The organism is Frondihabitans sp. GW821-FHT04F02, from assembly GCF_059420045.1.
In genome coordinates, this window is sequence record NZ_JBWKSZ010000001.1 from 1,051,308 (window position 1) to 1,102,516 (window position 51,209).

General features: G+C 70.4%; 43 protein-coding genes, 1 tRNA gene, 1 rRNA gene and 1 pseudogene (1 of these 46 only partly in view). 16 read left to right on the top strand and 30 right to left on the bottom strand.

The features are described from left to right. Window positions 1–813, bottom strand: the 5' portion of a protein-coding gene (locus tag AC07TY_RS04935; RefSeq protein WP_494784508.1) for a hypothetical protein. The gene continues 165 nt to the left of window position 1, outside the view; the window shows 813 of its 978 coding nt (coding positions 1–813); it begins with the start codon at window positions 811–813; its stop codon lies beyond the left edge, outside the window. 145 nt (window positions 814–958) lie between these two features. Here AC07TY_RS04935 and AC07TY_RS04940 point away from each other — a divergent pair, with 145 nt between their 5' ends. Then, window positions 959–1,147: a hypothetical protein gene (locus AC07TY_RS04940; protein ID WP_494784509.1), complete on the top strand. Its 189-nt coding sequence runs from the start codon at window positions 959–961 to the stop codon at window positions 1,145–1,147. A gap of 105 nt (window positions 1,148–1,252) precedes the next feature. After that, window positions 1,253–1,564, top strand: coding sequence for a hypothetical protein (locus tag AC07TY_RS04945; RefSeq protein ID WP_494784510.1), 312 nt, complete (start codon window positions 1,253–1,255; stop codon window positions 1,562–1,564). Here the strand turns inward: AC07TY_RS04945 and AC07TY_RS04950 are convergent. From AC07TY_RS04950 to AC07TY_RS04960, 3 genes are all read right to left on the bottom strand, one after another. Beyond that, the gene (locus tag AC07TY_RS04950; protein ID WP_494784511.1) at window positions 1,561–3,663 is read right to left on the bottom strand and encodes a nuclease-related domain-containing DEAD/DEAH box helicase; all 2,103 of its coding nucleotides are present in this window, start codon (window positions 3,661–3,663) and stop codon (window positions 1,561–1,563) included. The genes AC07TY_RS04945 and AC07TY_RS04950 overlap by 4 nt on opposite strands. Before the next feature lie 880 nt (window positions 3,664–4,543). Next, entirely contained in the window at window positions 4,544–4,822 is a 279-nt protein-coding gene (locus tag AC07TY_RS04955; RefSeq protein WP_494784512.1) for a hypothetical protein, read from the bottom strand. Window positions 4,823–4,929: 107 nt separating this feature from the next. After that, window positions 4,930–5,331 (bottom strand): hypothetical protein, encoded by a 402-nt coding sequence (locus tag AC07TY_RS04960; protein ID WP_494784513.1) that lies wholly within the window; start codon window positions 5,329–5,331, stop codon window positions 4,930–4,932. Window positions 5,332–5,571: 240 nt separating this feature from the next. Between AC07TY_RS04960 and AC07TY_RS04965 the strand changes: the two genes are divergently transcribed. From AC07TY_RS04965 to AC07TY_RS04985, 5 genes are all read left to right on the top strand, one after another. Continuing rightward, window positions 5,572–6,960 carry a lipid II flippase MurJ gene (locus AC07TY_RS04965; RefSeq protein WP_494784514.1) on the top strand — a complete coding sequence of 463 codons (1,389 nt, stop codon included), beginning with the start codon at window positions 5,572–5,574 and terminating at the stop codon, window positions 6,958–6,960. 9 nt (window positions 6,961–6,969) lie between these two features. Beyond that, window positions 6,970–7,338, top strand: a complete 369-nt coding sequence (locus tag AC07TY_RS04970) for a hypothetical protein (protein ID WP_494784515.1) — start codon at window positions 6,970–6,972, stop codon at window positions 7,336–7,338. A 221-nt stretch (window positions 7,339–7,559) separates the two neighbouring features. Continuing rightward, entirely contained in the window at window positions 7,560–8,864 is a 1,305-nt protein-coding gene (locus AC07TY_RS04975; RefSeq protein WP_494784516.1) for an AAA family ATPase, read from the top strand. A 6-nt stretch (window positions 8,865–8,870) separates the two neighbouring features. Beyond that, entirely contained in the window at window positions 8,871–10,424 is a 1,554-nt protein-coding gene (locus AC07TY_RS04980) for a tetratricopeptide repeat protein (protein WP_494784517.1), read from the top strand. Next, window positions 10,424–11,950: a tetratricopeptide repeat protein gene (locus tag AC07TY_RS04985; protein ID WP_494784518.1), complete on the top strand. Its 1,527-nt coding sequence runs from the start codon at window positions 10,424–10,426 to the stop codon at window positions 11,948–11,950. The genes AC07TY_RS04980 and AC07TY_RS04985 overlap by 1 nt, the downstream gene beginning before the upstream one ends. A gap of 91 nt (window positions 11,951–12,041) precedes the next feature. On the opposite strand, the gene AC07TY_RS04990 is transcribed toward AC07TY_RS04985, so the two are convergent. Then, a complete protein-coding gene (locus AC07TY_RS04990; RefSeq protein WP_494784519.1) occupies window positions 12,042–12,347 on the bottom strand; it encodes a hypothetical protein in 306 nt (101 codons plus the stop codon). A 146-nt stretch (window positions 12,348–12,493) separates the two neighbouring features. On the opposite strand from AC07TY_RS04990, the gene AC07TY_RS04995 reads away from it, so the two are divergent. Further along, on the top strand, window positions 12,494–12,733 hold the full coding sequence (locus AC07TY_RS04995; RefSeq protein WP_494784520.1) for a hypothetical protein: 240 nt from the start codon (window positions 12,494–12,496) through the stop codon (window positions 12,731–12,733). A gap of 83 nt (window positions 12,734–12,816) precedes the next feature. Here the strand turns inward: AC07TY_RS04995 and AC07TY_RS05000 are convergent, their stop codons facing one another. Further along, window positions 12,817–14,451, bottom strand: a complete 1,635-nt coding sequence (locus tag AC07TY_RS05000) for a molybdopterin-dependent oxidoreductase (protein ID WP_494784521.1) — start codon at window positions 14,449–14,451, stop codon at window positions 12,817–12,819. A gap of 272 nt (window positions 14,452–14,723) precedes the next feature. On the opposite strand from AC07TY_RS05000, the gene AC07TY_RS05005 reads away from it, so the two are divergent. The 3 genes from AC07TY_RS05005 (at window position 14,724) to AC07TY_RS05015 (ending at window position 20,994) form a co-directional block, all read left to right on the top strand. Continuing rightward, on the top strand, window positions 14,724–15,317 hold the full coding sequence (locus AC07TY_RS05005; RefSeq protein WP_494784522.1) for an SAM-dependent methyltransferase: 594 nt from the start codon (window positions 14,724–14,726) through the stop codon (window positions 15,315–15,317). Between the two features lie 130 nt (window positions 15,318–15,447). Beyond that, on the top strand, window positions 15,448–18,747 hold the full coding sequence (locus AC07TY_RS05010) for an SNF2-related protein (protein WP_494784523.1): 3,300 nt from the start codon (window positions 15,448–15,450) through the stop codon (window positions 18,745–18,747). Window positions 18,748–18,831: 84 nt separating this feature from the next. After that, window positions 18,832–20,994, top strand: coding sequence for a RecQ family ATP-dependent DNA helicase (locus AC07TY_RS05015; RefSeq protein ID WP_494784524.1), 2,163 nt, complete (start codon window positions 18,832–18,834; stop codon window positions 20,992–20,994). Between the two features lie 331 nt (window positions 20,995–21,325). Here the strand turns inward: AC07TY_RS05015 and AC07TY_RS05020 are convergent, their stop codons facing one another. Further along, entirely contained in the window at window positions 21,326–23,197 is a 1,872-nt protein-coding gene (locus AC07TY_RS05020) for a BCCT family transporter (protein WP_494784525.1), read from the bottom strand. Between the two features lie 189 nt (window positions 23,198–23,386). Here AC07TY_RS05020 and AC07TY_RS05025 point away from each other — a divergent pair, with 189 nt between their 5' ends. The 3 genes from AC07TY_RS05025 (at window position 23,387) to AC07TY_RS05035 (ending at window position 27,432) form a co-directional block, all read left to right on the top strand. Next, window positions 23,387–24,820, top strand: coding sequence for an APC family permease (locus tag AC07TY_RS05025; protein ID WP_494784526.1), 1,434 nt, complete (start codon window positions 23,387–23,389; stop codon window positions 24,818–24,820). A gap of 91 nt (window positions 24,821–24,911) precedes the next feature. Next, complete coding sequence (locus AC07TY_RS05030; protein ID WP_494784560.1) at window positions 24,912–26,705, top strand: DEAD/DEAH box helicase; 1,794 nt, start codon at window positions 24,912–24,914, stop codon at window positions 26,703–26,705. A 289-nt stretch (window positions 26,706–26,994) separates the two neighbouring features. Beyond that, entirely contained in the window at window positions 26,995–27,432 is a 438-nt protein-coding gene (locus tag AC07TY_RS05035) for a Dabb family protein (protein ID WP_494784527.1), read from the top strand. 9 nt (window positions 27,433–27,441) lie between these two features. On the opposite strand, the gene AC07TY_RS05040 is transcribed toward AC07TY_RS05035, so the two are convergent. Together AC07TY_RS05040 and AC07TY_RS05045 are read right to left on the bottom strand one after the other, a co-directional pair. Continuing rightward, window positions 27,442–28,239 (bottom strand): aldo/keto reductase, encoded by a 798-nt coding sequence (locus AC07TY_RS05040; protein WP_494784528.1) that lies wholly within the window; start codon window positions 28,237–28,239, stop codon window positions 27,442–27,444. 253 nt (window positions 28,240–28,492) lie between these two features. Continuing rightward, window positions 28,493–28,569: transfer RNA gene (locus AC07TY_RS05045), tRNA-Pro, on the bottom strand. Window positions 28,570–28,717: 148 nt separating this feature from the next. Here AC07TY_RS05045 and AC07TY_RS05050 point away from each other — a divergent pair. After that, window positions 28,718–29,104, top strand: coding sequence for a hypothetical protein (locus AC07TY_RS05050; protein WP_494784529.1), 387 nt, complete (start codon window positions 28,718–28,720; stop codon window positions 29,102–29,104). 196 nt (window positions 29,105–29,300) lie between these two features. Here AC07TY_RS05050 and AC07TY_RS05055 read toward each other — a convergent pair whose 3' ends face one another. Next, window positions 29,301–31,424, bottom strand: a complete 2,124-nt coding sequence (locus AC07TY_RS05055) for a primary-amine oxidase (RefSeq protein ID WP_494784530.1) — start codon at window positions 31,422–31,424, stop codon at window positions 29,301–29,303. A 138-nt stretch (window positions 31,425–31,562) separates the two neighbouring features. Beyond that, window positions 31,563–32,765, bottom strand: coding sequence for an MFS transporter (locus AC07TY_RS05060; RefSeq protein ID WP_494784531.1), 1,203 nt, complete (start codon window positions 32,763–32,765; stop codon window positions 31,563–31,565). Window positions 32,766–32,819: 54 nt separating this feature from the next. On the opposite strand from AC07TY_RS05060, the gene AC07TY_RS05065 reads away from it, so the two are divergent. After that, window positions 32,820–33,281, top strand: a complete 462-nt coding sequence (locus AC07TY_RS05065; protein ID WP_488625984.1) for a winged helix-turn-helix transcriptional regulator — start codon at window positions 32,820–32,822, stop codon at window positions 33,279–33,281. Between the two features lie 168 nt (window positions 33,282–33,449). Here AC07TY_RS05065 and AC07TY_RS05070 read toward each other — a convergent pair whose 3' ends face one another. The 19 genes and pseudogenes from AC07TY_RS05070 to rrf all read right to left on the bottom strand — a co-directional run bounded on the left by AC07TY_RS05070 (window position 33,450) and on the right by rrf (window position 51,080). Then, window positions 33,450–33,983 carry a hypothetical protein gene (locus tag AC07TY_RS05070; protein ID WP_494784532.1) on the bottom strand — a complete coding sequence of 178 codons (534 nt, stop codon included), beginning with the start codon at window positions 33,981–33,983 and terminating at the stop codon, window positions 33,450–33,452. Between the two features lie 108 nt (window positions 33,984–34,091). Beyond that, window positions 34,092–35,603, bottom strand: coding sequence for a ribosome biogenesis GTPase Der (gene der, locus AC07TY_RS05075; protein ID WP_494784533.1), 1,512 nt, complete (start codon window positions 35,601–35,603; stop codon window positions 34,092–34,094). 31 nt (window positions 35,604–35,634) lie between these two features. After that, window positions 35,635–36,303: a (d)CMP kinase gene (gene cmk, locus AC07TY_RS05080; protein ID WP_123505120.1), complete on the bottom strand. Its 669-nt coding sequence runs from the start codon at window positions 36,301–36,303 to the stop codon at window positions 35,635–35,637. Between the two features lie 143 nt (window positions 36,304–36,446). Then, window positions 36,447–37,541, bottom strand: a complete 1,095-nt coding sequence (locus tag AC07TY_RS05085) for a prephenate dehydrogenase (RefSeq protein ID WP_494784534.1) — start codon at window positions 37,539–37,541, stop codon at window positions 36,447–36,449. Window positions 37,542–37,912: 371 nt separating this feature from the next. Then, a pseudogene (locus tag AC07TY_RS05090) lies at window positions 37,913–38,683 on the bottom strand (pseudouridine synthase); the annotation flags it as partial. Then, window positions 38,673–39,302, bottom strand: a complete 630-nt coding sequence (gene scpB, locus AC07TY_RS05095) for an SMC-Scp complex subunit ScpB (RefSeq protein WP_488625981.1) — start codon at window positions 39,300–39,302, stop codon at window positions 38,673–38,675. The pseudogene AC07TY_RS05090 and the gene scpB, both read right to left, overlap by 11 nt. Beyond that, on the bottom strand, window positions 39,292–40,143 hold the full coding sequence (locus AC07TY_RS05100; RefSeq protein ID WP_488625980.1) for a segregation and condensation protein A: 852 nt from the start codon (window positions 40,141–40,143) through the stop codon (window positions 39,292–39,294). The genes scpB and AC07TY_RS05100 overlap by 11 nt, the downstream gene beginning before the upstream one ends. Next, on the bottom strand, window positions 40,127–41,002 hold the full coding sequence (locus tag AC07TY_RS05105) for a ParA family protein (protein ID WP_123504256.1): 876 nt from the start codon (window positions 41,000–41,002) through the stop codon (window positions 40,127–40,129). Before AC07TY_RS05105 ends, AC07TY_RS05100 begins: the two co-directional genes overlap by 17 nt. A 179-nt stretch (window positions 41,003–41,181) precedes the next feature. Beyond that, entirely contained in the window at window positions 41,182–42,165 is a 984-nt protein-coding gene (locus tag AC07TY_RS05110; protein ID WP_494784535.1) for a site-specific tyrosine recombinase XerD, read from the bottom strand. A 34-nt stretch (window positions 42,166–42,199) separates the two neighbouring features. After that, the gene (locus AC07TY_RS05115; protein ID WP_494784536.1) at window positions 42,200–42,772 is read right to left on the bottom strand and encodes an NUDIX domain-containing protein; all 573 of its coding nucleotides are present in this window, start codon (window positions 42,770–42,772) and stop codon (window positions 42,200–42,202) included. Then, complete coding sequence (pyrG, locus tag AC07TY_RS05120) at window positions 42,765–44,465, bottom strand: CTP synthase (RefSeq protein WP_123504253.1); 1,701 nt, start codon at window positions 44,463–44,465, stop codon at window positions 42,765–42,767. Before pyrG ends, AC07TY_RS05115 begins: the two co-directional genes overlap by 8 nt. A gap of 47 nt (window positions 44,466–44,512) precedes the next feature. Then, window positions 44,513–46,243, bottom strand: coding sequence for a DNA repair protein RecN (gene recN, locus AC07TY_RS05125; protein ID WP_488625977.1), 1,731 nt, complete (start codon window positions 46,241–46,243; stop codon window positions 44,513–44,515). Window positions 46,244–46,255: 12 nt separating this feature from the next. Then, on the bottom strand, window positions 46,256–47,197 hold the full coding sequence (locus AC07TY_RS05130) for an NAD kinase (RefSeq protein ID WP_123504251.1): 942 nt from the start codon (window positions 47,195–47,197) through the stop codon (window positions 46,256–46,258). 2 nt (window positions 47,198–47,199) lie between these two features. Beyond that, window positions 47,200–48,033: a TlyA family RNA methyltransferase gene (locus AC07TY_RS05135; protein ID WP_488625976.1), complete on the bottom strand. Its 834-nt coding sequence runs from the start codon at window positions 48,031–48,033 to the stop codon at window positions 47,200–47,202. Next, the gene (locus tag AC07TY_RS05140) at window positions 48,030–48,188 is read right to left on the bottom strand and encodes a hypothetical protein (RefSeq protein ID WP_199738162.1); all 159 of its coding nucleotides are present in this window, start codon (window positions 48,186–48,188) and stop codon (window positions 48,030–48,032) included. Before AC07TY_RS05140 ends, AC07TY_RS05135 begins: the two co-directional genes overlap by 4 nt. 73 nt (window positions 48,189–48,261) lie before the next feature. Continuing rightward, window positions 48,262–49,233, bottom strand: coding sequence for an HAD-IIA family hydrolase (locus tag AC07TY_RS05145; RefSeq protein WP_233579716.1), 972 nt, complete (start codon window positions 49,231–49,233; stop codon window positions 48,262–48,264). Between the two features lie 22 nt (window positions 49,234–49,255). Next, the gene (locus AC07TY_RS05150) at window positions 49,256–49,891 is read right to left on the bottom strand and encodes a hypothetical protein (protein WP_494784537.1); all 636 of its coding nucleotides are present in this window, start codon (window positions 49,889–49,891) and stop codon (window positions 49,256–49,258) included. 47 nt (window positions 49,892–49,938) lie between these two features. Next, window positions 49,939–50,628, bottom strand: a complete 690-nt coding sequence (locus tag AC07TY_RS05155) for a hypothetical protein (protein WP_494784538.1) — start codon at window positions 50,626–50,628, stop codon at window positions 49,939–49,941. Between the two features lie 335 nt (window positions 50,629–50,963). Beyond that, window positions 50,964–51,080 (bottom strand): 5S ribosomal RNA (gene rrf, locus AC07TY_RS05160). Window positions 51,081–51,209: the final 129 nt, after the last annotated feature.

Sequence of the window (51,209 nt, forward strand, 5' to 3'; positions counted from 1 at the left end):
ACGACGGCCCGCTGCAATGACGCCATCCTCGTCCACGACGATGTAGCCACGCTCGTAAAGGTCGTCACAGCCCAGGGCGCAGGCGCGCATCGCAATGGCCGGATTGAGCTTCTCCTCGTCTGTCGCTTGCGATCGCTTCTTGATGTGTGCCAAGACGAGAAGCGACACAGGCAACGTCCTGCCGCACAGGTCGCATGTGTGCTCATCCTTTCCCTGAAACACATAGCGGTGAAGCTGTGCGTGCTCACCCCGCGTGACGACGACGACTTGACCGTCCGGCCGGTACATGATCGCGAGCTGGCCTCGACGCTCTCCCCCGGGACGAAGCTCGGCGACGTCATCATCGGGCTCCGCGACCAGGCCGGCCGCCCCGAAAATGACCTCGTAGACGGCCGGGTCAAGCTCGAAGAGGTACCCCTGCTTCACACGACCCCGCCGGTCGAAGGGCGAGTTGGGGAACTCCGCAGACCACTGCTGGCGATAGGCCAACGACACGACGTCGATGGCGACGGGCGGGTCCAGCTCGACGGATTCGAGGGAGATCTCTCGGCCAAGCTCGGACCACGCTTGCTCTCCACCGCGCTGAATCGACACAGTCGCTGACCGAGCTCGTGCCAAGGCCGTGCTGACGGCCCGAATTCTGTTGACGGAGTAGTGAACGATGACGTCTCCAGGCTGGACATCGTCCATCCTGCGCCAGTGCTCCTGATCGCGATCCGTTTTCAGCGACTTGTACGGTGCCCAGATCGCCCGCTGATCGAAGGCTCCACGATAGGTATCTCCCTGGTTGACCCACCAGAAACGAACTGCCATAACAACCCCCGGCTGACCTCGGGGTACGGGTTCGAGGTCAGGTTTTGGCGAGAGCTCCCTGCGCTCTGCCTCGACGAGAGTGACAGGAAATGACAGATAGTCGAAAGCCCCAAAGGGGGGCACCAAGCGCGCATAGGCTCGCCGCATGACCGAATGGTCAGCCCTCATTCCCAAGGCCGCGCCTGACCTCACCGGCTACGAAAAGTTCGCCGGCACCGGTGGCGCCCGTGTCATCGACTTCTGGAAGTTCGCCCTCGGCGACCTCAGGATGAACAACGCGCGCGGCTACCTCGCCGAATTTCTCGTGGGTAGGGCTCTCGGAATCAAGCCGTAGAAGCGCGTCGAGTGGGACACCTACGACCTCAAGCTCGGCGAGACCACGATTGGAGTCAAGGCCTCCGCGTACCTTCAGGCGTGGGATCAACGGCGGCTGAGCGACGTGAAGTTCATCGGCTTGTGGGCTACTCCGGTCGCGCCGGCGGTGCCCGGCGCCCCAGCCGCCGCGAGGCCGAAGACCCTGAATGCGATGGTCTACGTGCTCTGTGCCCAAGTCGCGACCGAGCACGAGAAGTACGACCCTCTCGATGTCAGCCAGTGGGAGTTCTACGTCGTTGCACGGTCGAAGATCGAGGCAACCGGGCTCGGGAGCATCAGTCTCACACGAGCTCGCGAATTGGCCGGCACGACGACTGCATGGACGGACCTTAGGGCAGCAGTCGAAGCCGCCGCTGTCAGTGGGAATCTGGACTAGGCGCCGATCACGCCAAGCCAGAGCCGATCGCGAGCTCGGGTCGCCCCGACGAACATCTCGCGGCGCAGCAGCGACAAACGCTCGCGTTCAGTGTCGCTTGCCGTGGCAGGTGCTTCAGCCAGAATGTGCGCGGGCACTCGCGCCACGAGAACCTCCTTGAACTCGAGGCCCTTGGCGCGCTTAATCGTGCCGACTTTGATGGCATCGACGGGATGCCCCTTGTAGTCGTCGAGGTCCATGGTCGGGATGCCGGCAGCGGTGAAGGCCCGCCGGAGCGAGGCGACGTCGGCCTTCGTCAAGGCAAGGACGGCCATGTCGCCGGCAGAAGTGCCCGGACGCGCCAAGCTCCGGCAGGCAACGGCAACAGCGGCCGCATCGTGTACATCGCGCGAGGTAAACCGGGCGACCTCGGGAACGGGGCCGGTTCTAGCGACTTGGGCAACCGCATCCTGCACGCTTGTCACGCCCTCAATGTCGGCGAACTCATCGCCGGCCACGAACGTGGCCGCGAACTCGAGGATCTCGCGCGTGTTGCGGTGGTTGACGCTCAGGACGACGCCTCGTCCGGCAAGGCTGATGCCGACCTCCGAGAGGGCGTAGCCGCCGGGGTAGATCGTCTGCTGGCCGTCGCCGATGAGAGTGAGGCCGTCGGGGCGGTTGCCGACGAGTGTGGACAGAAGAGCGATCATGGCGCACGAAAGGTCTTGGGCTTCGTCGATGATGACCGAGCTGTAGGCGTTGAGAGGCGTCGACCGAAGCGACCGGAGGGCAAGGAGGATGACGTCCGCGAAGTCGACGACACCGCGAGCGCGCAGCTCACTCTCGTACGTCTCGAAGAGGGCCCAGACGGCCTTCCGCTGCTCGTACGCGAGGCGGTGCTTGCGGCCGATGCGGGCGAGGTCGGCGTACTGCTCAAAGCTCGAGATGCCGCGGCCCTTGATGACGTGCGCGATCTCGTCGCGCCAGTAGGACGGCGTAACTCCGTCCCTCGATCGAATTGCTCCGTCACGGGGCTGCTTCGAGTAGGCGATGTTGAAGATGTTCTCGGCGGCTCCGGGGTCGAGGGGCGGACGGATGCCCCGCTGGCGAAGGAGTCGTAGCGCGAAAGCGTGGATACCGGTGAAGTCGACTCGGTCGACGAGATCAGGCGCCATCGACGCGAGCAGGGTCGCGAACACGTCGGGCAGGGTCTTGGTGTAGGTGGCGAACAGGACCCTTGAGCTCGGGCCTGCACTGCGCGCGAGATAGGCAGTTCGGTGCAGACCGACGACGGTCTTGCCCGTGCCAGCTCCGCCTCGAATACGAGCCGGACCGTTGAAGCTCCGTCGCGCCACCCGTGCTTGGGCTGGGTCGAGGAACGTCATCCACTCCTCGATGGGCTTGGGAAGGAATTGCGACAGGAGGTCGCCGTCTAGGCCATCATCTTCGTGCTGATCAGCCTCGACCGCTGGCTCTGGCTTCACGACGGCCACAGTGGCGGGAGCCGGGAGCGGCACGTTGATCGCGGCTATCGGGTGAAGCACCGGGAAGTAGTCGAGCAACTCGCGCACGACGGAGTCGACTTGGCCACGGGAGAGGCGGTTGCCCTTTCGACGGATGTAGTTGACGACGTCGTGCTCGCCCACAATGTCGACCGAGCGAACGTGACCACGGAAATCGCGTCGGCCGGCGAACACCGCAACGGCCTGAACTTCGTTGGGAGAAAGACCGATTTCGGCAAGAACTCCATCGGTGTTGCGAGTCAGGTCGGCGAGGTTGTCGAGATCGTCACTGACATCGGCCTGCCCTCGGTAGATGCGGCCATCAACGATCGAGACGTCGGCCCACGCTTTGGTGTCAACGATGAAGACTCCACCGGAGCCGACCACGATGAGGTCGACGTTGGCGTTGCGGCTCCCCGGCCAGGCTCGGTCGGGCAGGAGGTGGTAGCCGCGGCCACTCAGGACGCTGAGGACGTCGGCAACTCGCCTCTCGGTGATTTCGGCGATGCGGTAGCGGGCGGCTGCTCCGGCGGCCACCGCCGCCTCGCGCGTCAATTCCTCGAAGAGGGACTGCTGACGCCGGGCTTCTGTGCCTGCTGATGTGCCCGCAGCGGTCATGTCGTCGTTCCCCTCGACTTACTCGTCGACCGACGCGGAGCGCCACAGGCGGGGCCTGCGTTCTCGGTCGTTCCCCCGGCCGGCGAACGGTTCGTTTTGGTTCATGTTTGCTGGTGAAAGGCGGTGACGGTCAGTCCCAGAAGGAGGGGGATGGTGCGTCGCCCCATGGATCTCGAGATGGCGGCTTTGTCGCTCCGTCGAACGTCGGCTCATTCACCTCTTTGGGAGGTCGGTGTAGCCGAAGGGCTCGGTAACCCGCTTATTTCGCCCCACGTGGGCGCGATAAGCGCAGTGGCGGACCAGGCGAACGCGAGGACGGGCAGCAGTCCCGCGCCGCGCACGATTGGTTCAAAATCGTCAGATCTCACGAACGCGGCTCCTGCGGTCACCAACCAGATTGTTGCGGTCAGGGCCGAGATCCCGCAGGGCACCGCCACTGCCGATCGAGACGATGAGCGAGCGAGGATTGCTCCGAGAGCTACCAGGGCCATTATCAGAGACGGCCCGAGAGTCGAAGCAGCGAGAACGTTCGCCGACATGGTCATCGACACCTGCCCATCGGTGCCCCTCTGAGTCGGCAGGGACGCCGGGAGCATTGGTCGCCAGATAAACCACGTGACGGTTCCCACAAGCGCTGGCAGGAGTGCGAGCGCGCTACTGGCACCAAAGCGAAATGCGAACGACATTCTGTGCTTCAAAGACGGCTCCTGACCTGCGGCTTAGTCGTCACGGACATTGCAGGATCCTCCGCTCCAACCGCCACACGGCAATACTCGGCACCACCGACATCGTCGCCCGGCGGTAAGACATCCGCCTCGGCGAACGCTCTGCCGACGAACTCTTTCGCGCTGATCGCCGGCGGAAAGCTGGCTTCTGCTTGCTAGCGAGCGAACCCTTCCGAGCAGCCGATGTAGGCGTCGAACTCGCCGTCGACGGCCTGAGCGATCTGCTTCGCCGAGAGGGCTTCGGATTGCACGACACCAATCTGCAGATTCGACGCGTGGCGCACGTCCGAATCGTCCGAGCAGGCAGCAATGACGACATAGCGGCTGCTCCCCCAGTCCGTCGGCGCAAACTCGGGCTCGACGCCGAATGATTCTCCTAGATCCTGCACGGCGCGACCCACGCCTGCTGGCGCCGCGGTGGCCGTGAATGCCAATGGTTTGCCCACTAGGTCTCGTGCAGACACCGGAGGTTCGGCATCTTCACCGCAGCCAGACAGCGTCGCCGTCGCAACAACTACGACAACGGCGACACCCACGGCTCTTACCCACACGTGAACGTGTTCTTCTTCGGGCTAAACGCGGTCAAGGTACCGCTCGTCGATCGACTGGCGACGGCACCCGAGACGACTCTCTCGCGCTTGACCTTGTAGGTGAATCGGTCGCCGCGCGGCCACGCCCTCCAGCGGCCGTTCTTGGCGAGCTTCGGCGAGGTACATGAGACCGACGCGGACTCGGTCGTCGCAGTGGAGATCGTGAGCGATGACGACACGACGCTTCGCGTGGCACCGAGCGCGAGACCTACAGTGCGAGTCGCCGACGTGTTTTTGGTGATCACGCACGTGGCCCCGGCTCGTATGGCGAGGCAGTCGCCGAGCACCTGCGACTTGTTCGTGAAGTTCGACGTCTTGACCTTGTTGACCGTCGAGTAGCGGTCATAGACCACGACGGGAATGGTGCGACTACTCGAGCTGGAGTTCGCGTCATTCGCGGACTCTTGGGCTGCATGGGCTGGCGCAGCGACCAGCGATGCAGCCAACAGGGTCACCGTCGCGCAGGCAGCGAGAGCGGCACGGCGGGAACGGATGGGCATCGGGACTCTTCTTTGAATCGACATGCAAAACAACGTACCGTGTGTGAAATTCACATTTCAACCAACAGCTGCGCTTGAATGTCGAGGCGCGGAATGGCCAGTTCGATGCGCCGCAAACGTTCTACCCGCCACACCACCACCCTGGTCGCCACCGGCATCGTCGCCTCGCGCCTAACCGGCTTCGCCCGGAGTGTCCTTCTCGTGGCGGCGATCGGCGGCACGAGCGCGTCGCCCGGCGGGCAGATCTTCGACGTCGCGAACGCGCTGCCGACGAACTTCTTCGCGCTGATCGCCGGCGGAGTGCTGGCCTCTGTGCTGCTCCCCCACCTCCTCGAGCACGTGGCGAAGGGGCAGCGGCGGCAGCTCGACAGCATCGTGACGGCCGCACTCCTGGTCGGGCTGGTGGGCACGGCGGCGCTCCTGGCGGGAGCGCCCGGCCTGGTGCGGATCCACGCCGGATCCTGGCCGGCCGACTGGCTGCGACTCGGAACGTGGCTGGCGCTGTGGTGCCTCCCGCAGGTGTTCTTCTCGGTCGCATTCGCGGTGGCGGCCCAGCTACTCAACGCCTACGGCAGCGTGGTGGCGGCTGCATGGGCGCCAGTGGCCGCGAACGGGGTTGCGTGCGGAGGGGTGGCCGCGTTCCTGCGCCTCGTGCCCTCGGGGTTGGTGGCGCCTGACGAGTGGACCCTGACGATGGTGCTGCTGACGGCGGGCGGGGCCACGGCTGGCGCCGTCGTGCAGGCGGCGGTGCTGGTGGTGCCGCTGTGGCGGTGCGGGTTCCGGTTTCGGCCGCGCTTCGCCTTCAGATCTCTCGGCAGGATCGGCGACGCTGCGCTCTGGTCGTTCGCCGCGACGCTGGCGGGGCAGCTCGCGTTCGTCGTCACCTCGTCGGTGTCGTCGTCGGCCGGCGCTCGGCTCACCGCCGCCGGGGTCGTCGGGCCCAGCCTGAATTCGCTGTCGAACGCGTACGTTCTGGTTCTGGTGCCGTTCAGCGTGTTCGTGGTCGCGGTGACGACGACCAAGGCCAAGGCGCTGGTCGAGGCGTCGCCGCAGGAGCTCGAGCGACTCGTCGGGCGGCTGCTCGGTTTCGTGCTGGCGGTGATGACTCCGTCGGTGGTGGCGCTCGTGGTGCTCGCGCCGGTCGTGAGCCGGATCATCTGGAACACCGACGTGATCGGCACGGTGATGATCTGCCTGGCGCCGGGGATGATTCCGTTCGCGCTGCTCTACGTCTGCACCCGGGTGCTGTACGCGGTGAGGCGGGCACGGCTGGCGTTCGTGCCGCAGGGGGTGGTGGCGGTGGTGACTGCGGCGAGCGCCGTCGTGGCGTCGGCCCTGCTGCAGGACGAGCAAGTCGTGCTGGGTGTCGCAGTGGGGGTCGGGGTCGCGAATGCGGTGGGTGTGGGTGTGGCCCTGGTGCTGATGCGACGGCGTGCCGGGGTGCGGGTGGGGCTGTGGCGCCTCGCGCACCCAGCGTCGTAGCGTGTGGTCATGGACACCCCGCGGACCATCGACGACTACCGATCGGGCGCCGTGCACGAGAGCTGGATGCGGATCTGCCGCTTTCTGCTGAGCGACGAGGAGTTCCGCACCCTCCGCATCGAGATCGTCGACGACCATGGCAAGGCTGTCGCCGGGAGCACGGTCGTCGGCGAGAACGACTTCGGCGCGCGCGTCACGATCGCCGACGAGCAGCTGAACGTCTCGCTGTTCGAGCCGCGCTCCGTCGACGAGATCGCCTGGCAGTTCTACAACGACCTGCAGGACTTCATCTCGGAGTCCGCCTTCGGCTGGGGCGAGCTGCGCGGGCCGATGTGGGCGTGGGACGAGCAGTCCGGGCCGGCGCCGTACGAGGCGTGAGCCGAGCGCCGTCACGGGGGTAAGCCTGTTTCGGTCGGAGTGACTTTCCCTGGGCGTGAATTCACGCACAGCGAAAGTGTCCCGAAAGGGAAGGCGGGGGGGCGGCAGGCGGGGCGCGGGCGGGCGGGCCCGACGGCGGCGCGCCAGTTCCTGCGCCTGTAGGCACTTCTGGCCCTGTGGACAACTCTGCCGGGGTCGACGGGGTCGTCTACGGTGGACGTGTGAACGACGCCCTCTTCGACAGCCTCTTCCGCGCCCTGGAGGCCGAGCCCGACAACGCCGAGCTGCGGGGCCAGGTCGCCGAGCTGCTGCTCGAACGCGGGCGCCACGCCGAGGCGCTCGAGCACGCGTCGCGCATCCTCCGCACCGAGCCGACCAGCGCCACGGCGCTCACGGTGATCGCGGGGGCGAGTGCAGCCCTCGCAGGAACTCCGGCTCCCCAGCCAGCAGCCCTCTCCGCCGAGCCTCCCGCCGCCCCAGCCGCCGCACCCGCCGCCGCCGCGCCGACCGCGTTCGACTGGCACCGCGCCGAGGCCGACCTCGGCCCGCAAGACGTCCCCGCGCCGTTCGTGAGCGACGACGCCGACGGCACGGACGACGGGCGCATCGCCATTCAGCCCGGTGACGACGCCGTCGTCCCCTCCCTCGACGTCGAGATCCCCAAGGTGACGCTGGCCGACGTCGGCGGCCTGGAGGTGGTCAAGCAGCGGATCCGCGAGTCGTTCCTCGAGCCGATGAAGCACCCGGAGGTTGCGGCCGCCTTCGGCAAGACGCTCCGCGGCGGGCTCCTGCTCTACGGCCCTCCCGGCTGCGGCAAGACGTTCATGGCCAAGGCGATCGCGGGCGAGCTCGGCGCTCGGTTCATCACCGTCGGAATCAGCGACATCGTGGGCAGCTACCAGGGCGAGACCGAGCGCAACCTCCACAACCTGTTCGAGAAGGCCCGCAGCCTGGCGCCCGCCGTGCTCTTCCTCGACGAGCTCGACGCCATCGGCGCCCGCCGCTCCGGCCTCGGCGCCGGCTGGTCGGGGCTCCGCCTCATGGTCGACCAGCTGCTGCTCGAGCTCGACTCGATGGTCGCCGACAACGACGGCCTGTTCGTGCTCGGCGCCACGAACTCGCCGTGGGACGTCGACGCGTCGCTCCTTCGCCCCGGCCGCTTCGACCGCATGATGCTCGTGCTCCCGCCCGACGCCCCGGCGCGCGAGGCCATCCTCACGCACCACCTCGAACGCCGCCCCATCGCCGGCATCCAGCTGCAGAAGCTCGTCGACCGCACCGACGGCTTCTCAGGCGCCGATCTCGAGCACCTCGTCGCCTCTGCGGCGGAGCAGGCGATGACCCGGTCGATCAAGTCGGGCGTCATCGAGCCGATCAGCATGAAAGACCTCGAGACCGTGCTCAAGCAGGTCAAGCCGAGCACCGGCTCGTGGCTCGTCAGCGCCAAGAACGTCGCCAGCTTCGCCAACGCCGACGGCCGCTACGACGACCTCGTCGAGTACCTCAAGCAGAAGCGGATTCTCTAGCGACCGATGGAGGGGGACGCAGAGGGGATCATCACCCGGGCCGATCAGCTACGCGGGCTCGGCCAGCACGACCGTGCCCGCACACTCATCGACGACGCCCTCGGCGCCGACCCCGAGAACCCCGACTTGCTGTTCGAGCACGCTCTCCTGCTCACCGACGCCGGCACCCGCTGGGGCCTCATCCTGGCCGAGAGCACCCTTCGCGAGGTCATCGCCGCCGAGCCCGACAGGCTGACGTTCCGCGTTGCCTGGGCCACCGTCATGTCGCTCCTCGGCCACCTCGACGAAGCTCGGTCCGCCCTCCTCGACCTGCTCGCGGTCTCGCCCGACCTCGCCGAAGCCCATCTGCAGCTGGCGATCACTTACCTCGGCGAGGGCGACGGCAACGCGCACCTCGCCGACGAGACCCTGGCCCGCTCCGCCTCCCGCCGCAGCCTCGAGCTCACCCGCGGCTCGACCCGTGCATACCTCACGGCGATCACCATCGAGCGCCACTTCGGCCACGACGCCGAAGCCCTGCGCCTCACGAACGCCGCGCTCGAGACCGACCCGACGAACCAGCCGCTGCAGGTCGTCCGGGCCGAGCTGGCACCCCTGGCCGAGCAGGCGTCGCGCGCCCTCGACCTGCTCACGCTCGACCCGACCGACGGCCCCTCGCGGTCACTCCTCGACGCCGTCGTCACCTGGCGTCGGCGCGCGGCCGCGACCCCGCTCCTGCTCGCCGCGCTCCTGCCGGGGCTGCTGCTCGTGCTCGACCTCTCCCCCGCGCTCCCGGCGGTCGGAGCCGTCGCCTCCCTCGTGGTGTGCGCGCTGGCCGGAGCCGCCTACCGCGACTTCCGCCGCGGGCTGCCCCCGGCGTACCTGGCGCTGAGGCGCACCGAGTTCAGGCAAGGTCCACTCGTGGTCGGCGGGGCGGCGGCCGGGCTGGTGGTGATGGCGGTCGGTGCGGCGGCGGCGGTGGCCTCAAGGGATGCCGCCGCGTTCCTGCTGCTGATCGCCTCCCTGATCGACTTCGCCGTCTTCGTGCTGATCGCGCGCGACGACCACCGGATTCTCTACCGTGCCCAGCCCGGCGCGGCGTCCGCGTACGGAACCGCCTACCGCTTCGCCCGACGACGCCTCGAACTCGGCGCCTGGACCGCAGTCGCGACCGCCGTCATCGGCCTCGTCATCGCGGTCACCCCCTACGTCCGCAACGACGTCGACCCCACCGCCGACGTGATCCCGTTCGCCGCCGTCGGCGCCGCGTTCGCCGTCATCACGATCTACACGCTCGTCGAGACCGTCGCGTCGCACCAGAGCGTGCCGCTCACGCGCAGTCGGATGCGCCTGTTTCGTGCCCGCCGGGCCCTCTCCGTGATGGCTGTCGCGCTGACGATGGGCAGCTTCGCGGTGGGCGCCGCCACGGGCTTCACGCTCGATGACGGCGCAGGAACTCCCCGCCCCGTCTCGACCCTCCACCCCGCTCCCTACACCCCCGACCCTGCCGAACCCGCCTCCGGGGCCTGCGCCTACACGCACCCGCACGCCTTCACGCCCTCGACCCCCTGCGGCCCGTGATGGCGACCGACCCCGAAGCCGTCTTGCACCAGGCCCTCACCTTCGAGGGGCTGGGGCAGACGCAGCGCGCCTTCGAGCTCGTCGGAGCAGCCGTCGTCGAGCACCCCGGCCACCCCAGGCTGCTGACCGAGCTCGCCTCGCTGCAGGCCGACCTCGGCGACCTGCCGCGCGCCGAGGTGCGCGCCCGCGAGGCCGTGGCCGCCGCGCCGAACGCACCCGGGCCGCGCATCATGCTGGCCAACATCATCCTGCGGGGCGGCCGCAAGGAGGCCGCCCGGAAGCACCTCGACGTCGTGCTGCAGCTCGCGCCCGACCACCCGGCGGCGCACATCAACTACGCGCTCACCTACCTCGGAGCCCGCTCGGCCCGCGAGCGCGCCATCGGCCGCCAGGCGTACGAGCGCGCCCTCGAGCTGAGCCGCGGCTCCTCGTCGATGGTCGACCTGGCCGCGATGATCGAGCACGACTACGGCAACGACCCCGAGGCCATCCGGCTGCTCGACCAGGCGCTCGAGCTGGAGCCGCAGAACCGCGCGCTCCTCAAGTCGCGTGTGGAGTACTCGGCCGTCGGCGAGCAGACCGACGCCCTGACGACGCTGCTTCAGGCCGACCCGGGCGACTCCGAGTCGCGCGAGCTGCTCGACGCCGTCGTCACGTGGCGCCGGCGGGCCGCGGGGTCGGCTCCGCTGATCGCGGCCTTCCTGCCCGCGCTGCTGTTCGTCTCGACACGCGCCTGGCCGATGACCGTTGCCGGAGTGGTGATCGGCCTCATCGGCTGCGCCCTCGCCGGCGCCTGGTACCGCGGGTACCTGCAGCGGCTGCCGGAGGCGTACCGGCGGGTGCGCCGGTCGGAGTTCCGCGGGTTCGGGGTGGCGCGGGCGCTCGCGGCGGCGGGGCTCGCGGCGCTGGCGGCCGCCGGGGTGGCTGCGCCCGTGTCGGTGTGGGCGAGTTCCTGCGCCCTCGGGGTCTCGGCCCTGCTCGAGGTCGCCGCGCTGTCGATCGCCGCGCAGGACGACCGCCGCGTGCTCCGGACGGCCCGGGCCCGCACCGGCTACGCCTGGTACGGCACGGCCAACCGGTTCGGAACGCTCCGTCAGGAGCTCGCCCTCTGGACAGCGCTCGCCACCGCCGTCGTCGGACTCTCGGCATATTTGACGGGGTGGAGCGTCGTCTCGGGCGGCGCCTCGGTCGCCCCGCTCGTCGCGATCGGGGTGGTCACCGCCGCGATCGCGATCTTCGCGCTGTGCGAGGCGATCATGACGACGGCCAGCGTTCCGCACCGGTTCGGCGGGCGGCTGGCGTTCCGCTACCGGCTCGGGATCGCCGCGCTCGCGACGCTGGCACTCGTCGGGAGCCTGACCGCCGGCGCGCTCACCGGGTTCGCGCCGACGTCGTCGTCGAACCCCTCGCCCGGCGGTGACCCGTCGGTGGTCGACCCGGACTTCGACTTCCCGACCGACCCGGTCACCGTGCCGCACATCACGTTCTCAGTGCCGCCGGTGCCGACGTTCGCGCCGACGCCGTAGGGGGCGGGGGCGGCGTGCCCTCCGCGGCCGCATCTAGTCACGAATCCGACTTCTCGGCGCGTTTATTCGCGACTAGATGCCGGAATCGCGACTAGATGCGTCGGCGCGGCGGGGCGGGGCGGCGTGGGGCGGCGAGCGCCGCCTCGATCTCGAGCTCGAGGGCGCCGGCCGTCGAGCGATCGTCGTAGAACTCGACCCACGCATCAGCAACGTGACCAAGCGGGTCCGCGTCGTGGACGACGTACGGAGCGTTCGACGCGCTGATCCGCTTGGTGCCGTGGTCGTCGGGTTCGCCGAGCACGAGTGCGTCGACTCCGTGCGACTCTCCCAGGGCCGTGATGACCTCTGCCGATCGCGCGCCGATGACGGCCACGATCGTCGCGTTCTGGACTGCCACAGCCCACTGGACGTCCCGGGTGCGGGATGCACCCACGTGCAACCCGCTCGGGGCCGCCGGAGACGAATCTCAGCGAATACCCACCTTCCTGCTCCGGGTCTCCGAACAGTCGTCTGAAAGCAGGCATTCGACGACTCGAGGCAGCCATGACCACCATCACTCCCCCGCGACTCACGGCGGCTCGGCGCCAGACGGCCTCGGTAGCGGCCTCACCTCTTGTGGAATCAGAGGCGCTGCGGGCTCTCGATGAGTCGGCGAGCCGCCGCCTCGTCCGTGCAGCCGAGCGTCGTCGCCAGCGTGTCGTCACCGTGGCCTGCTCGATCCTCGTCGGACTCGGCGCCACCGGCACCCTCGCCTTCGCAAGCCTCCTCGTCGCCGGCCACTAGCGGCGCTTCGGCCACCCACGACCGGCTCCAGGCCTCAGGCCTCAGGCCTCAGGCCTCAGGCCTCAGGCCTCAGGCCTCAGGCCTCAGGCCACGGTGACCGTCACTTCGTCCCAGCCCTCGGCCCCGTCGGGAGCCGGCGGAACGTACTTCGCCGTCTGCCGCTTGCCGTCTTTCGACGTCGCCCGCACCTGGATCCGGTGCCGGCCCTTCGTGGCGTCCCACCGGTACACCCACTGCCGCCAGGTGTCGTCGCTGATCGAATCGGCGAGCGTCGCCTCGACCCAGTCACCGTTATCGACGCGGATCTCGACGGCGGCGACGCCGGTGTGGGGCTCCCACGCGACGCCGGCGATCGGCACGGTGCCCGCCGACACGGTCTTCGAGCCCGACGGGGTGTCGATGCGCGACTCCAGCTTCGCCGGCCCCTTCTCGGTCCACCCTCGCGTCGACCAGTACGCCTTCTCGTCGGCGAAGCGCGTGACCTTCAGCGATGTCACCCACTTCGTGGCGCTCACGTAGCCGAACAGGCCGGGCACGACCATCCGCACCGGAAATCCATGCTCGAGCGGCAGAGGCTCGCCGTTCATCCCGATCGCGAGGAGCGCCTGCGTCGAGTCGTCCTGCAGCACCGACAGCGGTGTGCCGGCGGTGAAGCCGTCGATGCTCCGCGACAGCACCATGTCGGCCGACGCGTCGGGAGCCGCGCGCTTGAGCAGCTCCCGGATCGGATAGCCGAGCCAGCGCGCGTTGCCGATGAGGTCGCCTCCGACCTCGTTCGACACGCACGACAGCGTGGCCGTGTGCTCGACGAGCGGGAGGTCGAGCAGCTGCTTCCAGGTCAAGGTGATGGGCGTCTCGACAAGCCCCTCGATCTGCAGGCTCCACGTCGACGGGTCGACCTGCGGCACGGAGAGCGCCGTGTCGATCCGGTAGAAGTCGGCGTTGGGCGTGATGTACGGCGTGATGCCGGCGACCGAGAGCGAAGCCCCCGCCGGAGCCGCATCCTCGGTCACGGCAGCGGCCGGCAGCTTCACTGCGGCACGCAGTGCCTCCGCATTGACGACGGCGCCGTTGATCACTCGGGCGCCCGCCCCGACCACGGCCCACGCCGCAGCGCTGAGCGCGGTCCAGCGGAAGAACGCGCGCCGTTCCAGGCCCGACGACCGCATGGCGGGCGACAGCTTCGGCCGCACCTCCATCTCGCCGGCGTCGTACCGTGCGGCGGCCTCCCACCGGAACAGCCGCGCGATCACGGCATGGAGCACGAGAGTGGCGACGATGGCTCCGACGAGCGACGGCACGATGTCGAAGTTGCCTGCTCCGGCACGGGTGCGCACGGCGAGGATCGCCAGCAGCCCGCCGACGCCGAACACCACGCGCCCCCACGGTGGCCGGCTGCGTTCGAGCAGCCCGGCGCCCGCCGTGATGATCACGAGCAGAACCCCCATGAGCGCGAAGAGCGCAGCCTTGTCGCCGGTGCCGAACAGCGCCACCATCAGGTTCTTCGCCCCGGGCGGCGCGAGGTCGATGACCGCGCTGCCGACGCCCACGAGCGGGCTGGACCCGGCGCCGATCACGACGGCGACCGCCTCGGCCGACGCGAGGAACGCGATCAGGGCGAGGACCCCGCCGAGCGCCGCCCACACCTTCAGCGCGCGGCTCGACGGCACCGCCGCGGCAGGCGGGGCCGCGACAGGCGGAGCGACACGTGTGGTCATGGATCGAGGCTAGGCGAGCGGCCCGAGTTCCTGCTGTGGTTATCCACAGTCTCGCGGCATCTCGTAAGACCCGCGCCGTGCCTTATCGAAGGACGCCGCGTCGGCACACAAGGATTTCGCGCTCCGGCTGCAGGCACCACAAGGAGATCCGCCCTGCCGTGCGCACGCCACAAGGACGCCCACCCCCGCAATCCTCACCAAAGGCAGCCAACGATTTGCCAACCCGGCAAACGAGCTTGCCCCCGCACCCGCGCCGCCCCCACTCTGGGAGCATGACCTCCTCTCCCGTGCCCGACGAAGCCTTCTGGAACGACCTCTACGGCGACCGCCCGCGCTGGAGCGGCAACCCCAACCCGCACCTCGTCTCGACCGCGACGGGCCTCACGCCCGGCCGCGCACTCGACATCGGATCAGGCGAAGGCGGCGACTCGATCTGGCTCGCACAGCAGGGATGGGATGTGACCGCACTCGAGCTGTCCTCCGTGGCGCTCACGCGGGCCCGCACCGCCGCCGAATCCGCCCCCGGGCTCCGCCCCGTCGAATGGCTGCACGCCGACGCCCTCACCTGGCGGCCGTCGGGCGCCGACTTCGACCTCGTCTCGTCGCAGTACTCGCACTTCCCGCCCGCTGAGATGTCGACGCTCCTCGCCATGATGGCGGCCGCCACCCGCTCCGCCGGCACGCTCGTCGTGGTGGGGCACGAGGCGCACGAGCACGCGATGATCGGACCGGAGTTCTTCTTCGCCGCCGCCGACCTCGCCGTGCAGCTCGGCGAGGGCTGGACCATCGCGCAGGCGGGCCTGCTGCCGCATCCGGTGCGCGAGGGCCGCGACGAGGTGCTGGTGGCGGTGAAGGCGACCGCATAAGAGAGGTCGCCGCTGGCCTGGTGCGCGTCTTTCGCGGGTCTGCATCGGCCCGTCACACGTCCGCCTCGGGCCCGCCTCGGGCCTGTGGAGAACGCCGACGAGTGTCGGCGGCCCCTGCCAGACTGGACCCATGACCGAGGCACCTCCCCTCGTCGATGCGACGGACGTGATCCGGCTGGTAGGCCGGCCGGCGTTCGAGCGCGCCAAGAGCTCTGTCCGGTCGCAGCTCGTGCTCAGCACCGCGTGGGATCCCGTCGAGCACCGCCTGAGCGGGTCGGTCAAGGGCAGCGAGGCCGAGCCGTACGAAGCCGCGGTCACCCTCACGTCGGCGCGCGGCGACTACGGCCGGCCGACGCAGAGCACCTGCACGTGCTTCGTCAGCGAGGCCTGCAAGCACGTCGCTGCGCTCCTACTCGCGGCGAACGCGGCGAAGGTGCAGCAGACCGTGACGGCGGGCGCGCAGTCCGTGTCGCCGGGGGCGCCTCCCGACCCGGCCGCCCCCGCCTGGAAGTCCGCGCTCGACGCCCTCACCGGCACCCCGGCACCTCCGCGCGAGACGGCTACGCCGATGGGGCTCCAGTTCGAGCTCCGCGAGCGTGGTCGCACGCCCACCCAGCGCTGGGGAGCACCGACGTCGCGAGCCGCCACGCCCCGCTCGGCCACGGCGGGCGGCAGCTTCCGGCTCGGTGTCCGGCCCGTCACGATGAGCGCTCGAGGCAACTGGACTCGCGGCTCCCTCACCTGGACCACCCTCCCGTTCTCGCTCAACCGTCTCGGCTCCAGCCCCGAGCAGCACCGCTGGTTCGGCCAGTTCCAGGCGCTGCACCGGTCTGCCCGGGAGGCGTACGTGCCGGGCGAGGCCGACTGGCTGTACCTCGACGACTTCGCGAGCCCTCTGCTCTGGCCGCTGCTGGCCGAGGGCGCCCGGCTCGGCATCGGCTTCGTCACCGGCAAGCGCGAGACCGACGTGACCGTGGCCGACGAGGCGCGGCTCACGCTCGACGCCGCGCGTGCTCCGCTCCCTGCCGCCGCCGCCGACGCCTCGATCCACCTCACTCCGACGGTGCTCGTCGGCGAGCGCTCCCATCCCGCGCCGTTCGTCGGGGTCGTCGCCGACCACGGGGTCTACACGTGGGCCTTCACGCCCGCGCCGCACTTCACCCTCGCGCCGACGGGACACCTGACCGCCGAGCAGCGGGCTCTGCTGACCAGCCCGCGCCCGATCGAGGTTCCGGCGGCGGCGAGGGACGAGTTCCTGCAGGAGTTCTATCCTCGCCTCGCCTCGACGGTGGAGGTCGTCAGCTCGGACGCCTCGGTGGCGCTACCCGAGATCGAGCCGCCGATGCTGACGCTCACCTGCACGTTCGAGGAGGGCGACCGCCTCGACCTCGAGTGGGCGTGGGAGTACGCCGGCCGCGTCGAGAGGCTGTCGACGTACCCGGCGCCGGGCGATCTCGACGACGTGCTGGGCGGCCCGCCTGCCAAGCTCGCGTTGCGCGGGCTCGACGCGGCGGAGTTCGTCGCCACGGTCCTGCCGGTGCTCGAGGCCCGCGACGACGTGCGCGTGCGCCAGGTCGGCGAGCGCCCCGACTACCGCGAGCTGACCGAGACGCCGCAGCTCACTGTGACCACGGTCGAGACGGAGAAGCGCGACTGGTTCGACCTCGGCGTGCTCGTCACCGTCGAGGGCCGCACCATCCCGTTCACGCCGCTGTTCAGCGCGCTGGCCAAGGGCCGCGACAAGCTGCTGATGGTCGACAAGACGTACCTGTCGCTGAAGCAGCCGGTCTTCGACGAGCTCAAGCGGCTGATCGCCGAGGCCGAGGCGCTCGACGAGTGGAGCGCTGGTGGCGGTCCGGCGGGCGAGCTCCACATCAACCGGTACCAGGCGAGCCTCTGGTCGGAGTTCGAGGAGCTCGCCGACGCCAGCCACCAGGCCGAGTCGTGGCGCCGCACCGCCGAGGGGCTCAACGGCATCGCGGCCGGCGAGAGCATCCAGGCGACTCCGGTGCCCGACACCGTGCAGGCCGAGCTGCGGCCGTACCAGGTCGACGGGTTCCGGTGGCTGGCCTTCCTCTACGAGCACGGGCTCGGCGGCGTGCTGGCCGACGACATGGGTCTGGGCAAGACGCTGCAGATGCTCGCCCTGATGGAGCATGTGCGGCGGGGTTCCGGAGTTCCTGCGCCCCCGTTCTTGGTCGTCGCGCCGACGTCTGTAGTCTCGAACTGGGTGGCCGAGGCGGCGAAGTTCACGCCGGGCCTTCGTGTCGCGGGCGTGACGACGACGGCGGCGAAGGGGCGGCTGAAGCTCGACGAGCTGGCTGCCGCGCACGACGTGATCGTCACGTCGTACGCGCTTCTGCGGCTCGACCTCGCCAGGTACGAGGCGGTGGAGTGGGCCGGGCTCGTGCTCGACGAGGCGCAGATGATCAAGAACCGGCAGTCGAAGGCGCACAAGGCGGCCGTCGAGATCCGTGCGCCGTTCAAGCTCGCCATCACGGGCACGCCGCTCGAGAACGACCTGATGGATTTCTGGTCGCTCTTCCACGTGGTGTCGCCGGGTCTGCTGACGACGGGTCTGCGGTTCACCGAGGAGTACCTCAAGCCGATCTCGCAGCACGACCGGCCCGATCTGCTCGCTCGACTGCGGCGGCGCGTGCGACCGCTGATGCTGCGGCGCACCAAGGAGCTCGTGGCGTCCGACCTGCCCGAGAAGCAGGAGCAGGTGCTGCGCGTCGACCTCGCGCCGGCGCACCGCAAGCTCTACGACCTCGTGCTGCAGCGGGAGCGGATGAAGCTGCTCGATCTCGTCGACGACCTGGATCGCAACCGGTTCATCGTGTTCCGGTCGCTGACGCTGCTGCGGATGCTGGCGCTCGACGCGTCGCTCATCGACGCCGAGGCCTACGCCGACGTGCCGTCGTCGAAGCTCGAGGTGCTGCTCGAGGAGCTCGCCGACGTGGTGGCGGGCGGGCACCGGGCGCTGATCTTCAGCCAGTTCACGTCGTACCTCAGGCTCGTTCAGGCCCGGCTCGACGGCGCGGGCATCGCGCACACCTACCTCGACGGCTCGACGCGCCACCGCGCCGAGGTGATCGACGAGTTCAAGGCGGGGTCGGCGCCGGTCTTCCTGATCAGCCTGAAGGCCGGCGGGTTCGGGCTGAACCTGACCGAGGCCGACTACGTCTTCCTGCTCGATCCCTGGTGGAACCCCGCCTCCGAGGCGCAGGCCATCGACCGCACCCACCGCATCGGTCAGACCTCGAACGTGATGGTCTACCGGATGATCGCCAACGACACCATCGAAGAGAAGGTCATGGCGCTGAAAGAGACCAAGGCCAAGCTCTTCGACGCGATGATGGACGACGATGAAGCCGCATTCGGCGGGTCGCTCACGGCGGCCGACATCCGAGGCCTGCTCGAGGGGTAGCACTGGCTCGTGCGTGCCCTCGAGGGCGACGGACCCTGTGGATAACTTCTGCGGGATGTCGGCGGCCCCTGCGAGAGTAGGGGCATGACAGACGGCACCACGACCATCGACGGCACCTCTCTCGAGGCGGAGGCCCTCGAGCTCCTGCGAGCGCTGACCGGGCGTGACGACGCGGTGTTCCACGACGGGCAGCTCGAGGCGATTCGGGCGCTGGTGGCCGATCGTCGGCGAGCCCTGGTCGTGCAGCGCACCGGATGGGGCAAGTCAGCCGTCTACTTCATCGCAACCCTTCTGCTCCGGCGTCGCGGGGCCGGCCCGACCCTGCTCGTAAGCCCTCTGCTCGCCCTCATGCGCGACCAGGTGGCGGCCGCTGCCCGTGCCGGAGTGCGCGCCGCAGCGCTCAACTCGGCCAACGCGCACGAGTGGGGCGACGTGCGCGAGCGCATCGCGGCCGGTGAGGTCGACGTGCTGCTGGTGTCGCCCGAGCGGCTCAACAACCCGCGGTTCCGCGACGAGCAGATGCCCGAGCTGATCCGCACGCTCGGCATGCTCGTCGTCGACGAGGCGCACTGCATCTCCGACTGGGGCCACGACTTCCGGCCCGACTACAGGCGGCTGGCTGACCTCATCCGCACGCTTCCGCACGAGGTTCCCGTGCTGGCGACGACCGCGACCGCGAATGCCCGAGTCGTGGCTGACGTCGAAGAGCAACTGGGCGCAGGAACCCCGGTGCTCACCATTCGAGGCTCCCTCGCCCGAGCCTCGCTCCGGCTCGGTGTGCTGACCCTGCCCTCGAGCAGGGAGCGCCTCGGCTGGCTCATCGACCACCTCATCGACCTGCCCGGCTCGGGCATCATCTACACGCTCACCATCTCCGCCGCCGACGACACCGCGCGGCTGCTGCGTGACGCCGGGTACGACGTCGCCTCCTACTCCGGGCGCACCGATCCCGAAGAGCGCGAACGGCTCGAGCAGCGCCTCAAGACGAACGACCTGAAAGCGCTCGTGGCGACCAGCGCCCTCGGCATGGGGTTCGACAAGCCCGACCTCGGGTTCGTCGTGCACCTCGGCGCGCCGAGCTCCCCCGTCGCGTACTACCAGCAGATCGGCCGCGCGGGGCGAGCCACCGACTCGGCCGACGTGCTGCTGCTGCCGGGGAGCGAAGACGGCGAGATCTGGCAGTACTTCGCGACAGCGTCCATGCCCTCCGAGGCGCGCGCGCACGCGGTGCTGTCCGCGCTCACCGACCTGCCCATGTCGACGCAGGCGCTCGAGGCCCGGGTCGACGTCAAGCGGTCGCCGCTCGAGCTGATGCTCAAGGTGCTCGACGTCGACGGAGCCGCCAAGCGCGTGCAGGGCGGCTGGATCTCGACGGAGACCGGCTGGAGCTACGACGCCGAGCGCTACGGCCGCATCGCCGAGGCCCGCGTCGCCGAGCAGAACGCGATGATCCGGTACGAATCGGGCGAGACCTGCCGCATGCAGCTGCTGCAGGCCGACCTCGACGACCCGGCCGCGGCACCCTGCGGTCGGTGCGACGTCTGCGCCGGCGCTTGGTACCCGGTCGACGTCGACTCATCCGCAGCCACGCAGGCCGCCGGCGCCCTCGACCGGGTCGGCGTCGAGATCGAGCCCCGCGCGCAGTGGCCGACAGGCGCCGACCGCGTGGGCCTGTCGGTCAAGGGCAAGATCAGCCCCGCCGAGCGCGTGGAGCCCGGCCGTGCCCTCGCCCGACTCACCGATCTCGGGTGGGGAACAACCCTCCGCACCACCTTCGCCCCGGCCACCCCCGACGCGCCGCTCAGCCGCTCCCTCCTCGACGGGTGCGTGCGCGTCCTCGCCGACTGGCCGTGGGAGGCCCGACCCACCGGCATCGTCGCGATGCCGTCGTCGACCCACCCGCAGCTCATCGCATCCCTGGCCGAGGCCCTCGGCGCCGTCGGCAGGCTTCCCGTGCTGGGCTCGCTCGCGTCGTCGCGCGTGGCCCCTCCCGGCCCGACCGGTGCGGCCGATTCCGTTCCGGCCAGGCGCGAGCGCGGCGGAAACAGCGTCTTCCGCCTCGCCGACGTCTGGGAGAGCGTGCACGTGCCGGCCGAGCTCGCCGCGACCCTCGCCGCCCACTCCGGCCCCGTCCTGCTCGTGGACGACCTCGTCGACAGCCGCTGGACCCTCACCGTGGCCGGCCGCGCCCTCCGTCGTGCTGGCGCCGACGCCGTGCTGCCCTTCGCGCTCGCCGTCGTCGGCTAGGGCGGGCGGGGCGTCGCGTCCGTCGCGCCCGGCGTCCGCACGCCCGCGCCTCGTGTTCACCTCAGCCCGACGCAGCGCCCCCGCACCACGATCGGGACTCCACACCACGCACCCGGCCGAACGCACCACGATCGGGACTCCACACCACGTCGTGCCGTGGTGCCGAGTCCCGATCGTGGGTCGGGCCCGACGACCGGCCGCCGATGCCCACGATCGCGATACTCCGGCCCACGATCGCGACATGACACCACAATCCGGCTTGGTGTCATGTCGCGATCGTGGGCCGAGCTGCCGCGAAGGACACTCCGGGCCGCCGCGCAGGCGCGCCGCGCTACTCCGGCGGCACCCCAGGCCCACTCGACCCCGCACCAGCCCCACCAGCCCCACCAGCCCCCGCCGGGCCCCCCGGCCACGCCGGCCCACCACCCCCGAGCCGCCGCCGCACCCGCGCGATCGGCCCGGTGCGCGGCTCGCGCTCGAGCGGCGCGACGACCTCGCGGTCGTAGTGCGCGCTGAGCTCGGAGAGCAGGACGGCGCGCTGGGCGCGCGCGTACGCCCGCGACTCGCGACTGAACGCGACGACGGTTGCCCAGCACATCAGGATCATCACGATGCTGAAGGGCAGCGCCGTGGTGATGGCGGCGGTCTTGAGGGCGGTGAGGCCGCCGGCGACGAGGAGCGCGATGGCCACGAGCGCAGTGATGCCGGCGAAGAAGACGCGGATCCACGCCTTCGGCTCGATGTCGCCGCCGGTCGCGATCATCGCCATGACGAGCGCGCCGCTGTCGGCCGACGTCACGAAGAACACGGCGATGAGGATGATCGCACCCACGACGAGCACCGACCCGGCCGGCAGCGACCCCAGCAGCTGAAACAGAGCCCCCTCGACGTCGACAGCCCCACCCGAGCCGGCACCAGACCCACCGAAGACATCCCCAGCCCCACCCGAGCCGGCACCAGAACCACCGAAGACGGCCCCAGCCCCACCCGAGCCGGCACCAGAGCCACCGAGAGCACCCCCGATCAACCCCCCACCCCCGTACAGCTGCGCGAACAGCGCCGTCCCGCCCAGCACGCCGAACCACAGGAAGGTCAGCAGCGTCGGAACGAGCAGCACCCCGAAGACGAACTGCCGCACGGTGCGTCCCTTTGAGATGCGCGCGATGAAGATCCCGACGAACGGCGCCCACGACATCCACCAGCCCCAGTAGAACGTCGTCCAGGTGCCCTGCCACGCCTCGCCGCGCGCACCCGAGAACGCGCTGACCGTGAACGACAGCCCGACGAAGCCCTGCAGGTAGGCGCCGATCGACTGCACGAATTCCCTCAGCAGGAACTGCGTGGGCCCGACGATCAACACGAAGACGAGCAGTGCGCCGGCGAGCAGCAGGTTGAAGTTCGACAGGAGCTTCATGCCCCGCGCCACACCCGTGACGAGCGAGACGACGGCGACGAGCGTGACGACGATGATCAGCACGATCTGCACGGTCAGCGACGACTGCACGAACCCGGTCTTCTCGAGCCCGGCGCTGATCTGCAGGACGCCGAGGCCGAGCGAGGTGGCGACGCCGAAGAGCGTGCCGACGAGAGCGATGACGTCGATCAGGTTGCCCCACCCGCCGCGCACCCGCTTGCCGAGCACGGGCTCGAGCGCCCAGCGGATCGACACCGGCCGGCCCCGGCGGTGCACGGCGTAGGCGAGGGCCAGCCCGACGACCACGTAGATGCCCCATGCGTGCAGGCCCCAGTGCAGGAAGGTCTGCGTGATCGCCTCCTGAGCGAGGTGCGCGGGCGTGCCGGTGACGCCGGGGCGCGGGTCGGCGAAGTGGCTGAGCGGCTCCGACACCCCGTAGAAGACGAGTCCGATGCCCATTCCCGCGGCGAAGAGCAGCGAGAACCACGACGCCGTCGAGAACTCCGGCTTGTCGGTGTCGCGGCCGAGCACGATGTCGCCGTACCGGCTGAACCCCATCCAGATCGCGAAGCCGACGAAGCCCGCGGCGATCAAGACGTAGTACCAGCTGAAGTCGCGCACGATGGCGGTCTGCACGGCGGCGAACACGCCCTCGGCGGTGGCGGGTGCGGCCAGCGTGAAGGCGACGAAAGCGAGCACCAGCACGGCGGCGGGCCAGAACACCCAGCGCTTGACGGCGGGCGCACCTGAAATCCTGACGGCAGGCGCACCTGACTTCTGCGACGACATTCCGACCCCGATCCGTGGGAGGTGAGCCCACTGAAATGGAGTATGCCACGAGTCGCGGCAGCGAGTTCCTGCGCCAGAAGCAGAACTGCACGATCTGCAATCTCCCCCGCAGACGTAACCGCGCGAAAACCACGAGGGCAGGATGGCCCGAATCGCACGACCCGAGCAGTAGATACTCCGGAGGTCCTCATGGCTGCAACGACCCAAGCGCCCGCGCCCAAGCAGGAGACGGAGCTCAAGCGGGCGATCGGCCCGAAGCTCCTGCTGCTGTTCATCGTCGGAGACATCCTCGGCACGGGCGTCTACGCCCTCACCGGGCAGGTCGCGGCGGAGGTCGGCGGGGCCGCGTGGCTGCCGTTCCTCATCGCGTTCGGCGTCGCGCTGGTGACGGCCTTCTCGTACCTGGAGCTCGTGACGAAGTACCCGCAGACCGCCGGCGCCGCGCTCTACGTGCACAAGGCATTCGGCATCCACTTCGTGACGTTCCTCATCACGTTCATCGTGATGTGCTCGGGCATCACCTCGGCGGCGACGGCCTCCCGTGCGTTTGCGGCGAACCTGGCGGCGGGCATCGACGTCGAGCTCGGCAACGGCACGGTCATGCTGATCGCGATGGGCTTCATGCTGCTGGTGATGGCCATCAACTTCCGCGGCGTCTCCGAGAGCGTCAAGGCGAACGTCGTGCTGACGCTGGTCGAGCTGTCGGGTCTCGTGATGGTGATCCTGATCGGCTTCTACGCCATCTTCGGCGGCCGCGCCGACTTCTCGCGCGTGGTCATGTTCGAGACCCCGGGCGACAAGGCGCTGCTGCTCAGCATCTCGACCGCGACGAGCCTGGCGTTCTTCGCGATGGTCGGCTTCGAGGACAGCGTCAACATGGCCGAAGAGACGAAGGACCCCTCGAAGATCTTCCCGCGCGTCATGCTCACCGGACTCGGCATCACCGCCGTCATCTACGTGCTCGTGTCGCTCTGCGCGGTCGCCGTGGTGCCGATCGGCCAGCTCGCCGACAACGAGACGCCCCTGGTGACGGTCGTCGAGACGGCGGCGCCGGGATTCCCGATCGGATCGCTGCTGCCGTTCATCTCGATGTTCGCCGTCGCCAACTCGGCGCTCATCAACATGATGATGGCCAGCCGCCTGCTCTACGGCATGAGCAAGCAGCGCGTGCTGCCCGGCTTCCTGTCGAAGGTGCACACGAAGAACCAGACGCCGTGGGCCTCGATCCTCTTCACGACCGGGATCAGCCTGCTGCTGATCGGCTACGTGTCGCTGTCGCCGGAGTCGCCGATCGTCGCCGTGCTCGGCGGAACCACCTCGCTGCTGCTGCTCGCCGTGTTCGCGGTGGTGAACCTCGTCGTCCTGAAGCTGCGGCGCGACACCGTGCCGCACGGCCACTTCCGCGCCGGCCGCGTGCTGCCCGTCATCGGGATCCTCGCCTGCCTGTGGCTGGTCCTGCCCTGGTCGTCGGGCCGCGGCGACGAGCAGTACGAGATCGCCGGCGCCCTCCTCGTCATCGGGATCGTGCTCTGGGGCGTCACCTTCCTCGTCAGACGGCGCACAGGAACTGCAGCTCCCGAAGCTGCACCGGCGCCCGAAGACGAGCCCGCCGCCCGCCCCTGACGGCACCGCACCCCGCCTGAATTGCCGCCCCGGCACCACCCACCCCTCCCGACCGACTACGGTTCATACAGTGAGTGACGAAAAAGCCCCGATCGAGACCGAGAATCCCGCAGCCGCAGAGAGCGGCGAGAGCGACCAGGTGACGTTCGCCGACCTGGGGCTGAGCGACGAGGTCCTGAAGGCCGTCCGCTCCATCGGCTATGAGACGCCGTCGGCGATCCAGGCCGCGACGATCCCGACGCTGCTCGCCGGCCGCGACGTCGTCGGCCTCGCCCAGACCGGAACCGGCAAGACCGCCGCCTTCGCGCTCCCCATCCTGTCGCGCCTCGATGTGTCGGCCAAGAAGCCGCAGGCGCTCGTCCTCTCCCCCACCCGCGAGCTCGCGCTCCAGGTCTGCGAGGCGTTCGAGCAGTTCGCGTCGGGCATGCGCGGCGTCCACGTGCTCCCCGTCTACGGCGGCCAGGCCTACGGCGTGCAGCTGTCGGCTCTCCGCCGCGGCGTCCACGTCGTCGTCGGCACCCCCGGCCGCATCATGGACCACCTCGCCAAGGGCACGCTCGACCTGTCCGAGCTCAAGTACCTCGTGCTCGACGAGGCCGACGAGATGCTCAAGATGGGCTTCGCCGAAGACGTCGAGACGATCCTCGCCGACACCCCCGACGACAAGCAGGTCGCGCTGTTCTCGGCGACGATGCCGTCGCAGATCCGCCGCATCTCGAAGCAGTACCTGAACGACGCCGAAGAGATCACGGTCAAGCAGAAGACCACCACGTCGGCCAACACCACCCAGCGCTACCTGATGGTGTCGTACCCGCAGAAGGTCGACGCCCTCACGCGCATCCTCGAGGTCGAGAACTTCGAGGGCATGATCATCTTCGTCCGCACCAAGAGCGAGACCGAGACGCTGGCCGAGAAGCTGCGGGCCCGCGGGTACTCCGCCGCCGCCATCTCGGGAGACGTCGCCCAGGCGCAGCGCGAGCGCACCGTCAACCAGCTCAAGTCGGGCAAGCTCGACATCTTGGTCGCCACCGACGTCGCGGCCCGCGGCCTCGACGTCGACCGCATCAGCCACGTCGTCAACTACGACATCCCGATCGACACCGAGTCGTACGTCCACCGCATCGGCCGCACCGGTCGCGCAGGCCGCTCGGGCGCGGCGATCAGCTTCGTCACGCCCCGAGAGCGCCGCCTCCTCGGTGCGATCGAGAAGGCCACTCGCCAGCCGCTCACGCAGATGCAGCTGCCGACCGTCGAAGACGTCAACGTGACCCGCCTGACCCGCTTCGACGACTCGATCACCGAGGCGCTGTCGCAGGAGGCGCGGATCTCGGACTTCCGCGACATCATCGCGCACTACGTCGAGCATCACGACGTGCCCGAGGCCGACGTCGCCGCCGCCCTCGCCGTCGTCGCCCAGGGCGACACCCCGCTGCTGCTCGACCCGGCCGCCGAGCGCGCCGCGCGTCCGCCGCGCGAGGAGCGCCCCGCCCGCGACGGAGACCGTCCGGCTCGCTCGTTCGACCGCGACGACCGCGGCGAGCGCCCCGAGCGCCGCCCCCGCTCGAACGCGCCGATGACCGCCTACCGCATCGAGGTCGGTCGCCGCCAGCGCGTCGAGCCGCGTCAGATCGTCGGCGCTCTGGCCAACGAGGGCGGACTGTCGCGCGAGGACTTCGGCGCCATCCAGATCCGCCCCGACTTCTCGATCGTCGAGCTCTCGTCGGAGGTCGGCCAGGACATGCTCGACCGCCTCGCCGACACCCGCATCAGCGGCAAGCTCATCGAGATCCGTCCCGATCGCCGTGGTGCCGGGGTTGCGCGTCCGCCGCGCGAGTCCGACCGCGGGTCGCACGACGAGCGGCCGGCGCGCAAGCCGCGCTACTAGAAGTCCTGCGGGCCCTGCCGCGGGTTGCGTCCAGGCGCGCGCGCTCGACGGGGTTGGGTGTGCGCTCCGACGGCAGGTTGCCGGCGGCAGTTCCTGCGCTTCCCGGACTCTTCGGCGAGGTGGCCCCCACCGTCGCCTCGCCGCCCGCGACCCGACGCGCAAGGCCACCTCGCGCGGCTCGACCGGCAACGCCACCTCGCGCGGCTAGCCCGGTAACGCCACCTCGCGCCGCCCGACCCACGGCCCACGGCCCGGGCCACATCACCCTGCAACCGGATACCCTCACCGCATGGACGATCTCACAGTCGAGCTGGCATCCGTCGGGCCTGCCGCCTTCACCGCATCTGACTACAGGCCGGCTCGCGTCCGGCACGTGGTGCTCTTCCGCTTCGGGCCGGAGACGACGCAGGAGCAGCGCGACGAGGTGACTCGGCGGTTCCGGCAGCTGCGCCACTCGGTCCGGCCCGACGGCGCCCCGTACATCGTGTCGATCGAGGCGGGCCCGCAGTCGAGCGGCGAGAATGCCGGACACGGCTTCGAGGTCGGCTTCGTCGTGACCTTCGCGTCGGAGGGCGACCGCAACTACTACGTCGGCGCCCCCGTGCAGAGCGACCCCGCGTTCTTCGACCCGGAGCACGCCTCCTTCAAGGAGTTCGTCGGCCCCCTCCTCGAGACCGGCGGCCGCGGCGCGCTCGTGTTCGACATCGTCGACGACGGTGACTCCTGAGAAGCGCGGTCAGTTCCGCAGCTGCCGCGGCAGGTCGTCGATGCGCGCCATCTCGTCGTCGTCGAGGGCGAACCCGTCGAGGTCGATGTTCTGGCGGATCCGCTCCGGGTTCGACGACCGCGGAATCGCCACGATCCCCTTCTGCACGAGCCACCGCAGAGCGACCTGCGCGCTCGTGACGCCGTGATCAGATGCGATGGCACCCAGCGCAGGATCCCGCAGCACCGGCCCACCCTGCCCCAGGGGCGAGTACGCGGTCGTCGAGATCCCCCGCTGGCGGTTCTCCTCGACGAGCTGCGCGCGCTGGCGGCGGGGGTGCAGCTCGATCTGGTTGACGGCCGGCACGACGTCCGACCCCTTCGCGAGGGCGTCGAGGTCGGCCGCGTCGAAGTTCGAGACCCCGATGGCGCGTACCTGGCCGGCGTCGAGGAGTTCCTGCATCGCGAGCCAGGTCTCGAGGTTGGTCTTCGCGTTCTGCGGCCAGTGGATCAGGAGGAGGTCGATGACGTCGACTCCGAAGTTCTTGCTGGAGGCGTGGAAGGCGCGGCGGACTCCCCCGTCAGACATGTCGGTGCGCCAGATCTTCGTCGTGAGGAAGCGGTCGGCCGGGGCGAGGCCCTCGTCGGCCAGACCCGCGGCGACGTCGCGCTCCGTGTGGTACATCGTTGCGCTGTCGAACGCCGGGTAGCCGGCCGCCGCAGCCACGGCGACCGCCTCGCGGTTCACCTGCCAGGTGCCGAAGCCGATGGCGGGCATGGCGACGCCCGGGGCGTTGGGCAGGGGGACGGTCAGGTCGACGATGCTCATGCGGAGGGCCCTCTCACTCGGGGCCGTCTTCACGACCCGTCCTGATTCTGTCGTACCCGGTCCGAGGCGGGCCTGTCTCAGCGTGGGCGGTTCGCGGCGGAGCGCCCCGCACCTGGCGCGAGATGGCCTCCGCTGTCGCCGTGCCGGATCGCAGGCGACGGCGAGGGCCATCTCGCCGGCAGCGCCACGCCCGCACGAACGAAGACGGCCGCCCGTAGGCGACCGTCTTCACAAGCGCGTCGTTATCTGACGCTGGTCGGGCTGACAGGATTTGAACCTGCGACCCCTTGACCCCCAGTCAAGTGCGCTACCAAGCTGCGCCACAGCCCGAGATTGCTCTTCGTGATGAAGTGCGACCCGGTGTTGCCCCGACCGAGGCAACCGGACCAGCATACCCGACTCCGGCGCCCGCTCCGAACCACTCCTGCATCGGCGGAGGTGCGGCGACCCCCGACCCGCGCCGTAGGCTGGGGGCACGATGAGAGCGACGCACGTGAAGCCAGCGACGACGGTGATCGCGGTGGCGATCCTGAGTTCCTGCGCCCTGGCTTTGACGGGGTGCTCGACGGGGTACCCGAGCATCGAGGGCGTGTGGCGGGCCAGCGACGGCTCGGCCAACAAGACCGTCAGCGACGACGGAAACTGCACGAACATGCTCTACAAGGGCGCGACCATGATCGAGATCGCGAAGCCGGGCATGTGCCACATCACGGGCTCGGACGGCACCGGGTACACGCTCGAGGTCGAGCAGGGCGGCACCACCGTCGACTACATGGCGACGTTCTCGAAGAACGACTCGACGATGACGCTCTCCCGCGTCGGCGATGACTTCGTGACACTCACCAGGGTGCCCAGCGCCCACTGACCACCCGGGGCGCTCCCGCGGGCCCTCTCGCACGGCGGGCTCGGCCCGCGCGCCGCGAGTTCGCAAGGATCGCGCGGCGGGGCGTCCTTGTCGGCGTCGCACCCGCGCCCCGGGATCCTCGTGGGGCATGCACGATTCGCCCGAAATCCTCGCTCGCGTACACGGCGTCCTTAGCTAAGGACGACGACGACGCCCCTCACGCGTGATGCGCGCAGTGATCCCCCATCGGCTCCATCGGCAGGTCGAGCATGGGGTTGCCGTCGAAGAACCCGACGGGCTTGAGGTGGAACCCGGCGCGCGCGACCGGCATCACGGGCCAGTCCTCGGGCCGCACGACGTGGTGCACGCCGACGGTGTACCAGCAGACGACGTCCTGGTCTTCGAGCGGCCGGTCGCCCTCGATGAAGCGCGAGACGCCCTGGTCGACGGGCTGCTGAGCGATGTACTCGCCGGCCGCGTACCGCTCGCGGGGTGAGTACTGCGTCACCCAGAGCTGCTTCGTCGCGAAGGCTCCGCGCTCGCGCTGCTGCGACCCGGGCATCGCGAAGAAGGGCGCGGCCGCGCCGGGCTCGATCAGGTAGCCGGGGCGCCCGCCGATGCCGTTGAGCGTGTCGGACGACGTCACCAGCCAGGTGCGCGCGGTCTGCGGCGACGCCTCGCGGGCCGCGCCGGCCTCGGAGGTCAGGCGGGTGCGCGACACCTTCCACGCGCTCCCCCACGGGTTCTCGGGCCCCGCCGGGACCGCCGCCGAGTTCAGCTCGTCGACGTTGTTGCGCTGGCCGTCGACCTGCATGTCGAGGCGCACCGAGAAGAAGTGCTGGTGGTGCGGGCCGTAGAGCTGGGGCGCGACCTGCGTGCCGAAGCCGGGCTCGCCGCCGGGGGCGACCGCCCCCTCGAGCAGGGCGCCGGTCGAGATGATGCCGGTGAGCTTCACCTCGAGCTCGATGGAGCCGTCGAGGTGCAGGTTCCAGTAGAAGCCGTAGTCGTAGTTGCCGACGGTGACGAAGAACGAGATGACGAGGCGGCGGTTGCGGCGCACCTCGCCGCGGCCGTCGCGGTACTCGGTGTGCTTCCAGCCGATGCCGGCGTCCTCCTCGTGGATGCAGATCCCGTTCGGGATCGTGATCGCGCCGCCGTCCTGGTCGTTCACCACGGCGTCGAGGTAGAGGATCTCGCCGACGCAGTCGCAGCCGAGCTCGAGCGAGTTCGCGAGCACTCCGAGGCCGTACTCGCCCTCGTCGAAGACGTTCTTGTTCCAGTGCGTAGCCGCGGGGTCGCCGTAGGGCACGTACATCTCGGCGACCGACCCGCGGTAGAGCACCGGCCGCAGGCGGCCGTGGTCGTCGTACCGGACATCCTGCAGCACGACGCCCTCCCGGGGAGTGTAGCCGACGTTCAGCCGCCACGGGCCCCAGCTCAGCGAGTGCCCGTCGAGCACCACGCTCGACCCCTCGGGCTGGCTGATCTCGATCGGCTTCATCGGCGCGCGGGCCGCGGTGAGCGGCGGGTACTGGCCGTCGCGCGACCAGAGCGCCTCCTCGAAGTTGCCGTTGGTCGGCGGCAGCGGCACGACGCCGTGGTCGGCGACCTCCAGCACCTCCCAGGTGTCCATGTCGATCGTCACGATCAGGCCCTCGACGGGGTGCGCGTAGCCGTTGTCGTACTGCCCGCGTCGCACGAAGGTCAGCAGCCGGGCGAGCCGCCGCGTCGGGGCATCGCCCTCGCCGGTGTAGCCCGACGACCACTTGTCGATCATGGCGCCGCTGAAGTCGTCGACCCCGCGCAGCCGCATGGCGGCCTGCCAGCGCGGGTCGGCGCGCACCAGCTCCTCGGACTTGTCGAACTCCTCCACCGTGATCGGCGGCTGCACGCCCTCGATGTGCTCGAACGACACCACGGCGTCCTGCGTCAGCGACACGACCGCCTCGTACGTCGCGTGCTCGGCGGTCTCGCGGATCACCGCGAACCCCTGGCGGTCCCACGCGTCGCCGGGCTGCCAGGCGACGACCTCCGCCTTGGGCGGGTCGAACGTCTCGATGAAGACGAACCGCGAGGTGGCCTTCAGCCCGTGATCCCGGCGCAGGATCCGCGCCACCCCGGCGATCTCGGCCGCCGACAGCGGCTCGAGCGGGTGCGCGGCGGGGCCAGCGTCGCTCGTGCGGGCGGCGCCAGCGGGCACCGCGTCGTCGTGGTGGGCGTGGCCGGCGTGCGCGTCGTGGCCCGCGTGCGCGTCATTGTCGGCTTGCGCACTGTGGCCGGCGGGCTCGCGCGCGGTGTCGTCAGCGTCGGCGTGGTCGGCGTCGGGCGGGGTATGGGTCACGGGCGGTCCTCCGAGGCGGGGCTGGGGGCCGCGGCGACGTCGCCGGGCCGGCGTCCGTCGACCGTACCGACGGGGCGGGCCCCACGCCCACTGCCGAAACGGCGCGCAGGGTCGCCGTTTCGGCGGCGGCCGGCCGCGCTACCCCTGCGACGCCGGCACGGCCCGCGCCGCCCGCGGCCGCGCGAGCAGCACGACGAGCACCAGCGCCGCGAGGGCGAGCGCGACGATCGCCGGGGCTCCCACGTCGACCGCGTGGGCGAGCCCGCCGGCGGTGGCCTCGGCTCCGAGCCACAGGGCGGCGGCCCCCTGCACCAGGTAGGCGACGAGGTAGACGGCCGAGAGGGTTCCGGCGCGGTGGTGGGCGGGGGCGTAGCGGCTGACGATCTGGAGGCCGGCGGCGAACAGGAGGCTGTAGGCGACGCCGCCGAGCACGCAGAACACGAGGAAGAGCCCGAGCGAGTGCAGCGACGCGGCCAGGATGAGCGAGCCGAACCCGGCGGCGGCCGCGACGAACGCGATCGGGGTGGCCACGACGAGCGGGATCCTGCGCGATGCCAGCGCGACGACGCCGATCACGACCATCGACAGGGCGATGATGGCGCCGGTCACGAACGCGTTGTCGCTGCCGACGAGCTGCTTGCCGATCGACGCGCCGAGCGACAGCACCACGGCGCCGAGCGCGTACGAGGCGCTCACGCACACCGCCGCGGCGGCGACCGCGCCCCACAGGGCCTTCGGAACGTGGATGCCACGAGGTCGCCAGCGCGCGCCGCCGGCGGGGCGATCCGGCTCGAGGCGCCAGACCAGCACGAGCACGACGGCCTCGACGGCGAGCAGCACCCAGTAGGTGAGGTGCAGCGGGAACGGCGCGTACTGCACCAGCGCGCCACCCAGCAGGGTCGCGAACACGAGGCCGACCGCCGTCGACGCGGTGCTGATCGCGCCGGTGCGGGCCGAGTTGACCGGACCGGCGATGTCGATCATCTTCGCGGTTGCGGGGCTGAGCGACAGGCCGACTCCGAGGCCCATGAACCCACGGCCGATCAGCACCCAGACGACCCCGGGCGCGAGCGCGAACAGCAGCACGCCGACGATCGACGCGAGCACGCCCAGCAGGATGCTGCCTCGGCGCCCGATCGTGTCGCTGAGGTCGCCGAAGACGAGCAGCACGATCACGAGCACGAGCGGGTAGACGGCGAAGATGGCGGTCGTCGCGAACGGCGAGAGGTGCCAGTCGGCGGAGTAGAGCGGGTACACCGGCGTGGCCGCCCCTGACGTCCACAGCGCGAGGGCGAGGACGGCGGCGCAGGTCCAGAAGGCGAGACGGCTCGAAGCGGGCATGGGGCGACCCTAGCAGGGCTGGATACGGAAAACCAAGTGAGCTATCGTTGTCCCATGTCCCCGCGCCCCTGCCCCGACCCCACCTGCGGCATCGCCCAGAGCCTCGACGTCCTCGGCGAGCGCTGGGCCCTCCTCGTGGTGCGCGACGCGTTCCTCGGCAGAACCCGCTTCTCGGAGTTCCGCGCCTCCCTCGGCGTCTCTCCCGACGTGCTGACGACCCGCCTCGCGACCCTCGTCGAGTACGGGGTGCTCGAGCGGCAGACCTACCGCGAGCCCGGCGAGCGCGAGCGCGACGAGTACGTCCTGACCCCGGCCGGTCGCGAGCTGGCGCCGGTCCTGGCGGCACTCGGCCGGTGGGGCAACGACCACCGCCCGGTCGAGGGCGCAGGAACTCGCCTCTCGTACCGGGCCGCCGACACCGACGAGCCGCTGCGCCTGGCGTTCGTCGACCCAGCCGGGCGTGCTGTCGCGCCGTCGGCGGTGCGCGTCGAGCGGCGGCCGGTCGCGGCCCCGTAGCCGTCGCGCCGCCCGCGCCGCCGCGCCCCGCCGTCCGCCCGTGCACTCGCACGGCTAACCGTTTCGCGCGTCGCTAACCAACGCGACGGTTAGCGGCGCGTGAAACGGTTAGCTGAGCCCCTCCAGGCCGGCCAGCGGCCACGGCTGCCGCCCGCGCGGCCGCCGACCTCAGCCCCGCGCTGGCGGCGGGAACGCCGACCGCATCGTCGGCGACGACAGCTGCACGGCGACCCCGACCATGAGCGCCGAGAACACGAGCTGCTCGACGACCATCCACGTCGGGTACAGCCCGGGGAAGCTCGCGACGACCACCGTGACGAGCGGGAAGATCCGCGAGAACAGCCGCATCCGCGCGAACGCCCAGTAGTAGCCGAGCTGGGCGCGCCAGGCGAAGACGTACAGCGACAGCGTCAGCAGCAGCACCACCGTCGAGCGGAACCACACGGCCCACGGCACCTGCACCCCGTGCGACGCGAGCACCACGGCGATGACGATCGCGGCGAGCCCGACCGCCGTCTCGCCGACGAGCAGTGCCCGGATGCGCTGGAAGGCCCGGACCGTCAGAGGGTGCGACCGCATGTCCTCGCGCACGACATAGGCGTGCTGACGGCCGCCGGCGAGCCGGTCGACGCGGAACCGGCCGAACAACCCGTCGAGCAGCGCTCCGAACGTGCCGGGGGTCGGCGTCGATGCGGTGGCCATGCCGTCCATTCTCGCCCATTCCCGCACCCGCGCCTCGCCTGCACAGACAGAATCGGCCCCGACGCCAGTCCGCGGACTGCCGTCGAGGCCGATTCGATGGGCTCAGGCCTACGCGCGCTTGCGCTTCTCGCGCACGCGCATGTTCACGGTGATCGGCGTGCCTTCGAAGCCGAAGATCTCGCGCAGGCGCCGCGTGATGAAGCGGCGGTACTGCGGGTCGAGGAACCCGGTCGTGAAGAGCACGAACGTCGGCGGACGGTTGGCCGCCTGCGTGCCGAACAGGATGCGCGGCTGCTTGCCGCCGCGCACGGGGTGCGGGTGCTCCTGGGTGAGCTCGGCGAGCAGGGCGTTGAACTTTCCGGTGGGCACGCGGGTGTCCCATGACTCGAGGGCGAGCTCGAGCGCGGGCACGAGCTTCTCGAGGTGGCGGCCGGTCTTGGCCGAGATGTTGACGCGCGGCGCCCAGGAGACGTGATCGAGGTCCTGCTCGATCTCGCGCTCGAGGTAGCGGCGGCGATCTTCGTCGAGGAGGTCCCACTTGTTGAACGCCAGGACCAGAGCGCGCCCGGACTCGAGGACGAGATCGATGATGCGGAGATCCTGCGTCGAGATTGTCTCTGTCACGTCGAGGACCACGACAGCGACCTCGGCCTTCTCGAGAGCGGCAGACGTGCGCAGCGATGCGTAGAAGTCGGCGCCCTGCTGGAGGTGGACGCGCTTGCGGATGCCGGCGGTGTCGACGAAGGTCCAGATGCGGCCGCCGAGCTCGACCTGCTCGTCGACGGGGTCGCGGGTGGTGCCGGCCATCTCGTTGACGACGACACGCTCTTCGCCGGCCGACTTGTTGAGCAGCGACGACTTGCCGACGTTCGGGCGACCGAGGATCGCGACGCGGCGGGGGCCGCCGATCTCTTCTTTGGCGACCTTCGAGACGGCCGGGAGCATCGTCATGGCCTTGTCGAGCAGGTCGGCGACGCCACGGCCGTGGAGGGCAGAGACCGGGAACGGCTCGCCGAGGCCGAGGCTCCAGAGCTCGGCCGCCTCGATGGCCTTGCGGTCGTCGTCGGTCTTGTTGGCCACGAGCAGCACGGGCTTGTGGGTGGCGCGGAGCATCCGCACCACGTGCTCGTCGGTCGCGGTGGCCCCGACGTTGACGTCGACGACGAACAGCACGGCGTCGGCGAGGTCGACCGCGATCTCGGCCTGCATCGCGACGGAGGCGTCGATGCCGAGCGCGTCGGGCTCCCACCCGCCGGTGTCGACGATGGTGAAGCGGCGTCCGCCCCACTCGGCCTTGTACGAGACGCGGTCGCGGGTGACGCCGGGCTTGTCTTCGACGACGGCCTCACGGCGGCCGATGATGCGGTTGACGAGCTGCGACTTGCCGACGTTCGGGCGGCCGACGATGGCGAGCACCGGGAGCGCGGGCGCGTAGGTGATCGCGTTCGGGTCCCACTCCGACGCGTCGAGCACGTCGAGGTCTTCGTCTTCGAGCTCGTACGCCTCGAGGCCCTGGCGGAGCGACGCCGCGCGCTGGTCGGCGTCGACGTCGTCGAGGGTCGCCAGGCGGTCGGCCATGGAGTCGTCGAACTCCGGGAAGTCTTCTTTTTCGTTCGCCATGCTGGCTCCTTGCGGTTTGGTGCCCGCGCGCTCAGCCTTCGGCGGCGGGCGCCGTGGCAGTGGAACGCACGAGCTCGACCACGGCCGAGACGGTCTGATCGAAGTCGAGATGAGTGGAGTCGAGGGTGGTGACGCCGGGAGCGGCTGTCATGAAATCGACCACCTTGCTGTCCTGCTGGTCTCTCCTGGTCAGCTGCCGGGCTGTTTCTTCGGCACTCTGCCCCGTGATCTCCGCGGAACGCCTCGCCATTCTAGCCTCTTCGGACGCCGTGAGCAGGATTCGCACCTGAGCGTCCGGTGCGACCACCGTGGTGATGTCGCGCCCCTCGGTGACGACGCCCGGTTTCGACGTCGACGAGATCACGCCGCGAAAGAGGGAGACCAGGAACTCGCGCACCTCGGGGATCTTCGACACGTGCGCGACCGACTGTGTCACGCGCGGCGTCCTGATCTCGTCGGTGACGTCGACGCCGGCGACCTTCACGAAGTACTCGTCGGGGTCGATGCCGATCTCGTAGTCGAAGCTCGGGATGGCAGCCACCACCGCGGCGGGGTCGGTCAGATCGACGTCGGAGTTCGCGACGTGCAGCGCGAAGGCCCGGTAGGCGGCACCGGTGTCCTGGTAGTCGAAGCCGAGCGCCCGAGCGGCCGCCTTGCTGACACTGGACTTGCCGCTGCCGGCGGGGCCGTCGACGGCCACGACGACCGGGCGGTAGAGGTCGCTGGCGCGGTACCGCGCGAGGAGGTCGCTCTTGAAGGCGGCGAGCTCGTCGGACGTCTGCGGGTTCGAGTTCTGGGGGTTGGAGTTCTGGGGGTTCGATTTCTGGGGAAGGTCTGCGTTGCTCACTGTGCTCCTGCGATGGTCCACCCGCGGCGGACCAGGTCGTCGATCAGTCGTTCTTCGTGCTCGGGCACGACGCTCACCTCGGCGAGGCCGAACTGGGCGCCGGGCGAGTGCTCCAGGCGGAGGTCCTCGAGGTTGACACCGATCTCGCCGATCTCGGTCAGCAGGCGTCCGAGCTGGCCGGGGGTGTCGTCGACGAGCACCACCACCTGCGTGAACACCTTCTTCTGGCCGTGCTTGCCGGGCAGGCGGGCCACACCCGCGTTGCCCGAGCCGATCGCCTCCGCGACGACGCGGAGCGAGCCCGGGTCGGCGGGCGCGTCGAGTGCGGCGATGACGCCGTCGAGGTCGTCGCGGTAGGCGCGCAGCACGGTGGCGACCCCGGCCGCGTTGGCGCCGAGGATCTGCACCCACAGCGCGGGATCGCTGGCAGCGATCCGCGTCACGTCGCGGACGCCCTGGCCGGCGAGGCCGAGCGAGGCGTCCGGAGCGTCGCGAAGGCGCGCAGCCATGAGCGACGCCACGACCTGCGGGGCATGCGACACGACGGCGACTCCGGCGTCGTGGTCTTCCGGAGTCATCTCGATCGGGGTCGCGCCGAGGTCGAGGACGAGGTCTTCGAGGGCAGCCGCAGCGCGGTAGCTGATGCCGTCGTGCCCCGCGATCACCCAGGGGCGCCCGACGAACAGGTCGGCGCGCGCCGAGACGGGGCCGCCGCGCTCACGCCCGGCCATGGGGTGCGAGCCGATATAGCGCGAGACGTCGGCGCCGCGGCGCTCGAGCTCGCGCAGGGGCTTCACCTTCACGCTGGCGACGTCGGTCACCAGGGCTGCGGGGTAGGACTCCAGCTCGCGCTCGACGATGTCGGCCGTCACGTCGGGCGGCACGCACACGACGATCAGCGTGGGCTCGTCGCCCTCGGCGGGAGCGCGGCCGGCGCCGTAGTCGATCGCGAGGCGTCGGGCCGACGGCGAGGCGTCGTCGAGGATGACCTCGACGCCCTGCTGCCGGAGCGCGAGGCCGATGCTGGCGCCGAGGAGGCCCGATCCGACGATCCGGACGACTCCGGCCAGGCGCTTGGAGTCGTCGCTCACCGGTCGCCTCCGGGTCGCTGCCCGCCCGGGCGCTGGCCCTTGCGGCGCTGCTCCTGCTGGCGGCGCACCTCCGAGCGGCGGCTGGGCGCCGGGGCGCGGCCGCCGGTCACGTCGCCGTTGACGGCCACGCGGCGGTTGCCGTCGCTGTCGTACTGCTTCTTCGGCACACGGCGAGCGCCGGCATCGGACGCCTCGGCGGCACCGCGACGGCTCTCCTCGCGGGCGTCGAGCTCGGGCTCGTACTCCTCGTCGTCTTCGTCGTAGTACTCCTTGTCGCTCTCGGCGACGTCGTCCTCGACGTCGGCGACGAGCTCGACCCCCGTCGAATCCATGGCGTCCTGCACCGCGGCCGCCACGACAGCCGACGGCTCGGCGGGAGCGATTCCGGCGTCGCGCGCGATCGTCAGGATGTCGCCCAGCTCGTCGCGGGTCAGGTCGCGGACCTCGCCCATGCGCAGCGACCCGAGGTGCAGCGGGCCGAACGAGCGGCGCACGAGGTCGACGACGGGGTGGCCCACAGCGTCGAGCATGCGCCGCACGATGCGGTTGCGGCCGGAGTGCAGGGTGATCTCGATGATGCTGGTGCCGCCCGCACGACCCGTGCCGCGGTCGACGATGCGCGCGGAGTCGGCGTGGATCGGCCCGTCGTCGAGCTCGATGCCCGCCATGAGCCTCTTGGCCGTGGCCGGAGTGATCGAGCCCTCGACCTTGGCGATGTACGTCTTCGTCACGCCGAACGACGGGTGCGCCAGCACATGGGCGAGCTCGCCGTCGTTGGTGAGGATGAGGAGCCCGCTGGTCTCGGCGTCGAGGCGGCCGACGTTGAAGAGGCGCTCCGGGTAGTGACGCGTGAACTCCGTGAGGTCGGGGCGGCCCCGCTCGTCTTTCAGCGACGAGACGACGCCGACCGGCTTGTTGAGCATGAGGTAGCGGCGCGACGTGTCGAGCTGCGCGGCCTGGCCGTCGACGACGACCTTGTCGACCGCGGGGTCGACCCGGCGGCCCGGCTCGGTCACGACGACGCCGTTGACCGTGACGCGCCCGGCGGCGATCAGGTCTTCGCTGACGCGGCGGCTGGCGATGCCGGCGGCGGCCATGACCTTCTGCAGGCGCTCGCCCTGTTGCTCGTTCTTATCGGACATCCTCGAACCCTCCGGCTCCATCGGGAAGCAGCGGCGAGATCAGCGGCAGGTCGTCGAGCGAGTTGATGCCGAGATGCGTCAGAAGCAGCTCCGTGGTCTCGTAGTTGATCGCCCCGGTCTCGGCGTCGGTGAACGACTCCGTGATGAGACCCCGCCCGAGCAGCGTGCGCACGACGCTGTCGACGTTGACCGCGCGGATCTGCGCGATGGCCCCGCGGGTGATCGGCTGCTTGTACGCGATCACGGCGAGCGTTTCGAGCGCAGCCTGCGACAGCTTCGTCGGGTTCTGCGTCAGCACGAAGTCGCGCACGATGGGGTCGAACTCCTCGCGCACGTAGAAGCGCCAGCCGCCGCCGACCTCGCGCAGCTCGAACCCGCGCCGCACTCCCCCGGCGTCGCCGTCGAAGTCGGCCACGAGGTCGTCGACGGCCTGTCTGACCGCAGGAACGGGCGCACCCACCGCCGTGGCCAGCGCAACGAGGCTCTGCGGCTCGTCGGCCACCATCAGGATGGCCTCCAGCGTGCGGGCGATGGGCACGCCGGGGGCGGGCTGATCCTGCGCCGCGTGCTTCTGCCCGGGCTCGTGCAACTGCTCTGCGGCTTGGCTGTCAGCCGTCATAGTCGGCCCCCAGGTTGGCGAGGTTCTCTTCGGTCCAGTGCTCCGCCGTCCAGCGGATGGTGAGGTCGCCCAGCGGCTCGAGCTGCTCGAAGCTCAGCGACGCGTGGCGGTACAGCTCGAGGATCGCGAGGAAGCGGGCGACCACGACGCCCTTGACGTCGACCCCGTCGATCAGCTCGCGGAAGCTCATCACGGCGCCGCGGCGGAGCATCGACACGACGATCGCGGCCTGCTCGCGGATGCTCACGAGCGGGGCGTGCAGGTGGTCGAGCCCGACGGTGGGCTCGTCGCGCGGCGTCATCGCCAGAGCCGCGATCGCCGCGAAGTCGTCGACCGAGAGGGTCCAGACGAGCTCGGGAGTCGAGACGCGGAACTTCTGCTCGAGGCGGACGCTGCGCGCGTGGCGGTCGCCCTCGGCCTCGCCCCGCGAGGCGAACCACTCGGCGGCCTGCTTGAACGCGCGGTACTGCAGCAGGCGCGCGAACAGGAGGTCGCGGGCCTCGAGGAGCGCGACGTCTTCGGCGTCGACGAGCTCGCCCTGGGGCAGGAGGCCCGCGACCTTGAGGTCGAGCAGGGTCGCTGCGACGACGAGGAACTCGCTGGCGCGGTCGAGCTCTTCATCGGAGTCGAGGCGGCGCAGGTACGAGAGGAACTCGTCGGTCACGGCGCTGAGGGCGATCTCGGTGATGTCCATCTCGCGCTTCGTGATGAGCGAGAGCAGGAGGTCGAAGGGCCCCGAGAAGTTCGTCAGGCTGACGCGGAAGGCGGAGTCGGTCGACGATTCGACGTCGGCGGCGACATCGGCCGGGTCGGCGGCAGCTGTCTCAGGCTGCGGCGCCACGGGCGATGAGCTCTCTGGCCAGCTGGCGGTAGGCCTCGGCGGCGGGGTGCGACGGAGCGAACTGGTTGATGGGCGCTGCGGCGACCGAGGCGTCGGGAAACTTCACGGTCCGCGTGATGACGGTCTCGAGCACCCGGTCGCCGAACGCGTCGACGACGCGCTCCAGCACCTCGCGGCTGTGGAGGGTGCGCGAGTCGTACATGGTCGGGAGGATGCCGTCGAGCTCGATGTCTTCGTTGAGGCGGTCGCGCACCTTGTCGATCGTCTCGACGAGGAGGGCCACGCCGCGGAGGGCGAAGAACTCGCACTCGAGCGGGATCAGGACGCCGTGAGCCGCGGTCAGCGCGTTGACGGTCAGGATGCCGAGCGACGGCTGGCAGTCGACGAGGATCACGTCGTAGTCGTCGCGGACCTTGCGGAGCACGCGCGCCAGGATCTGCTCGCGGGCCACCTCGTTGACGAGATGCACCTCGGCGGCGGAGAGGTCGATGTTGGCCGGGATCACGTCGAGACCCTCGACGCCGGTCGACTGGATGACCTCGTAAGGGTCCTTGACGGTGCCGATGAGCAGGTCGTAGATGGTGGGGACATCGTGCGTCTGCACTCCGAGGCCGGCGCTGAGCGCACCCTGCGGGTCGAAGTCGACGGCGAGCACGCGTCGGCCGTACTCGGCGAGCGAGGCGCCGAGGTTGATCGTGGTCGTGGTCTTGCCCACGCCGCCCTTCTGGTTGCAGAGCGAGATGATGCGCGCCGGGCCGTGGCTGAGCAGCACGGGCGGCACGGCGAACGTCGACAGGGGTCGGCCGGTCGGGCCCGTCTTCGGGGCCGACTCGGTGCTGGTGTTCGGCGTCGTGCTCACCCGGCAATCCTACCGGCGGGGCGGCTCCGCGCCGGTGTGGCGCGGCGGGCACGGACGTCCTTTCGCGAGGACGCGCTGCGCGTTCGCAAGGATCTTCGCCGCCGATCGCGCACCCCACAAGGAAGCATGGCCATAAACCGTCCCGTCGCAAGGACGCCCACCCCGCGAATCCTTCCGAACTACAGCCGCGCAGCCGCCGACCGCGCAGCCGCCGACCGCTCGGCCCGAGCCCGCCGCGCCGCCGTCTCCCCCGGCGCCCATCGCGCGCGCGGGTGCGCCGCCCCGTACGCGTCGCGGAGCGCGTCGGCCGTCACCAGCGTGTAGATCTGCGTCGTGGCGACCGAGGCGTGTCCGAGCAGCTCCTGGACGACGCGCACGTCGGCGCCGCCTTCCAGCAGGTGCGTCGCGAACGAGTGGCGCAGCGTGTGCGGCGACACCTCGAACCCGAGCTCGGCGCGTTCGCCCGCCGCCTGGATGATCAGCCACGCGTTCTGCCGCGACACCCGCGCCCCGCGCACGCCGAGAAAGAGGGCCGGCGTCGCCGATCCCCGCGCCGAGAAGAGCGGCCGCGCCCGCACGAGGTACGCGTCGAGGGCCCGGCGGGCGTAGCTGCCGAGCGGCACGATCCGCTGCTTGCCGCCCTTGCCGAACAGTCGCACCACGTCGCCCTCGATGACGTCGTCGACGTTGAGCGAGACGGCCTCCGATACCCGGGCGCCCGTCGCGTACAGCAGCTCGAGCAGCGCCTTGTCGCGCAGCCGCGTGGGCTCGTCGCCGTCGGTCGCGGCCAGGAGCGCCTCGACCTGCGCGATGCTGATCGCCTTGGGCAGCCGTGACGGGAGCTTCGGCGGGCGCGTCGTCGTCGTGGCGTCGTCGGCGACGAGCCCCTCCTCCGCGGCGAACCGGTGGAAGCCCTTCACGCTCGACACGATCCGCGCGATCGACGACGCGGCAAGCGGCGGCTCGCGGGTCGCGAGGTGCGCCGGGAAGTCGCCGACGGTCGTGGGCTCGACGAACCCGGGGTCGACCACCCCTCTCTCGCGCAGGAACTCGGAGTACAGCCCGAGATCCCGCGTGTAGGCCGACACCGTGTGCGGCGACAGCCCCCGCTCGATCGCGACGTGCCGCAGGTAGCGGCTCACGGCGTCGGCGAGGGAGGTCATGCCCCCACGCTAGGCCAGGTGGGCGCCGACCCGGCTAGCGCCCCAGCTTCGCGTGCAGCGCCAGCGCCGCGATCGCGAGGATCGAGTTGTGCAGCCCGCCGTCGAGCACGCCGGCCACGATGTCGTCGAGGGCGACCCAGCGCACCTCGATGTCGGCCTCCTCCGCCTCGCGGTCGAACGCCTGCTCGGTGGCGCTCACGCCGGTGGCGTGGAACACCACGAGCTTCTCGTTGCTGCCGCCGGGCGACGTGTTGAACGTGACGAGGTGCTCCCACGTGTCGGCGTGCAGGTCGGCCTCCTCGGCCAGCTCGCGCTGCGCGGCGACGAGGGTGTCTTCGCCGGGGATGTCGAGCAGCCCGGCCGGGAGCTCCCAGTCACGGCTGCGGACGGGGTGCCGATACTGCTTGATGAGCAGGATCCGCCCCGCGTCGTCCTGTGCGACGACAGCGACGGCGCCCGTGTGGTCGATGTACTCGCGGCGGATCGACTCGCCGTTGTACGTGAAGGCGTCGCGCCGCACGTTCCAGACGGCGCCGGTGAAGACGACGTCGGTCGCAGTGACGTCGACCTCGAACGCGTCGTCCGAGAGCGGGATCGACTCAGGCACCTTCGGCAACCTCGAACAGGCGGGTCGCGTTCTGGCGGTCGAGCGACGCCGAGACGAGGCCCTCGAACAGCGGGTGAGCGTGGTTCGGACGCGACCGGAGCTCGGGGTGCGCCTGCGTGCCGATGTAGTACGGGTGCTCGGCGCGGTCGAGCTCGACGTACTCGACGAGGTGGCCGTCGGGCGACGTGCCCGAGAACACCAGGCCGGCGTCGGCGATCTGCTCGCGGTAGTGGTTGTTGACCTCGTAGCGGTGGCGGTGGCGCTCCTCGACGAGCTCCGAGCCGTAGAGGTCGGCGGCGAGCGAGCCGGGCAGCAGAGCCGCCGGGTAGAGGCCGAGGCGCATGGTGCCGCCGAGGTCGCCGTCGGCGATGATGTCGACCTGCTCCGCCATCGTCGCGATGACGGGGTGCTCGGTGTCGGGGTCGAACTCCGACGACGAGGCGTGCTCGAGCCCGGCCTTGCTGCGGGCGTACTCGATCACCATGCACTGCAGACCCAGGCACAGGCCGAGTGCGGGGACGCCGTTCTCGCGGGCGAAGCGCAGCGCGCCGAGCTTGCCCTCGATGCCGCGGATGCCGAAGCCGCCGGGGACGCAGATGCCGTCGACCTCGCCGAGCGCTTTGGCGGCGCCTTCCGCGGTCTCGCAGTCGTCAGACGGGATCCACCGCAGCGAGACCTTCGTCTGCTGCGCGAAGCCGCCGGCCTTGAGGGCCTCGGTGACGCTGAGGTAGGCGTCGGGGAGGTCGATGTACTTGCCGACCAGCCCGATCGTGACCTCGTGCTTGGGCTCGTGCACGGCCGAGAGGATCGGGTTCCAGCCCGTCCAGTCGACGGCGCCAGCCTTCTCGTCGAGACCGAGGTGCTCGATGATGTACGCGTCGAGGCCCTGCTCGTTGAGCATCGCCGGGATCTCGTAGATGCTCGGCACGTCGCGCGCGTTGACCACGGCGTCCTCGTCGACGTCGCACATGAGGGCGATCTTGCGGCGGTTGGACTCGGTGACCGGACGGTCGCTGCGGAGCACCAGCGCGTCGGGCTGGATGCCGATGGCGCGGAGCGCGGCGACGGAGTGCTGCGTCGGCTTCGTCTTCTGCTCGCCGGAGGCGCCCATGAACGGCACCAGCGACACGTGCACGAAGAAGACGTTCGAGCGGCCGAGCTCGTGGCGCACCTGGCGGGCCGACTCCAGGAACGGCTGGCTCTCGATGTCGCCGACCGTGCCGCCGACCTCGGTGATGATGACGTCGGGCTGCGGCTCGTCGGAGGCCTGCAGGCGCATGCGGCGCTTGATCTCGTCGGTGATGTGCGGGATCACCTGGACCGTGTCGCCCAGGTACTCGCCGCGGCGCTCCTTCGCGATGACCGTCGAGTAGATCTGACCGGTCGTGACGTTCGCCCCCTGGTTGAGGTTGATGTCGAGGAAGCGCTCGTAGTGCCCGATGTCGAGGTCGGTCTCGGCGCCGTCGTCGGTGACGAACACCTCGCCGTGCTGGAACGGGTTCATCGTCCCGGGATCGACGTTGAGATACGGATCGAGCTTCTGCATGACGACGCGCAGACCGCGCGAGGTGAGAAGGTTGCCGAGGCTGGCTGCCGTGAGGCCCTTGCCGAGAGAGGAGACGACGCCCCCTGTCACGAATATGTGCTTCGTTACTTTGGAGGAGCTAGGACCCGAGTTCTGATTAACCACCACGGGCTTCCATCCTACGTCACTCACGGTTCCTCTCCCAGCCCCTCGCGTTACGACCGTGAGTCGACGGGCCGGCCCGCGCGTGTCGAGCCGTCTGAGGCGGCCAGGTCGAGCAGCTCGCGCGCGTGCTCGAGGCCGCTCTCGCTGTCCGGCAGGCCCGAGAGCAGCCGGGCCATCTCGGCGACGCGCTCGTCGCCGGTCAGCTGCTGCACGCTCGATGCGGTGACCGATCCCGTTGCGTCCTTCACGACGCGGAGGTGGTTCGTGGCGAACGCGGCGACCTGGGCCAGGTGCGTGACCACGATCACCTGCGACCGCTCGGCGAGCATCGCCAGGCGCCGCCCGATCTCGATCGCGGACGACCCGCCGACGCCGGAGTCGACCTCGTCGAACACGAACGTCGGCACGTCGCTCGACGCGGCCATGACGACCTCGATCGCCAGCATGATGCGCGAGAGCTCGCCGCCCGAGGCGCCCTTGCCCAGCGGCCGGGCCTCGCTGCCCGAATGCGGCTTGAGCAGGAACTCGAGATGGTCGGCTCCCGACCCGCCCAGCTCGTCGCGCTCGGTCACGGCGACGACGAGCTCGGCCCCGGTCATCGCCAGTGCCGAGAGCTCGGCCGATACCCGTCGGGCGAGGTCGTCGCCGGACGCCCGGCGCAGCTCGGTCAGCGTCGCGGCGAGGCGGCGGGCCTCGGCGTGGGACGCCTCGACGTCGTCGGCCAGCTGCGCGACGCGGTCGTCGTCCCCGTCGAGCTCGACCAACCGCGCCGACCCCGTCGACACCAGGTCGATGACCTCGGCGAGCGAGGGACCGTGCTTTCGGACGAGCTGGGCGAGGAGGGCTCGGCGTTCCTGCACCGATTCGAGCTCGCGGCTGACATCGGCGTCGAGGGAGCCCAGGTAGCTGGAGAGCCGCGAGCTCGTCTCCGAGACCTGGACGCTCACCTCGGTGAGGAGGTCGGCGATCGACGCCAGCTCGGGATCGTGGCGCGAGACCCGCTCGATCTGGCGGCGCGCCTCGTCGACGAGGGTGACGACGTCGCGGGTCCCGTCGACGGAGTCGGTCGAGAGCACCTCGTGGGCCAGGCCGGCGGCGAGGCGGAGGTCTTCGGCGTTGCTCAGGCGCTCGGCCGTGGCCTCGAGCTCGTCGTCTTCGCCGGGCTGCGGATCGACGGCCACGATCTCGTCGATCGCGGCGCGCAGGGCCTCGGCCTCGGCGAGGCGGGCGTCGCGGTCGCCGGTGATCTCGGCCAGCTCGCGGGCAGCCAGCTGCCAGTCGTCGTAGGCGCGGCGGTACTCGGCGCTCGTCGCGGCCAGCTCGGCGCCGCCGTGGGCGTCGACCGCGTGCCGCTGGGCGGACGCCGACTTGAGGCGGATCTGCTCGGACTGCCCGTGCACGGCGACGAGGTGCTCGGCGAGGTCGCCCAGGACGCCGACCGGCGCGCTGCGTCCGCCGACGACGGCACGGCTGCGGCCCTCGCTCGACACGATGCGGCTCACGAACAGCTCGCCGTCGTCGATGTCGCCGCCGGCGTCGCGGACGCGCTCCGCGACGGCGCCGTCGTCGGGCACCGACCAGCGGCCGTCGACGACGGCCTGCGGCGAGCCCTGGCGCACGGCTCCGCCGTCGGCGCGCTGCCCGAGCAGGAGGCCGAGCGCCGAGACGACCATGGTCTTGCCGGCGCCTGTCTCGCCGGTCACCGCGGTGAACCCCGGGCCGAGCGGCAGTGTCGCGCGCCCGATCACACCGAGGTCTCTGATGCTGATCTCCTCAATCACGAAGGGCCTCGATCACGGAGTCTCCTGCGGGCCTCGCCAGCCGGTGACGGGCAGGTGGAACTTCGCCACGAGGCGATCCGCGAACGGCGCGCGTCGGAGGCGGGCCAGCCGCACGGGCTTGTCGGACCGCTTCGCGACGACGCGAGCGCCGGGCTCGAGCGTGTGAGCGCGGCGGCCGTCGCTCCAGAGGACTCCCGAGCCGTCGGTCCGGCTGAGCACCTCGACGGCGAGCGTCGAGTCGGGCCCGACGACCAGCGGGCGAGCGAACAGGGCGTGGGCGCTGAGCGGCACGAGGATCATCGCCTCGACCTGGGGCCAGACGACAGGGCCGCCGGCGCTGAAGTTGTAGGCGGTCGAGCCGGTCGGGGTCGACATGACGACCCCGTCGCAGCCGAACGACGACAGCGGGCGGCCGTCGACCTCGATGACGACCTCGAGCATCCGCTCGCGCGCGGCCTTCTCGACCGTCGCCTCGTTGAGGGCCCATGACTCGTACACGACCTCGCCGTCGACGAGCACCGCGATGTCGAGGGCGAAGCGCTCCTCGACCTCGTAGTCGAAGGCGAGGACGCGCTGGATCGTGTCCTGCAGGTCGTCGCGCTCGCTCTCGGCCAGGAACCCGACGTGGCCGAGGTTCACGCCGATGATGGGCGCACGAGTGCCCCGCACCAGCTCGGCGGCGCGCAGGATCGTGCCGTCGCCGCCGAGCACGACGACCGACTCGACGTCGTCGACCGACACGTCGGAGCCGAGGATGTCGACGCCGTCGAGCGTGGGCTCGGCGGCGCGGACGTCGTCGTACTCGTCTCGCGGCAGGACCGGGACGAGACCCGCGGCCACCAGCGCTCCGCACACCTCGAGCGCGGCGTCGATCGAGTCGCGCCGGCCCGTGTGGGAGACGATCAGAATGTGACGATCGGGCTGGGCGCTCGCGTCAGGAAGCTCGGCAGTCATGCTCAGCCCTTCGTCATCTCGTCGACCCGCTGGATCCATTCTGTCGGATTCACCCCGGCGGCAGCGCTGAGGTGCACGCAGTACTCGCGATTGCCGTTGGTGCCGACGATCGGCGACGGGATGACACCGGCCGTCCTAAGGCCGAGGTCGTGAGCCGACCAGAGCACCGACTGCACCGCGTCGGAGCGGAGGGCCGCATCGTGGACGATGCCCTCGCGGATGCCCTGCCGACCGACTTCGAACTGCGGCTTGACGAGCAGCACGAAGTCGCTCGCGGGTGCGACGGACGACACCAGCGCGGGCAGGACCAGACCCAGCGAGATGAACGAGAGGTCGCCGACGACGAGATCGATCGTCGACGCGTGCGGGCCGGAGGCGACGAGGGCGTCGCGCGTGAGGTAGCGCGCGTTCGATCCCTCCACCACGGCGACCCGGTCGTCGCCGCGGATGCGCGGCGCGAGCTGACCGTGGCCGACGTCGAGGGCGACGACGGAGCGGATGCCGCGCTCGAGAAGCACCTGGGTGAAGCCGCCCGTGGACGCCCCGACGTCGAGCGCGTCGCGCCCCGCGGGATCGACGCCGAACGCGTCGAGAGCGCCGATCAGCTTGTGAGCCGCCCGGCTGACGTAGTGGTCGAGGCCCGCCACCTCGATGCGCTGGACCGGCAGGGTCGAGAAGGACGCCTTCAGCACCGGCTTGCCGTCGACCGTCACGAGACCGTCGGCGAGCATCCGGTGGGCATGCGTCCGCGACCGCGCGAGGCCGCGGCTCGTGAGCGCCACGTCGAGTCGCTCGGGCCCCGACAGCGCGGCCTCGGGCTCGGTGGCAGGCGTCATGCCACTCCGGTCGATGCCTGACGGCCGCCGTCGAGCACGGCTCGCAGCTCGTCGTGAACGTGCGCGAAGGCGACGGCGCGAGTCTCGAGCGGCTGGCCGTCGATGACGGCCAGTCGCGAGATGAGATCGTTCGTTGCTTCGTTCGCGTCGCTCATGGTCGATCCACCCTAACCGCTCCCGCCGACATCGCTCGGCGGCCGTCCACAGGGTCGCGCCGATCCTCCTGGATCAGGCGTGCAGCGCCGGGTCGACGACCATGCCGTAGATCATCAGTCCGCTCGCCCAGACGGCCGCAGCGCCGGCGCGCAGCAGGTCGACCGGGAGATCGCCGCTCTCGAGCACCGTGACGACATTGCCGTGCAGCTGCACGCGCGCGTCGCGCACCGTGAAGACTCGTGCGCCGTCTCGACTCGTCGTCTCGACGGTCGCCGGGTACTCCTCGTGCAGCTCCCGGAGGTCACCGAGGATGTACTGAGGACGCGAGTCTGCCGCGGCGGCCAGCACCTGCTTGGCCTTGTCGATGCCGGTCAGCACCAGCACCGAGGGAATGCCCGCCTTGTTGGCGCCGATGATGTCGGTGTCGAGGCGATCGCCGATGAACAGCGGCGCCTCGGCGGCGTACCGCTCGAGGGCGGCGTCGAAGATCGCCCTCTCGGGCTTCCCCGCCACCAGCGGCAGCCGGCCGACTGCCGTGTGGACTGCGGAGACGAGCGTGCCGTTGCCGGGGGCGATGCCCCGCTCCTGCGGGATCGTCCAGTCCTGGTTCGTGGCGATCCAGGGGATGTCGGCGGCGAGAGCGAAGGACGCCTCGGCGAGGTCCTTCCAGCCGACCTCCGGCGCGAAGCCCTGGATGACGGCTGCCGGGGAGTCGTCCGCCGAGCGAGTCACGGTGAAGCCGGCAGCCTGCACGACGGTGGTGAGACCCTCTCCCCCGACGACCAGGATCGTCGAGCCGGGCTCGACAGCGTCGACCAGGAGTCGGATGGCCGCCTGCGGGCTCGTGACGACGTCGTCGCCCGACACGTCGAGGCCGAAGCCGCTCAGCTGCGCGGCGACCGCGTCGGCCGTGCGAGAGGCGTTGTTGGTGATGTATGCGACGCGAGCGTCGGCGGCGGCCCTGTTCAGGCTCTCGACGGCGTGCGGGATCGCGTTACGGCCGGTGTACACGACGCCGTCGAGGTCGGCGAGGACGACGTCCACTCCTGCCAGCGGATATCGCGCCTCAGTCGACGGGGCGCTCGTCGTCGCCGTCGAGCTCGGAGTCGAGGGGGACGTCGTCTCCGTCGAATCCTTCGATTTCTTCTTCCACGATCTCAACGGTCTCTCGGTCCTCTTCGATGTCTGACGTGTTCAGGGCCGCGCGGGCACGACGGGCCAGGGCGTACCAGTCCGCGGCCTCGGCACCGCGGTCGAGCTCCTCGAGCACGGTCGCGTAGGCGTCGAACAGGTCGGGGCTGTAGCTGAACGCGCGGGTGCGGTCGAGCTGAGGGATCTCGAGCTCCCGCAGCGCCGCGTCGGCCTGGCCGAGATCGAGACGAGCGCCCGATAGGGCGATGGCGAGCGAGACCCGCACGGGGACCTCGAGCGAGCCGGCCTCGACCGACTGACCGAGCTCGAGCGCGCGGTCGGGCCGTTCGAGTCCGCGCTCGCTGTCGACCATCATGGGCAGCTGGTCGTTGCGGCCCGAGATGCGACGGTAAGTCCGCAGCTCGCGCAGCGCGAGGGCGTAGTCCTCCAGCGCGTAGGCCGTGATGGCGATCGTCTCGCGGACGACCGCGATGCGGCCGGCGCGACGACCCGCGGCCTGAGCGTGCTGGTGAGCGAGCTGGGGGTCTTCCTCGATAAGCGTCGCCGCCATGATCAGGTGGCGCGCGACGAAGTCGGCGTTCTCCTTGCTCAGAGTCTTCAGCTCGGCGCGGGCGACCTTGTCGAGCTGACGCGGCTCGACCTCGTCGGGCAGATGCGGCTCGAACTGGCGGGGACGGACGGAACGCAGGCCCAGCGGATCGCGGTCCTCCCACTCTCCGCCGTTGTCGCGAGGGTCGCGGCCGGCGCGGCTACCGCGGTCGGGACCGTAGCGGTCGGGACGACCGCGGTCGGGACGACCGCCCTGCGGAGGCCTGCCACCCTGAGTCGGACGACCGCCCTGCCCGGGACGCCCGCTTCGCTCGACCGGTCGACCGCCGGTCTGCGGAGGACGACCGCCAGGACGATAGGAACGCTCAGCACCCGCAGGACCGTCGCCGCGCGGAGGACGTCGGCTGTCAGACCTCTCCCCCGACGGGCGCCCGTTCGCCGGGCGGTCCTGCCACGGACGGCTGCCGCGCTCCGAGCCACCCCGCTCCGCACCAGCACGGTCAGAACCACCCCGTGGCGGACGCGGACTCCACGTCCGGTCGCGGTTCGCGCCATCACGCGACGGAGCGCCGTCACGACCAGGGGCGCCGCTGTCACGGCTGTAGCTGCCGCCATCGCGACGCGGCGCACCACCATCACGAGCAGGACCACCATCACGACGCGGACCACCGCGGTCAGGACGATCGCCATCGCGACGCGGACCACCGCGGTCAGGTCGGCCACCCTGAGGCCGATCACCGCGGCCTGAACTGCCGCCTCGAGGCCCCGACCCGGTGTTGCGGGAGTCGTCGCGTCGCGGACGCTTGTCGTTGTCGTCGTCGCGATCGCTCACGCTGTTCTCCTGAAGTTCGGGTCTGTGTCGCGCGACGTCTGTCGACGTCGGCATCTGTGCCAGTGCACGTCGAGAAGACGAACACGGAACCGAGGAACTCGCCCGGCGCTAACCGGGGTTCTCTCGATGGGGCCTGCTGTGGTGTTGTAAACCCAGCCTAACAGCCAGCCCCGGCGCTGCCGACGCTGGAGGGTGAAATGCGAAAAGGCCACCCATTGCTGGGTGGCCTCTTCTAAGTTGAGTCCGGCGGTGTCCTACTCTCCCACAAGGTCCCCCTTGCAGTACCATCGGCGCTGAGAGTCTTAGCTTCCGGGTTCGGAATGTGACCGGGCGTTTCCCTCTCGCTATGGCCGCCGAAACACTAGGTCATCCAGTAACCCCGTTTGCGGGGTCCGGGATGAAGTCTTGTTTCGAGCTCAAAGCTCTGTATTGAGTTGTTTGTTCACGAAACCTGGGTCTGTCGACCGTGTTCCGGGAACCACATAGT

Coding starts and splice junctions, on each gene's coding strand:
- AC07TY_RS04940 (WP_494784509.1), top strand. CDS start 959: ATGACCGAATGGTCAGCCCTCATTCCCAAGGCCGCGCCTGACCTCACC.
- AC07TY_RS04950 (WP_494784511.1), bottom strand. CDS start 3,663: ATGACCGCTGCGGGCACATCAGCAGGCACAGAAGCCCGGCGTCAGCAG.
- AC07TY_RS04965 (WP_494784514.1), top strand. CDS start 5,572: ATGGCCAGTTCGATGCGCCGCAAACGTTCTACCCGCCACACCACCACC.
- AC07TY_RS04970 (WP_494784515.1), top strand. CDS start 6,970: ATGGACACCCCGCGGACCATCGACGACTACCGATCGGGCGCCGTGCAC.
- AC07TY_RS04980 (WP_494784517.1), top strand. CDS start 8,871: ATGGAGGGGGACGCAGAGGGGATCATCACCCGGGCCGATCAGCTACGC.
- AC07TY_RS04985 (WP_494784518.1), top strand. CDS start 10,424: ATGGCGACCGACCCCGAAGCCGTCTTGCACCAGGCCCTCACCTTCGAG.
- AC07TY_RS04995 (WP_494784520.1), top strand. CDS start 12,494: ATGACCACCATCACTCCCCCGCGACTCACGGCGGCTCGGCGCCAGACG.
- AC07TY_RS05000 (WP_494784521.1), bottom strand. CDS start 14,451: ATGACCACACGTGTCGCTCCGCCTGTCGCGGCCCCGCCTGCCGCGGCG.
- AC07TY_RS05005 (WP_494784522.1), top strand. CDS start 14,724: ATGACCTCCTCTCCCGTGCCCGACGAAGCCTTCTGGAACGACCTCTAC.
- AC07TY_RS05010 (WP_494784523.1), top strand. CDS start 15,448: ATGACCGAGGCACCTCCCCTCGTCGATGCGACGGACGTGATCCGGCTG.
- AC07TY_RS05015 (WP_494784524.1), top strand. CDS start 18,832: ATGACAGACGGCACCACGACCATCGACGGCACCTCTCTCGAGGCGGAG.
- AC07TY_RS05020 (WP_494784525.1), bottom strand. CDS start 23,197: ATGTCGTCGCAGAAGTCAGGTGCGCCTGCCGTCAGGATTTCAGGTGCG.
- AC07TY_RS05025 (WP_494784526.1), top strand. CDS start 23,387: ATGGCTGCAACGACCCAAGCGCCCGCGCCCAAGCAGGAGACGGAGCTC.
- AC07TY_RS05035 (WP_494784527.1), top strand. CDS start 26,995: ATGGACGATCTCACAGTCGAGCTGGCATCCGTCGGGCCTGCCGCCTTC.
- AC07TY_RS05040 (WP_494784528.1), bottom strand. CDS start 28,239: ATGAGCATCGTCGACCTGACCGTCCCCCTGCCCAACGCCCCGGGCGTC.
- AC07TY_RS05050 (WP_494784529.1), top strand. CDS start 28,718: ATGAGAGCGACGCACGTGAAGCCAGCGACGACGGTGATCGCGGTGGCG.
- AC07TY_RS05060 (WP_494784531.1), bottom strand. CDS start 32,765: ATGCCCGCTTCGAGCCGTCTCGCCTTCTGGACCTGCGCCGCCGTCCTC.
- AC07TY_RS05065 (WP_488625984.1), top strand. CDS start 32,820: ATGTCCCCGCGCCCCTGCCCCGACCCCACCTGCGGCATCGCCCAGAGC.
- AC07TY_RS05070 (WP_494784532.1), bottom strand. CDS start 33,983: ATGGCCACCGCATCGACGCCGACCCCCGGCACGTTCGGAGCGCTGCTC.
- der (WP_494784533.1), bottom strand. CDS start 35,603: ATGGCGAACGAAAAAGAAGACTTCCCGGAGTTCGACGACTCCATGGCC.
- scpB (WP_488625981.1), bottom strand. CDS start 39,302: ATGACGGCTGACAGCCAAGCCGCAGAGCAGTTGCACGAGCCCGGGCAG.
- AC07TY_RS05110 (WP_494784535.1), bottom strand. CDS start 42,165: ATGACCTCCCTCGCCGACGCCGTGAGCCGCTACCTGCGGCACGTCGCG.
- AC07TY_RS05130 (WP_123504251.1), bottom strand. CDS start 47,197: ATGACTGCCGAGCTTCCTGACGCGAGCGCCCAGCCCGATCGTCACATT.
- AC07TY_RS05135 (WP_488625976.1), bottom strand. CDS start 48,033: ATGACGCCTGCCACCGAGCCCGAGGCCGCGCTGTCGGGGCCCGAGCGA.
- AC07TY_RS05140 (WP_199738162.1), bottom strand. CDS start 48,188: ATGAGCGACGCGAACGAAGCAACGAACGATCTCATCTCGCGACTGGCC.
- AC07TY_RS05150 (WP_494784537.1), bottom strand. CDS start 49,891: ATGGCGGCGACGCTTATCGAGGAAGACCCCCAGCTCGCTCACCAGCAC.